Below are 56,023 nucleotides of genomic sequence, written 5' to 3' on the forward strand. Positions count from 1 at the left end.
CCTCGGGGGCCGTGGCCCCCTGTCTTTTTCCCCCCACGCCGGGCGCCCCGGGGCCCCCGGGGGGGTGGGGGTTTTTATTTGCCATGAACCCAAAAAACCCCCCCCTCCTCCCCGTTTTTCGCGGTGACCGGTCAGCCGGCCGCCGCCACCAGTTCCGCCACTGAGTCGTGCCATATCCGGTCCATGGGGAAGCCGGACTCGGTGAGCGCGTCGAGGCTGCTGCGGATCATGCCGGGAGGCCCCGAGAGATAGGCGTCGTACCGGTCCCACGGGCCGCGGGCCCGCACCGCGTCGGGCAGCTTCGTCCGGCCGTCGACCACGGTGTGGAAAGTGAACCAGGGGTGGGCCTGCTGAAGTCCGTGCAAGGTGTCGAGATCGTAGAGGCCTCGATCGCTTCGAGCACCGTAGAAGACCTCGACAGGACGCCTCTCGCCGTGCGCCGCGACGTCCTCGACGAGGGCCTTGATGGGCGCTATGCCCGTGCCGCCGCCCAGGCACAGCATCCCGTTGTCGGATGTGTGGTCGACGGTCATCGAGCCGGTGGGCGGGCCGAGGCGCACGACGTCGCCCGGGCGGGCGCGGTGGACCAGGGCGTTGGAGACCCAGCCGGCGGGAACCGCCTTGACGTGGAAGGAGAGCAGTCCGTCGGGGCGGGGCGCGGAGGCGAACGAGTAGTGCCGCCAGACCCTCGGCCACCAAGAGGTCTCCATGGCCGCGTACTGGCCGGCACGGAAGGGGTAGGGCTGGTGGGGGCGGAGGGTGACGACCGCGATGTCCGGGGCGCGCAGTTCGTGCGAGACGACCTCCGCCAGCCACCACGGCGGTGACGTGAGCTCGTCCTCGGCCGCCGCGTCGATCATGACCTGGGACATCGTCGTGTACGCACGCACCCAGGCGGCCTCCGTCTCGGCGTCCCAGGTGGTGGCCGCGTAACGGCTCAGCGCGCCGATCAGGGCCTCGCCGACGGCCGGGTACTGCTCGGGGGTGGTGCCGTACTTGCGGTGCCCGCGGCCCAGCTCGCGCAGGTACGCGACCAGGGTCTCGGAGTCGTCGATGTGCTCGGCGGCGGTCAGCAGGGCCTTCAGGAGGCGGTCGCGCTGGGCGTCCATGGCGACGGGGAAGAGCCCGCGCAGTTCAGGATGGCGGATGAAGAGGAGTGCGTAGAAGTACGAGGTGGCCTTGTCGGCCACGGGTGCGAGCTCCTCCATCGTCCGCCGGATCAGGGTGGCGTCCAGCGACGCCTTGCGCGGCGTGGGCGGCGTGGGCGGCGTGGCGCCAAGGGTGTCGCGCGCCGTTGCGGGGGCCGGTTCGGGATGGTCATCGGCGCCGTCGGAAGCAGTTCTGGAAGGATCGACTCCGTCGCGGTCCGGTCTCTCGCGCGGCGCGAACCAGTTCGTGTCCGCTTCTTCGTCGCCAGGGCCGCCATCGCCTGCCGTGCTGGTCGGAGCCTTCATTTCGCGCCTCGCCTCAAACGTCTGCGGTCGGTCCTGCACCTCCCCTGGTGGGAAATGCGCGTCTTCTTGCCTCCTCTCATGCCCGTCAAGGACGTTGTCACCGCATGTGATCCCTCACGGCTGCGGTCGACCGGCCGGCCTGGGCCACTCGCGTCCCGCCGGTCGGGGGTTTCGGGTGGAAACCGGATCGACCATACCGGTCGCTATCGAACAGACAAATCATTCCGGCGGTGCGGGTCGGAGTCCGGCGCGGACTGTGGTGCGGGCATGCGGGCCGGTCGGTCACACCGGCCTGGAAGCTCAGCCGGTTGATCTACCGCTGTCGGACCGGGGCCCCCGGCCGGATCGAGCGCATCCGCCCGTACGCGTACACGCATCCGGCCAGGGCGAGGTCCGACAGAAGCATGAAGCCGATGGAGTACGAGTTCTGCGCGCTGTAGATGGCGCCCATCACCAGGGGCGGCACAAATCCGCCCAGTCCCCCGACGGCGCCCACGATCCCGGTGACGGAGCCGACTCGGGGCTGCGGCGTGATCTGCGCGACCATCGCGAACACGGCCCCGCCCGCCGCTCCGAGCCCGGCCGCCATGCCGAGGAAGCAGATGGTGCCGAGCGGGGCGAGCGGCGGATCGAAGGCCTGCACGATGGCGAGCAGCGCCACGAGGGCCAGCGCGCCCGCGGTGACCGTGGCGGGGTGGACACGGTCCGCGAGCCAGCCGCCGATGGGCCGGAAGATGACGGTGGCCACGGCGAAACCGGCGGCCTTGGTGCCGGCGTCGGTGGGCGTCAGCTCGTACCAGGTCTTCAGATACGTCGGCAGGTAGACGCCGAACGCGACCACACCGCCGAACCCGATCGCGTACAGCGCCGAGAGTTCCCAGGTGACGCGGAGCCGGGCCGCCCCGCCCAGACGCGTGCCGAGACTCTCGGCGGGAACGGCGCGGCCGGGCAGGTCCCGAAGCAGCAGCGCACCGAGTACAGCGAAGGCGGCCAGCGCCACGGCGACCACGAGGAACGGCAGGTTCTCGCCGTGCTCGGCCATGCGGGGAGTGAAGTAACCGGAGAGCGCGACCCCGCCCGTGCCCATCCCGAAGACGCCGAGCGCGAAGCCCCGACGGGCCGGTGGGAACCAGGAGTTGACGAGCGGGACACCGATGGCGAACGTCGTCCCGCCGAGCCCCAGCAGGAATCCGGCGCCCAGCATGGCCGCGTACGAGTGCCGGGCGGGAATGAGCGCGAGCACCGGCACGATGGTGAGGGCCGAGACGAGCGGGAACATCAGCCGGGCGCCGTAGCGGTCGGTGAGGGCTCCCACGGGGATGCGGCCGAGCGAGCCGACGATGACGGGCACCGCGACGAGCAGCGACTGCTGAAAGGAGCTCAGCCCGAGATCGTCCTTGTAATCGCTGCCGAGCGGGGCGATGAGGTCCCAGGCCCAGAAGGTCAGAGCGAACCCGACGGTTGCCAGGGCGAGATTCAGACAGGCAGTGACGGAGGGCCTGGTACCCGGAGTGCCATCGGTCGTGTCCATAAGGGACAAATTAAGCGATTAAGTTCGTTATGCATTGTTACCCTGACGCGATCGATGAGCGTGTACGAGCGACGGCGGGTGGCAGACGCAGGTGACGGTGGTCAGCGGAACGAACGACGACGGCGGAACCGAACAGCAACTGCACGCCTTCACGCGGCAGTCGGCGGACCGGGCCCGGCTGATCGCCGGCCTGGCCGGCATCGTGCTCCTCGTGGGTCTTGCGGTCCTGGAGCGGGCCGCGCCCGACATCCTGATCGGCCCCGTGGTGTTCGCCGCAGGAGTCGTCATGGCCGTGGCACCGGCCGTTGCGGCCGTGGAGCGTCTGCTCAAGCGGGGTGGCCGGCTGGTCGCCGACGGCATCCTCGCCGCCCTCGTCGCGTATCTGACCGCGTTCGCCATCGACCTGTACGTCCACGGTCCGGCACCGGAGGCCCTGCGTCTCGCCCTGACCACCTCGGAGTCCGACGGCAGCAGCACCCCCATCCACCTGTACATCGCCACGGTCGTCGCGTTTGTCTCGATCGTCGGATTCGGCGACCGGCTCATCGTCCGCAACGCCACCTGGTTCAGCCTCGCCATCACGGCCGCCGCCGCCCTCGTGGAGCACCGCACCACCCTGGTCGGAGTGCTGGTCAGCTTCGCGCTCGGACGCACCGTCGCCTACGGAATCCGCTGGGCACGCGGCGCGGCCGACACCAGGCCCACCGGTGAAGCGGTGATGACCGCACTCGCCGGGGCGGATCTGGCCGTGGCCGACTGGACCCGCACACCCGACGGCACCGACGGGGCACGCCGTTACGCGGTGGACACCGAAGCCGGAACCCGCCTGGCCGTCACCGTCCTGGACCGCGACAGGCTCGCGGTCGGCCTCGCCTACCGCCTCTACCAGCGACTGCGCCTGCGCCGCCCGGCGCAGAGCCAGGGACTGGCCTCGCTGCAGCACATCGTGGAACAGCGCACCCTCCTCGCTCTCGCCGTCCGCGACAGCGGCATCCGTACGCCCAAGCTCGCGGCCGTCCGCAAACTGGGCTCCGACGCCGTGATGATCGCGTACCAGCAGATCGAAGGCCGCACCCTCGATCAACTGGAGCCCGAAGAACTCACCGACCCGCTCCTGGACCGCATCTGGCGGCTCACCGCCGAACTGCACCGCCACCAGATCAGCCACCGCAGACTCTCCACGGGAGCCTTCCTCGTGGACGATGCGGGCGTGGTGTGGCTGATGCGCCTGGAGGCCGGCGAGGTCGCGGCATCCGAGCTCCAGCAGCGGCTCGACGACGTGGAACTCCTGGCCACACTGGGCGTCCTGGTCGGCCCCGAGCGCGCCGTGAGCTCCGCTCGGGCCGTGCTCGGCGACGTGGCGATGGGCGCACTCCTCCCGCTGCTGCGGCCTGCCGTGGTCAGCGCCGAGACCCGCGCCCAGCTGCGCCGGCACAAGAGCGTGGTCGGCGGAGTCGCGGAGGAGATCCTCGCTTTCCAGCCGGAGGCCCCGCAGTCCCCGACAGTCGTGCTGGAGCGGCTGCGGCCGCGCACGATCCTCTCGGGCCTCGGCGGTGTGATCGCCGCGTACTTCCTGATCAGCCAGTTCTCCGGACAGCCGCTCGGCAGCCTCTTCAAAGGCATGTCCTGGCCCTGGGCCGCGCTGGCCCTGGGCGGCTCCGCGCTCACCTACGTGGCGGCGTCGATGGGTCTGGGCGGATTCGTACCCCAGCGGCTCAACAAACTGCACCTGCTGCTGGCCCAGTTCGCCGCCTCGTTCGTCACGCTGGTGACCCCGGCCGCCGTGGGCGGCGTCGCGCTGAACACCCGCTTCCTGCAGAAGGCCGGGGTGTCCTCCGGGCTCGCTGTGACCAGCATGGCCGCCTCGCAAGTGGCCAACTTCGGGGCGTTCCTGCTCCTGGTGATGCTGCTCGGGTCCATCTCCGGGTCGTCCCAGGGGTCCTACCTGCCGCCCTCGTCGGTCATCGTGACCGTACTGCTCGCGGTGGGTGTGCTCGGTCTGGTCGCCACCGCCGTGCCGCCGGTACGGAAGTTCGTGGTCACCCGGGTCAAGCCGTTCTTCTCGGGAGTCGGCCCGCGCATGCTGGAGCTGGTGAGCGACCCCCGCAAACTCCTCGTCGGCCTCGCCGGGTCGTTCATGCTGCCGCTCGTCGGGAGCCTGGCGCTGTGGGCCTCGGTCCGCGCCTTCGTACCCGACCAGCCGATCTCCTTCGCCACCGTCGCCGTCGTCTTCCTGATCGGCAAGACGGCGGGCTCCGTCGTCCCGACGCCCGGTGGCCTGGGGGCAGTCGAGGCCCTGCTGTCCGGAGGCCTGACGACGGCGACGGGCATCGGTGCCTCCACGGCGTTCTCCGCGGTGATCCTCTTCAGGCTCTTCACGTTCTGGCTGCCGATCGTTCCCGGCTGGCTGGCCACCACCTGGCTGCAGAAACGCGGCGCGCTGTAGCGCGGAGGGCTACGAGGCCCGCCACGCGTCGTCCGGGGCCGCAGCCCCGGTGGGCAGTTCCACCCGTACCGTCAGACCGCCGTCCGGGTTGGCCCGTGCGCTCACCGAGCCGTGATGTGCCCGGACGATGGAGCGGACGATGGCGAGACCGAGCCCATGCCCCGAACTGTCGCTGCTGACCCGTGAGTCGAGCCGGTAGAACGGTTCGAAGAGGCGGTCCACGATCGCCGGGTCGATCAGCGTCCCGGTGTTGTCCACCTCCAGCGTCACCATGGAGTCGAGGTCGTCGCGGAGCACGGTCAGACGTACGGAACCACCGGGTTCGTTGTGGCTCATGGCGTTGTCGAGCAGATTGAACACGAGCTGGCGGAGCAGTGCGCTGTTGCCGGTGACCGGGCAGTCGAGATCGCCGTCCGCCTCCAGAGCGACCGCGCACTTCTCGGCGCGTGGGGTGCGGTCGGCGACGGCGAGGTCGACGAGCGTGGCCAGGTCGACCGGATCGGGGTCGGGCTCCGCGTGCTCGGTGACGGCGAGTTCGAGCAGCGAGGTGACGATGGCGATGTTGCGTTCGTTCGTCTCGGCCAGCATCGGGGCGAGTTCGGCGAGCTCCCGGCCCGTCGGATCGGACTGGGCGAGCTGAAGGATGCTGCGGGTGGTGGCCAGCGGGGTGAGCAGCTCGTGGGAGGCATTGGCCGCGAACCGCTGGTGTGCGGCGAACGACTCCTCGAGCCGGTCCAGCATGGTGTCGAAGGTGTCGGCGAGCTCCTTGAGCTCGTCGGCGGGCCCCTCGGCGTTGATGCGGTACGCGAGATCGCCGGCGCCCGCCTTGGAGGCGGCCTGGCTGATGGTGTGCAGCGGTGCGAGCAGCCGTCGTGTGGCGATCCAGCCGCCGGCCAGACCGAGCGTGGTGACCAGGAGCAGCCCGGCGACGGACGTGGTGAGCACCAGGTGCCAGACGTCTTCTTTGTCGCGTACGGCGACCGTGTGGGAGAACTTGCTCACGTCCGTGCCCTTGGACGGCTGCGGGCTCGGGGCGGTGGACGAGGCGGAGGGCACCGCGGGCGGCGGGCTCACGGAGGTGACCGGCGTGTTCCCGGCGAGTTCGTACGTGGGCAGGTAGCGGATGCCGACGTAGATGATGGCGGTCATCAGTGCGCCCGAGGCGACCAGCGCGATGGCGAATCCCAGGTACAGACGGCGGTGGATGCTGAGCGTGCGCTTCATGCCCGGACGGCCAGGTAGTAACCCGCGCTGATCGCCGTGTGCACGAGTTGGGGGTCGCCCAGCTTCTTGCGGAGAGTGTGGATGACCAGGCGTACCGCGGTGGTGAACGGGTCGGCGTTCTCGTCCCACGCCTTCTCCAGCAGGTGCTCGGCGCTGAGCACCCCGCCGTCGGCGCGCATCAGCAGTTCCAGTACGGCCAGCTCCTTGGGAGCGAGGCGCACCTCGCGCCCCGCGCGGGTGACCTGCCTGCGGTGGGTGTCGAAGGCGACATCAGCGAAGGCCAGAACGGGGGCGTGGGCCCGGGGGCTGCGCCGGTGCAACGCCCGCAGCCGGGCGACCAGTTCAGGGAAGTCGAACGGTTTCGCCAGATAGTCGTCGGCTCCCAGGCCGAGCCCCTCCACCTTGTCGCCCAGTCGCCCCGCGGCGGTCAGCATGAGGATGCGGCAGTCCGGTTTGAGGGTGAGCAGCCGGCGGCAGACCTCGTCGCCGTGGACACCGGGGAGGTCGCGGTCGAGGATCACCGCGTCGTAGTCGTTGACGGTCAGCCGCTCCAGCGCCGTCGCCCCGTCGTGCACGACATCCGTGGCGATCGCTTCCCGGCGAAGCCCCATTTCCAGGACCCGTGCCATGTATTTCTCGTCCTCGACCACTAGTACGCGCACGCCTGATGTCCTCTTCCTTGCTCTTCCTTCCCCACAGGTATCAGACCCCGTGTTGGAACCGTGTATGAGCCACTCCCGATCTTCCGGGGCCTTCAAACGCTCTTCAAAACGTTCGCTTCCTAGGGTCGATTTCTGTCCAGATGATCGTGGAGACGGAGCGAAGAGAAGACTATGAATCTGTTCAAACGGGCGTGGTGGAGGCTGGTCGCCCATCTCGGCAAGACCGCGATGCTGGTGGGGTTGTTCTTCGTCATCTGCACGCTGGTCCTGTCGGGTTTCCTCATCCAGTCGTCGGCCGCGCGGGCCGCGGACGATGCCAAGAAGAGCGTCGGCGCCGTCGCGACCATGCAGCTCGACGTGGACGCCCTGATCGCCTCGGGCGGCGCGAGCAAGCCCAACGGCGCACAGGGCGGAACGATCGGTGCGGGCGGCAACCTGTACAGCGGTCCGGTCGACAAGATCGGCAAGACGTCCAAGGTGGTGTCGCAGTACAACTTCACCGCCGGTGCCGCGGCCGCGCCCTCCGGCGACGCCAAGCTCTACCAGCCGGTCCCGCCCCCGGCCGGTACGGACACCGGAGGCACCGACTTCTTCAAGGCCGAAGGTATCCGGGACACCGCGGCGGTACCCGACTTCCGCAACGGTTCCTCGAAGATCACGTCCGGATCCGGGATCACCCCCCGTACGACCGGCAACGCGGTGATGCTCGAAGAGCGCATGGCCAAGCTGAACCACCTGAAGGTGGGCGACAAGGTCCGCCTCAAGGTGGGCGAGATAGGGGTGTCCAACCACGGCAAGGACATCGAGTTCACCGTGGTCGGCATCTTCAAGAACGAGAATGCCGACACGGGCCTGTACACACCGGCGATCATGGATCCGGGCAATCAGATCTATGTCTCTCCCGAAGGCGCGAGCGTGTTGCGGGGAACGGAGCCGGGCGCCAAGGGAAGCGTCATCGAGAAGGCCACCTTCACCCTGCGCGACCCGGACGATCTCGACCAGCTGAAGAAGGACGCGAAAGCGGCCGGGGTGGATCCCGAGATCTTCCCGCTGTCCGTGAACGACAAGCAGTACAAGACCCTGGTCGGCCCCATCAACAAGACGGCGGGCTTCGCCACCCTCACCGTCTGGCTGGTCTCGGTCGCCGGAGCGGTCATCCTCGGACTGATCATCACCTCCTCGCTCCGCGAGCGCCGCAAGGAACTGGGCATCCTGCTCGCCCTGGGGGAGAAGAAGCCCAAACTCCTCGGGCAGCACCTGGTGGAGGTCGTCGCGTGTGCGCTGATCGCCATCGGGCTGTCGGCCGCGGCCAGCCAGTTCGTATCGGAGAGCGTGGGCAGCCGTCTGCTGGCCGGCGAGGTGTCCGATGCCAAGGACGCTCCGCAGGACGACGCCGTGGACCACAGCAGTACGTCGTCGGGAGCCAATTCCCCCTCGGACGACCAGCCCGACGTCAAGCCGATCGACCACATGGACATCCGGCTGAGCAATGGGGACATCGCCAAGGTCGGCATCACCGGCCTGGGCATCGCGACTCTGGCCACCCTGATCCCCGGGATCGCCGTACTGCGCCTCAAGCCGCGCGAAATCCTCACCAAGGGCGACTGACCATGACTTCAGACCATCCCGTACTCCAGCTGAACGGCATCACCCACAGCTACGCGGGCGGAAACCGCCGGCGGGTCGTCCTCAAGGACGTCAGCCACTCCTTCGAAGCCGGCCGGATGTACTCCGTGATCGGCCCCTCCGGCAGCGGGAAGACGACGCTCCTCTCCCTGGCCAGCGGCCTGGACAGCCCCGTGTCGGGCAGCGTGTCGTTCAAGGGCCGCAACATCGCCGAACTCGGCCTGGGCGCCTACCGGAACAGGCATGTGGCGACCGTCTTCCAGTCGCTGAACCTCCTCACCTATCTCACCGCCGTCCAGAACATCACCTCGGCGATGGAGATCACGGGTGTGAAGGGGCGGCACCGCAAGCGCAGGGCGGTGGAACTGCTCGACCGTCTCGGCATCGAGGAGAGCGAACACCACCGCAGAACACTCCAGTTGTCCGGCGGTCAGCAGCAGCGCGTGGCGATCGCCCGCGCGCTCGCCTGCGAGGTCGACATCCTCTTCGCCGACGAGCCGACCGGCAGCCTCGACCAGGACACGGCGGGGGAGATCATCGGTCTGTTCAAGGAACTCGCGCACGAGAGCGGCAAGTGCGTCGTCCTGGTCACGCACGCGCAGGCGGTCGCCGACGCCTCCGACGAGGTGCTCCACCTCAAGCGCGGCAAGCTCACGCGCATCCGCGGCTGAACCGGTCCGGCGCCCCGTGCCCGCCCGAAGTACAGGCGGACACGGCGCCGGTCCCGGCCGTCAGGAGAAGTCGCCGGACAGTGCGGCGGCCATCCGCAGATGCGGCGCCGCCTCGGCGTGCCGCCCCTGCCGCTCCAGGGTGCGGCCGAGCATCAGCAGCGCGTACTCCTCCACCGGGTCACGACCCAGCACCTCGCGCAGCTCGCTCTCGGCCCGTCCCAGCTGGGCGGAGTGGTAGTAGGAGCGGGCGAGCAGCAGCCGCGGCCCGACCTGCTCGGGGACCTCGTCGACCAGGACGCGCAGGATGAGCGCGGCCTTGTCGTACTCCTTCGCCCCGAAGAAGAGGTGCGCGCGCTCCCAGCGCTCCGCAGCCGTCCCCTCCATGAGGTACGTCTCCGTGATGTTCACTCGCCCTCCTTCTCCCGCGGTTCGCATGGACGAGGGGAGTAACACGCCCACCTGGTTGAACATTCCACTATGGCGTCGGCAGCCCCGGCACTGCTGCTCCCGGCCCGTCCGGCGCTAGGTTGTGCGCCATGAGCAATCTCGATGACCAGGCCACACTTTCCGTCTGTGGCGGCCGGGGATTTGTCGCCGCGGAGCCGGTGCGCGAACTTCTGAGCCCGCGCACCGTGAAGCTCGGAGCATCCACCGAGGTACGGAGGCTGCTGCCCAATCTGGGGCGGCGGATGGTCGGTGCCTGGTGCTTCGTCGATCACTACGGCCCCGACGACATCGCCGACGAGCCCGGCATGCAGGTCCCGCCCCACCCGCACATGGGACTGCAGACCGTCAGCTGGCTACACGAGGGCGAAGTGCTGCACCGTGACAGCGTCGGGTCGCTCCAGACCGTGGGCGCGCGCGAACTCGGACTGATGACCTCGGGCCGGGGCATCAGCCACTCCGAGGAGAGCCCCACATCCCACGCTAAGTTCCTGCACGGCGCGCAGCTCTGGGTCGCCCTGCCCGACGCGCACCGCACGACCGAACCCCACTTCCAGCACCACGCCGACCTGCCGGCCGTCACCGCCCCGGGCGTCGCCGCGACGGTCATCCTCGGCACACTGGACGGCGCCGCGTCACCGGGCACGACGTACTCCCCGCTCGTGGGCGCTGACCTGACGCTGACGGCCGGCGCCGAAGCGGGCCTGCCGCTCGACCCGGACTTCGAGTACGCGGTCCTCGCCATGTCCGGGGAGGCCCGCGTCGACGGGGTCCCGGTCCTCCCCGGCTCGATGCTCTACCTCGGCTGCGGCCGCACCGAACTCCCGCTGCGCGCGGTCTCCGACGCGAGCTTGCTCCTTCTCGGCGGGGAGCCGTTCGAGGAGGAGATCGTCATGTTCTGGAACTGGATCGGACGATCCGGCGAGGAGATCGCACAGGCTCGCTCGGACTGGATGACGGGCACCCGCTTCGGCGAGGTGAAGGGTTACGACGGGGCTCCGATCCCGGCCCCGGAGCTGCCCGCGACTCCCTTGAAGCCCAGGGGCAGGCGCCGCTGATCCGGCGTTCGACAGCGAGGCGTACACCGGGCCCCGCATCGGACGGCGCCACCCGTGCCGCTCCCGCGCGCCCGAAGGGTGCGGCACCGCCTCCGTATCGCGCGATCGGCCCTACAGGCATGGATCCGGACATGCGCTCAGTGATCGAGTCGGCACACAATGCAACGCGGGGGCAGTGCAGGCTCGACCGAAAGGCGACACCGTGGTGGACGGCCAGCCCGAGCGAGGGTCCGGTCCCGAGCGGCACAACAGGCGAGTGCCGGCGGCGATCGCCGACATGCCGGGGCATGTACGCAAGGAGTTCACACGGCGGCTGCGCCGTACCAAACGGGCCTACCGCGAAGACGACGTGCAGGTCGTCGAGGCGCCTCTGCTCAAGCGGGCGGTCAGCGCCTCGGCGCTCGGCAACTGCATGGAATGGTTCGATTTCGGCGTCTACAGCTACCTCGCCGCGACCATCGGCAAGGTCTTCTTCCCCAGCGCCTCGCCCAGCGCCCAGCTGATCTCCTCCTTCGCCACCTTCGCCGCCGCGTTCGTCGTACGCCCCCTCGGCGGCATCGTGTTCGGCCCGCTGGGGGACCGTATCGGCCGGCAGAAAGTCCTGGCCACCACCATGATCATGATGGCGGCGGGAACCTTCTCGATCGGTCTCATCCCCAGTTACGCCACGATCGGGGTGGCAGCGCCGATCCTCCTGCTGCTCGCCCGAATGGTCCAGGGGTTCTCCACCGGCGGCGAATACGGAGGCGCGACGACCTTCGTGGCCGAGTACTCTCCGGACCGCCGTCGCGGCTTCCTCTCCAGCTGGCTCGACTTCGGAACGTTCGTCGGCTACGCCCTCGGATCCGCACTGGTCACGGTGCTGAACCTGGCGCTCTCCGACGCCGAAATGCTGTCCTGGGGATGGCGCGTGCCCTTCCTGGTCGCGGGCCCGCTCGGGATCATCGGTCTCTACATGAGGATGAAGCTGGAGGAGTCCCCCGCCTTCCAGCAGCAGCTCGACGAGCACGAGAAGAGCCTCGCCCAGAAGTCCGCGGGCACGGAGTTCAAGACCATCGTCAAGAAGCACTGGCAGCCGCTGCTGCTGTGCGCGGGACTGGTCCTGCTCTACAACGTCACGAACTACATGGTCACCGGCTATCTGCCCACGTACCTGAACGAGACCCTCGACCGGTCGAGCAGCTTCGCGGACATGATGGTGCTCATCGGCATGCTCTGGATCGTCGTGCTCATCACCTTCATCGGACGCCTCAGCGACCATGTGGGCCGGCGTCCGGTGTACGCGGTCTCCGCGACGGCCATGATCATCCTTGCGGTCCCGGCCTTCCTGCTTCTCCAGGCGGACGGCACCTGGCTGCCCCTGCTCGGCGTCCTGATCCTGTCCACGCTGCTCGCGGGCTTCGCCGCACCGAGTGCGGCCACCCTGCCCGCCCTCTTCCCGACCGCCGTGCGGTACGCCTCCATGGGCATCGGCTTCAATTTCGCGGTGGCCGCCTTCGGGGGCACTACGCCGCTGGTCACCGAGGCGCTGGTCAGCGTCACCGGCAACAACCTCATGCCCGCGTACTACCTGATCCTCGCCGGGGTCATCGGCCTCGTGACCGTCAAGTTCCTGCCGGAGAGCGCCCAGATGCCACTCGACGGCTCCCAGCCGATGGTCGGATCGCGGGAGGAACAGCGCGAGCTGATCACCACGTCCCAGGATCTCTACCGCCTCGCCGCGGAACGCTCCTCCGGCAGCGGTGGTACATCGGATTCCTGACCGTGCGCCGGTATCAGTCGCGGTGTGCTCGTACGTCGCCGTTGACGGTGGTGAGCGCCATCGTGCGGTCGGACGATGCCTCACCGGTCGGGAGGGTGACGTAGGCACGGCCGTTGTCCGTGGTGGCTGTCACCCGGTAGGTGGGGGAGTCGTGCGGCACGGCGGTGTCCACCGAGCCGTTGGTGGTCGCGGCGGTGATGTGCCGGGGGGAGGTGGCGCACTGGGCCAGGACATCGCCGTTCACCGTTGCGGCGTGCAGTTGCGAGGCCCGTACGGCCGAGGTCCGCACGGATCCGTTGCGGGTGACCAGGCGCATGGGCGCGTCGGCCCGACCTGAACCGTCCACCACCACGTCGCCGTTGACGGTTGTCAGGTCAAGGGCGGCATCCACCCCCGCCGCGTCGATGCCCGCATTGCGCGCGCGGACCGTGACAGCGGCGCCGTCGGGCACGTCGACCTCGGGCATGCGCGGGCACGGCCGGTCACCGTCGTCATCCGTGGTGCAGGTCAGGTCCAGCACCCAGGTGTGATCGTGGTGGGACCAGTGGTGGTCGATGTCCTGGTCCACGGTGGCACGGCTGCCGTCCGTGGGGCGCAGGCGCAGCCCGTTGTCCGTGGTGATCATGATGTGTGCGCCGCCGTCGCCACCGCTCAACTCGGCGGCCCCGAAACTCCCTTGCCCGTCCGAGTGCTCATCGGACCCCCCGCCGCAGGCGGCGAGGAGCGGAGCCAGGGCCAGCACGGCCGCGAGGCATCGCACGTGTGCCTTCGTCGCAGCGTTCATAGGTCACGGCTGCCCCGGGCGAAGGCTTCCATGCGGACCACGGTCAGGCGCCGGCCGCCTCGTCCACGCCGGCGGAACGGCCGCGGAGGGCAACCAGCGCCAGGAGTGCGGAGAGCAGCGCTGCGGCGCCGCAGACCACGAACCCGATGGAGTAGCCATGGCCGAGTGCGTCCATGGCGAGGCTGTGGGCGGGTTTGAGTACGGGGGATGCCTCCGAGGCTCCGTTGACGGCGAGCGGGCCGCCCTCCTCGAGAACGGCCGCCGCGGCACCCTTCGTGGCATCAGGGAGGGCGGAGGCGTGTAGCGACGAGCCGAAGTGGGATGCCGCGCGGCTGAGTGCCACGGCGCCGATCACGGCAGGGCCGAGGGTGAACCCGAAGTCGCGCAGCAGGTTGGTGGTGGCGCTGGCCATCCCGGCGAGGTGCTGCGGAACCGTGTTGACGGCGGTGGCGGTGATCGATGACACGGTGATGGCGAAACCTACGCCGATCAGGCCCAGCGGCAGGATGAGCGAGGTGAAAGCCTCATCGGTGATCGGCAGGCTCGCGGCCCAGAAGTCTCCTCCGGCTATCAGCACCAGGCCGCCCGTCAGCACCAGGCCGGGAGCGACGTGCTTCAACAGTCGCTCGGTGACCGGGAGCAGGGCGAGAGCGAGTCCGTTGAGCAGCAGGAAGGCCATGGCGGTGTGCATGGGCTTCTGCTCCTGCACCGGACCGAGCCGGATGCTCACGGCGTACGCGGTGCCGAGGAAGCTGAACATGCCGACCACGGCGACGGCAGAGGCCACCGCGAATGAGCGGTTGCGGAAAAGGTCCAGCCGCAGCAGGGGTGATTTCACGCGCAGTTCGGCGAACACGAAGGCCGCGAGGAAGACCGCGGCCAGCAGGAATCCGGCCAGTACTGGCGTCGATCCCCAGCCGTCGGTGGGGCCCTGGATGATGGCGTACAGCAGCGCGAACAGGCCGAGCCCGATGGTGATCTGTCCGGCCGGGTCCAGTGAACGCCCCTCGGGGGCCCGCGAGTTCTGTGCGAGCAGTGCGCTCACCAGCGCGCTCGCCAGGGCGATGGCCACGACCACGACGAAGGACCAGCGCCAGGAGCCGTAGGTGGCCGTGATTCCGCCCAGGAGCGGGGCGAGGAAACCGCCGGTGGAGAGGCATGCGGCCCAGAGCGCGATGACACGGGCCCGCTGGGTGTGTGTACGGGTGCCTGCGGCGATCACCGCCAGCGAAGTGGGGAACAGTGCTGCCGCGCCCAGGCCGGCGAGCGCCTGCCCCGCCCAGAGTTGGTGCACGCCGTCGCTGGAGGCGCTGACGACCTCGCCCACGGCCATGAGCAGCGCGCCGCCGACGAGCAGTCGCTTGCGGCCGAAGAGGTCGCCGAGCACGCCGAACGTCAGCTCCAGGACGGCGACCGGCAGGAGGAAGGCGTCGGATATCCAGGTCAACTGCGAACCCACCGGGTGCAGTTCGCTCTGGAAGAGGCCGTTGAGCGTGGCAGGGATGGCGAGGCCGATCTGTGCCAGACAGACGGCGAGGCAGCCGGCGATGAGCGTTCCGACGGCCAGCGTCGATGCGTCTGGCCCTGGGGATTTCGTGGTCTTTGCGGCGGTGGCGGGCACGGGGGCTCCTGAGGTGAGGCGGAGAGGGGGCGGTCTGGTGGGAGGCGGCGGTCAGCCGTGTGTGCGGCGGACGCCGACCAGGGCGGCCGGACGCAGGCTCGTGAACGCCGCGCCGTCCAGGCCGAGCGCCGTGGCGCTGTTCTGCAGTTGCCGGGCGTCCGTAGAGCTGCCCCAGGCCCCTGTGCCGATCCGGTGCTCCAGCGCATGCAGCGAGGCGATGGCCTCTGCGGTGGTGAAGTTGCAGTGGCCCTGCCGGGATACGTAGGCCTGGCGCAGCTGCCGGGAGTTCCCGGCCGCCCGCACGCGTGCGGCGAAGACGTTCTCCTGCTCGACCGGCACCAGTTGGTCGGACGACGTGTGCACATCCAGCAGCGGGACGGCGAGGCCCTGGCTGGCGGTTGAGGTGTGCTCCAGCTTCCGTACCGCCGCAGGATCGGCGGTGATGTCCGCGCCGTGGGTGAGCCGGTCGAGGTCCTTGCGCAGGTCCAGCCCGGACGCCCGGTAGAGGGCCTTCACCTGGGTGGCGCGGGAGGAGTCGTCGAGCAGTTCGGCGTAGTCGACTCCCCGGTTCCAGGAGGTGTTGCCGCCCGCGGACTGCTCCACCGCGTACCGGCCGGAGACGATGAAGTGCAACAGGCCCTGGGCGAGCCACGCGTACTGCTGGGTCTCCTGGCCGGCGTAGTCGTGGGCGGCGGGAGGCTCCTGGCCCGGGGCCCAGTCGGCGAGGTTGAGGTACGCGGCGGCGAGGGCGATGCGGGCGCGGCCCTCGGCGGTGGCCTGGGCCCGGGCGACGGCCGCGGTGAGCCTGCCGGCCAGCGCGTCGGCGTCGTCGGGACCGGAGAAGCCCACGAGTGCGCCGGTGTCGTCGGGATCCAGCAGCGCGGCGATGGCGTACTCGGCGTCCAGTTGGTAGTTGTCCAGGTCCACGCCGCCCGCCACCAGTCCGCAGAAGCCCAGGGCGCCGTCGATGCGGCCCGCGCCGTCGCGGGCGATCTGGGCGTTGACCAGGCCGCCCATCGACTGGCCGACCGAGATGATCCGCCGCGGCCCGCCGACCTCCCTGCGGAAGGCGTCGATGGTGGCGAACTGATCGCGTTCCGCCGAGTTCAGTGCCCACAGCGAACCGTTCGGATCGTACGAGGACCCGGCCAGGGCATAACCCCGGGCGAGCAGTTCCCGCTGTACGTCGGCGGTCGGCGCGTCCTGGGCCGCGAGGCTGCCGAAGCCGTGGCTGAAGACCAGCAGGGTGCCGTTCCAGTCGGCGGGGGTGTCCGAGATCCAGCCGGCGCCGTCGGCGAGCGTGCCGGTGTGATGGGTGACTGCGGCGGGCGCTGCTTCGGCGGAGGTGACAGAGGTGGTGAGGGTCAGCACGAAAGCGGCGCAGGAGAGAAAGAGGCCACGTATCGGGCGAGTGGGCATGGGAGGAGCTCCGCTTCTGAGAGGGGGGAGCGTGCCTGGAGTGGAGTGAATGTAGGGCCATACTGAAACGGCCGTCAATATTCTGACGAATATCAAGTCAGGGGTGTGCGCGGGGAAGAACGCCGATCGACCGGGCGGCGCCTGCTCAGGCGTAGTGGCGGTAGATCGCCGTCGCCACGCAGGCCGGCTTCTCGGACCCTTCCGTTTCCACCGTGAAGACCAGCCGCATCTCGACGCCGTTCCCCCGGACCTCGTCCACGGACTCCACCGTCGCGTGCAGGCGGATCTTCGCGCCGACCTTCACCGGGCTGGGGAAGCGGACCCTGTCCAGTCCGTAATTGATGCTCATCGAGATCCCCTCGACCGCCAGAAGATCGTTGAAGAGCGGGATGACCAGGGAGAGCGTGAGGTAGCCGTGGGCGATCGCCGCACCGAAGGGGCCGTCCTTGGCCCGCTCGGGGTCGACATGGATCCACTGGTGGTCCCCGGTCGCGTCGGCGAAGGTGTTGATGCGCTCCTGGGTGATCTCCAGCCAGTCGGTCCGGCCGAGGTCGGCGCCGGCGAGAGACTTGATCTCGGGGAGGCCGGTGACGGTGCGAAGGGCGGTGGTCATGCGTTTCCTCCGGAAGGGTGCGGGCAACTGCCGCCGTAGGCACGGCGGATGGGGAGTTTGAGGAGCTTTCCCGCGCCGCTGCGCGGCAGTTCGTCGGTGAAGACGACGGACTTCGGGATCTTGTAGCGGGCGAGGCGGCCCTCGAGCGAGGCGAGCAGACCGGACTCGCCGGGGCTTGCGCCCTCGCGCAGCACCACGACCGCGCGGCCCACCTCGCCCCACTTCTCGTCGGGGACGCCGATCACGGCGCAGTCCACGACATCGGGGTGCTCGTACAGGACGTTCTCCACCTCGGCCGGGTAGATGTTCTCGCCGCCCGAGATGATCATGTCCTTGGCGCGGTCGACGATTCTCACGTAGCCGTCCGCGTCGGCGACGGCCACGTCGCCGGTACGGAACCAGCCGTCGGTCAGCACCTGCGCCGTCTCCTGTGGCAGACCCCAGTAGCCGGACATGATGTTCGGGCCCTCGACGACCAGTTCGCCGCGCTCGGCGTCCTGGCCGGCGGGGTCGACGATCCGTACGTCGCTGAAGAAGTGCGGCACTCCCGCGGTGCCCGCCTTGGCCAGGGCGTTCTCCGCGTCGAGGAGGCAGACGCCGGGCGATGCCTCCGTCATTCCGTACCCCTGGACGAAGCTCAGGCCGCGCCGCTCGTAGGTGTGGATGAGTGCCTCGGACACGGGTGCGCCGCCGCACATCATCGTGCGTACGGAGGAGAGGTCGGCCGTCTCGAACCGGTCGTCGGCGGCGATCTGCTGGAACATCGCCGGCACGCCGAACATCATGGTCACCCGGTGCTCCTCGACCAGGTCGAGGGTGCGTCCGGGCGAGAACGACTCCTCCAGGACGAGGGTTCCGCCCTTGAGGAAGGTCGGCAGGCAGGTCATGTTGAGGGCCGCCGTATGGAACATCGGGGCGGACAGCAGGGTCACCTCGTCGGATGCGATGTCACCGTCGACCAGGGTGTTGAGACTGTTCCAGGTCAGATTGCCGTGGGTGAGACCGGCGCCCTTCGCACGGCCCGTCGTGCCCGAGGTGTACATGATCATCGCGAGGTCGTCGAGGGTGACGGCCTCGTCGAGCGGGTCTGCCACGGACCGCGCGAGTGCGGTCTCGTACGCGTCGCCGACCTGGAGGCGGGGCAGGCCCGAGCGCTGGGCGAACCCGGCGAAGGGTGCCGCATGGACCAGGAAGGACGTGCCCGAGTCTGTCAGGCAGTGCGTCAGCTCGGGCTCGGCCAGACGGGAGTTGAGAGGAACGAAGACCGCTCCCAGACGCCCCGTGGCGAAGAGGGTCTCCAGGAACGCGGGATGGTTGGGGCCGAGGAAGGCGACCCGGTCGCCGCGCCCCGCGCCCGCCGAACGCAGGTGGTGGGCGAGGCGCGTGGTGCGATCGTGCAGCTGCGCATAGGTGCGACGGGAGTCCTGGTGGACGACGGCGATGCGGTGCGGACTCTTGCGACTGCGCCGTGCGGTCCAGGAGCCGATGCTGTGGTCGCGCATACGGGAACTCCTTTGTATCCCTGATGCTGTGGGCAGAGGCACATGGTGGTCAGTCCTTGCGGAAGCCGAACAGCCGGGCCGCGTTCTCCTTGAGGATCTTGGGCCGGACCTCCTCCTTGATGGGCAGCGCGGCGAAGTCCTTCAGCCAGCGCTCCGGGGTGAGCAGCGGATAGTCGGTGCCGAACAGCACCTTGTCCTTGAGGAGGGTGTTCGCGTACTGGACGAGCTGCGGCGGGAAGTACTTCGGGGACCAGCCCGACAGGTCGATGTAGACCTGCGGCTTGTGGGTGGCCACCGACAGCGCCTCGTCCTGCCACGGGAAGGAAGGGTGCGCCATGATGATCGGCATCCCGGGGAAATCGGCGGCGACGTCGTCGATGTACAGGGGGTTGGAGTACTTCAGACGGATGCCGCCGCCACCGGGTGCCCCGGCGCCGATGCCGGTCTGGCCGGTGTGGAACACCGAGATGGCTCCGGCCTCCTCGATCGCCTCGTAGAGGACGTACGCGGAGCGGTCGTTGGGGTAGAAGGCCTGGACGCTGGGGTGGAACTTGAATCCCCGTACCCCGAAGTCCCTGACCAGGCGTGCGACTTCACGGGCTCCCGCCCGCCCCTTGGCCGGGTCGATCGAGGCGAAGGGGATGATCACGTCCGGGTTCTCGGCGGCCGCCTCGGCGATCTCCTCATTGGGGACGGCGGGTGTGCCGGTGGCCGCCTCTGCGTCCACGGTGAAGACGACGCAGGCCATCCTCCGCTCCCGGTAGTAGGCGGCGATTTCCGGCAGCGTCGGCCTGCGGTTTCCGCCGTCCACCTTGAAATACGTGCTCGACGCCTTCTCCAACTCGCCGGAGAGCGAGCCCTGGCCGCGCGAGGACACCTCGGCATGCGTGTGCACGTCGATGGCGGTGATCGCGTCGAGGTCGATTCCCGTCATGGGGGTCTCCTTACAGCGTCGGGGCGGGGATGCCGTACGTCTCCGGGCGTTGACCCACCGAGACCGGCCAGGCGGCTGCGATCGCATCCGCCGACCAGCCACCGTCCTGGTACGCGGCGGACACCTCCTGCGGGTGCGACCAGAGCGAGAGCTTGTCGCCGCCGATGCCGATGCACTGTCCCGTGACCTCCCGCGCCGCCTCGGAGGCGAGGAAGACGACCAGGCCCGCACAGTCCTCGGCGGTGCCGAAGGCGACGCCCTTGCGCAGCGCATCCGGGAAGGGGGTGCCGTCGTTCTCGTACGCCTCGATGTGGGGCGCGAACAGCGGCATGGTCCTCGTCATCTCGGTGGCGGCGTTGGGAACGACCGCGTTGGCGGTGATGCCCGCCCTGGCCAGCTCCATCGCCCAGGTGCGGACCATCGCCGCGATGCCCGCTTTGGCGGCCGCGTAGTTGGTCTGGCCGAAGTTGCCGCGCTGGCCGGCCGGGGAGCCCGCGACGATGATCCGGCCGCCGCCGCCCTGCTCGCGCATGCGGACGGCGGCGGCACGGGCGCAGGTGAAGGTGCCGCGCAGATGCACCTGCTGGACGGTGTCGAAGTCGTCGTCGGACATCTTCCACAGCACGCGGTCCCGCAGCACCCCGGCGTTGGTGACCATGACATCCAGCCGTCCGAATTCCGCCACGGCACGGTTCACCAGCGCTTCCGCGGCCTCAGCGGTCCCCACGGCGGCCACCTCGGCGACGGCGGTTCCACCCGCTCCGGTGATGTGCTTGACCGCCGCCTCGGCGGCTGCCGCGTCGACATCGTTGACGACGACCGACGCGCCTGCCGCGGCGAGCGCACCGGCGTAGGCGAGCCCGAGCCCGCGCCCGCTGCCGGTCACGACGGCGACCTTGCCGGAAAGGTCCATGATTATGTCTCCTAAGGCAGGTGGGGGCCCTGCGGCGAACCGGTGGCACGGGGCTGCGCGGCAGGGCGACGAGAATGACGCTATGCACTCTGCTTGCGGCAGTCAATGGAGTGCGTAACATTGGCCTGGTCGACGGTACGGACAACGGAGGGGCGACATGACGGGCGACAGCGGGGAGACGACGGGCTCGGTGGCGGGGGAGGACGACGCGCGCGAGGCGGACACCGCGCTGCGGCCGCAGACCGTCATGCTCACCTTCCTCGGCAACTACGTCCTGGGAGGCGACATCTGCGTCTACTCGGGCAGCATCATCGAGGTCTTCCGCAGGGTTGGCGTGGGTGAGCACGCCACCCGCTCGACGCTGACCCGCATGGTCAACCGCGGGCTGCTGCACCGCCGTCGGGAGGGGCGGCGCATGTACTTCGGGCTCACCGACCGCGCCACCGCGATCCTGCGGGACGGCGAGAACCGCGTCTGGAAACGCGGCGCCGTCAACGACGAATGGGACGGCACCTGGACCCTCCTGGCGTTCTCCCTGCCGGAGTCCTCGCAACGCCAGCGGCACGACCTGCGCTCCCGGCTGACCTGGGCGGGCTTCGGGCCGCTGATCGGCGGGCTGTGGATCGCCCCCGGCCCCGCGGACGTCACCGCGATCACCGGGGACCCGGAGTTCGGTGCGTACGTCTCGGTCTTCCGTTCGACCGCGGACCCCGCGACGGACATCGACGCCCTGGTCCACTCGGCCTGGGATCTCGCGACCCCGGCGGCCGGCTACCGCGACTTCCTCGACCGGTGGGCGGACTTCGCCGCCGGAGCCGCAGCACCGGATCTCGACGAACTGGCCACGAAACTGCGCCTGTTGACCGAATGGCTGCAGATCGTCCGCGCCGACCCCTATCTGCCGGTACGCCACCTCCCCGCCGACTGGCCGGCGGCGGCCGCCGAGGACGTCTTCCGCCGGGCCGACGCCCGGGTGGACTCCCTCGCGCGCGCCCAGGCCGAACGGCTGCTGGAGACGGTGCCTCCGAACGGCTGAACTCCGCACAGGTCGAGGCGCGCGATCCTCAGCTGCCCTTCCACTCAACGGAAGTCCCCCTGTTCGGCCGCCCACGGCCCCAGCACCCTGGAGACGTGCAGGTGCACCGGAGCCGAGGGAGAAGACGATGACGTCATTCGCGCGCAACCAGTGGTACGTCGCCGCATACGGAGCCGAGATCGGCCGCGAACTGTTCGGCCGGACCGTCTGCGGCGAGCCGATCCTCCTGTGGCGTACGGAGGCCGGTGAGGTCACCGCGATGGCCGGCCGCTGCGTGCACCGCCGCTTCCCGCTCTCCGAAAAGCCGAGCCGGCTCGACGGCGACCGCGTCGTCTGCGGCTACCACGGCTTCACCTACGGGGCCGACGGTGTCTGTGTGAGCGTCCCCGGCCAGCAGCGGGTTCCGCGCACCGCCCGCCTCGCTTCGTACGCGGTGAAGGAGCAGGACTCCTTCGTGTGGGTGTGGATCGGGGACCGCGAGGCTGCCGACGAGTCGCGCATTCCCCGCGCCCCCTGGCTGAACTCACCGGCGTACACGGTCGTGTGCGGCATGGAGCCGCTGGCCGCCCGCTACGGGCTGCTCGTGGACAACCTCCTCGACCTCTCGCACGAGACGTATCTGCACGGCGGCTACATCGGGACTCCCGAGGTCGCCGAGACTCCCATCGCCACGGAGGTGGACGAAGGTGCGGGCATCGTCCGCGTCAGCCGCCACATGGACGACGCGGCCTGTCCGCCGTTCTACTCCGAGTCCACCGGCATCGACGGCAGGATCTCCCGCCGGCAGGACATCGAATACCACGCCCCCTGCCTGTACTTGCTCCACTCGCGGATCGCGCCGACCGGCACGCCCGGCCCGGACGCCGACGGCACCGACCCGCATGCCTTCCATGTCGAGGTCGTCTACGCCATCACCCCGGAGACGGAGAACACCACGCACGACTTCTGGGCCGTGGCCCGGGACTTCGCCCTCGACGACCAGAAGGTCAGCGACTTCCTCGCGGAGAACAACCGCACCGTCGTGCTGCAGGACGTCGTCGCACTCGACACGCTGGAGCAGGTCATCGCCCGGGAGCCCGAAGGCACCCAGGAGCTCAGCATCAACATCGACACCGGTGGTCTGGCCGCCCGGCGCATCCTGGCGCGGCTGCTCGCCGAGAGCGCAGCCACCCCCGCCGCGCAGCCCACCCGATGAGCCGGCAGCCCACGCCCGTGCCGGACCGGGGCAACGTCTACCGCATCGTCTGGGTCCCTGGAACGGACCGGATGCTCGGCACCTGCTGGTGCGGCACGGGCCACGAGTCGCAGGACCCCGTGGAGCTGTGGGAGTGGCTGCTCGCCCACCCGGACGGGCATGAAGTCGAACTCGATCTCGTCGTGACGGCACGCAGCACCGAGGCGGACGCTGTCGTCGCCCTCGACCTGAGGCGCGCCGACGGCGCCCCGCTGCCCGTCTGGCGACCGGGAGCGCACATCGACCTTCACCTCGGTCCCGCGGGTGGGAGCCGGGTGCGTCAGTACTCCCTGTGTTCCTCGCCCGAAGACCGCTCCCGCTGGCGGGTCGCGGTCCTCAAGGAGCGCGGAGGCCGCGGCGGTTCGCACCACGTGCACGCCGCTCTGCAGCCGGGCGACACGATTCGTGTACAGGGGCCGCGCAATCATTTTCCGCTCGAATCCGCGGACGCGTACCTCTTCATCGCGGGCGGCATCGGCATCACCCCGGTCCTGCCGATGCTGGAGGAGGCAGAGCGCCGCGGGGCCGACTGGCGCCTGGCGTACGGAGGACGCACGCTCACCTCCATGGCCTTCCGCGAGGAGCTGCTCCGGCGGTACGGGGACCGGGTGCAGGTCCACCCCGAGGACACGCACGGCCTGCTCGATCTGGACGGGCTGCTCGCCGCCCCGCACCCCGGAACCCTGGTCTACTGCTGCGGGCCGGAACCGCTGCTCAAAGCCGTCGAAGAGCGCTGCGCCGACTGGCCGGAAGGGGCCCTGCGCATGGAGCGGTTCGCCCCCAAGGAGGCAGGTGCTCCCGTACGCGCAGGGGACTTCGAGGTCGAACTGGTGCGGAGCGGGCTGACGTTGACCGTGCCGGCGGACAAGTCGGTCCTGGAAGCGGTCGAGGAGGCGGGCGTACCGCTCCTCTCCTCCTGTCGGGAAGGCACCTGCGGAACCTGTGAGACCGCTGTTCTGGAAGGCACGGTCGACCATCGCGACTCGCTGCTCACCCCGACCGAGCAGGCTCGCCACGACACGATGATGCTCTGCGTCTCGCGCGCGGCGTGCCCCCGGCTGGTACTCGACGTGTGAGCCCCGCCCCCATAAGTTCGGCGAAGCATTGACCCACGTCGCATATGTGCCTAGCTTTTCCCTTCAGGCCGGACCATCTGCAAGGAGGGCGCCCGTGCAGCGCGGCAAGACCACCTCCCCGGGCTGCTCGGTGACCGCGAGGGCACTCCAGGTCCTGGAGGCCTTCACCCCCGCCCACCCCGTGCTGCGGCTCGCCGAGATCTCCCGGCACTCGGGACTCCCGCTGAGCACCGCGCACCGCCTGGTCAAGCAATTGACCGGCTGGGGCGCACTGGAGCGCGACGCGGAGGGCAACTACCGCATCGGACTGCGCCTTTGGGAGATCGCCTCGCTCGCACCGCGGGGCCTCGGTCTGCGCGAAACGGCCCTTCCGTATCTCTCCGACCTCGGCCAGATCACCCGCGAGAACGTTCAGTTGGCCGTCCGTGAGGACTTGTCGGTCGTGTACGTGGAGAGGCTGGCGGGAAGCGGCGCGGTCCAGGTGCTCACCCGAGTCGGCGGCCGCTTCGCGCTCACCCCGACCGGTGTGGGCCTGGTCCTGCTCGCGTACGCACCCGCAGACGTCCAGGAGCGCGCCCTCGCCCTGCCGCTCGCGCGCCACACCGAGCGGACTCTCCGCAGCCCGGACCGGATACGCCGCGTCCTCGCCGAGGTGCGCCGGACGGGCGTCGCCGTCAGCGACCGCCAGGTGACGATGGATGCCGTGTCGGTCGCGGCCCCTGTCCACGGCCCGGAGAACAACGTCGTCGCGGCGGTGTCCGTGGTCGCGCACGCGGACAGTGCGAATCCGCACGCACTCGCCCCCCTGGTGCAGGTCGCGGCACGCGGAATCTCCCGCTCGCTGGGCGCCCGGCTGCAGAGCCGCGTCGACTGAACCGGCGGCTACGGTTCACGCGCCGATGGAGCGGTCCAGCCACTCGGACAGCAGCCCGCGCTCGGCGTCGGTGAGCCGCGGCAGCTCGGGCACGACGGTCCGGAACGCGACAGCGGCCGCCGTCGTCCCGTCCTCGGCCAGCGCGGGCGCGTCGGTCAGAATCGCATGGGTCACGGCCTCGTACATGGTGTCCGAGAGGCTGAGATCCCGGCCCTCGGGGGGTGCGGCGAGCAGGGTGAGCACGGTTCCGGTGCCGGCGGCGTGGATCAACTCGACGGCACGGCGTTCCGCGACACGGAGCCTGCCGATCGCCGCGAGGCGATGCACCCGCGCCCGAAGAACCTCCAGGCCGGCGGCCGCGGCCGGTGAGCGGCTGTCCCGGCCCGGATCGGTGAGGAGACCGAACAGCGCTGCGTTGGCGAGTCCGAAGTCGATGTGTGCGTCCCATCCCCTGCGGAGGTCCGCTACCGGGTCGTCGATGTCCACGACGAGTGCCTTGTCCGCGACGTAGGTGGCGAAGACGTGTTCCGCCACGGCATCGAGCAGACCCTCCTTGTCCCCGAACAGCCGGTAGATGCTCGGCGCCTGGACGCCTGCCTCCTGGGCGACGGCGCGCGTGGTGACCGCGGTGGGGCCCTGTTCCCGCAGGAGCTGCGCCGCGACCTCGATGAGATGCGCGCGCATCTCGAGTCTGCCGGCCTCGCCGGTCCTGCTCTCCGTCATGTTCCAACGATAACGGTTCACTGCTATCAATGCGTTATCGTTGATATCAAGCAAGTGATTCCAACGATATCAAAGAGGTGTGGATCATGATCGTCATCACCGGAGCCACGGGCCGCCTCGGCTCCCAAATCGTCCATCGGCTGCTGGAGCGTGTTCCGGCGGATCGCATCGGTGTGAGCGTCCGCGACCCCGCGGGTGCCGCCGGCCTCGCTGCCCGCGGGGTCCGCGTACGGCGAGGTGACTTCAGCGATCCGGACTCCCTCGCCGACGCGTTCGAGGGCGCCGGGCAGATACTCGTCGTCTCGGCGAACGACACCGGCGAGACGGCGGTCGCCCAGCACACCGCGGCCGTCGATGCCGCACGCGCCGCCGGGGCCAAGCGCATCCTGTACACCAGCCACCAGGCCGCCGCCGCGGATTCGCTCTTCGCGCCGATGCCCGACCATGCCGCCACCGAGCGGTACCTGGCCCGTGCGGGCACGCCGTACACAGCGCTGCGCAACGGGTTCTACGCGAGCACCGTCCCGCTCCTGCTGGGCCAGGCACTGGAGACCGGTGAGCTCATCGCCCCTGCGGACGGCCCCGTCTCGTGGACCGCACACGAAGACCTTGCGGAGGCGGCAGCGGCCATCGTCGCCGACGAAGGCCGGTTCGACGGTGCGACCCCGCCACTGACATCAGGCGACGCCCTCGACCTGGAGGACATCGCCACAATCCTCACCGAACTCACCGGGCGCACCATCCGCCGCGTCGTCGCCGACGACGACGAATGGACGGCAGGCCTCATCGGGCACGGCGTACCGGAAGGCCAGGCCAACCTGCTGCTCGGCATGTTCCACGCCTCGCGGCGCGGCGAATTCGCCACCACCGGGCCGGCGCTCGCGGACCTGCTCGGGCGTGCCACGACGCCCCTCCGCTCCGTGCTCGAGGCCGCCGTGGCCCGCTAGGCGGGCGCGAGCGGTGGTACGCGAACGGGCGTGCCTCACGAGGTCCGGGGAAAGGATCCGTGAGGCACGCCCGCGGGGTGTCACCTGCCGCGCTAGAGGTCTTCTCCCGACAGCAGCGGCTCGAAGGACCGGTACGCGTCGTAGTTCCTGAAGTGTCTGCTGTACACCTCGGACCCGTCACCCGGCTCGGCGTCGGGGACCTCGCTGACATCCACCACGTGGAGCAGCTTCCAGGAGACCGTCTCGCCGAGATGGTTCTCGTAGCTCGTCTCCAGGCGCCTGCCGTGTTCGCGGGCCCTGCTGCGCGCCTCGGTCTCGTCCTCGGCCTCTACCAGGACGAAAGTCTCCTGGTAGAGCGGGACTTGGTCCTCGGCCGCGGTCGAGGCCTCGCACAGCAGGATGGCGACGTAGAGGCTCATGTCCCGGGCCTACTTCGTGAACCGGTTGTCGTTCAACAGCTTCCAGGCCGTGTTGCAGGACCTCTCGCCGCAGCCCTTGATGTACCCCAGGCTGTCCCCGTAGTGCTGTCCGGGGAAGACCTGCCTGATGGAGGCCTTGCGGCAGCGGGAGATGAAGTTGTTCGCGATCTCTCCGAGGTTGTCGTTGGCGGCGCACGGGTCGTACGCAGCGGCCGTGACGGGGTGGGCGGAGACGGTGCGGGCGTCCGTGGCGGTCGCCGTCGCCGGGGCGCCGGTCAGTGCGGCGACCACGACGGTGGCCGCGGCCACCGCACGGGCGAAACGCCGGGCCGGGGTCAACAGCCCGTCATCTTCCCGTAGGCGATCCACACTTCACCCTTGTTGTTCAGGCTGACATCGCCGCTCTTGTGGAGACCGGTGTACTTGCCCCGGTACTTCCTGAGCTCGCCGAACTGCGACTCGAGCGTCATGTACGGGGAATCGGGCTTCCAGTCACCGGAGAACTCCGCGTACACGCCGTCGGTCCCGTCCGTGCCGCTCGCCCAGCAGACGCGGGAGTCCGAGTACAGGACGAGGTTGCCGTCGTACTGCATCTCCAGCCGGTAGCCGCCGTTGCGCAGGCACTGCCCGGGGATCATCTTGTCGGTGAACGATGTGCCGATGCTCCGGCATTCCGACCGCGACACCTCGCTGCCGGTGGTGGCCGAAGCCGGCTGCGCCGAGGTGGTGACGGCCGCCAGGAGACCCACAAGGGCAAAGGCGAAATTGCGGGGAAGGTTCCTCACGTGGTGCTGCCTTTCTGTGCTCGCTCTCTGCGTCATCTCACTGATGGGCACGGAGAGTAGCCACAACGCTACGTGAAGTCACCGATCGATACCAGCCCGCCCGTTGGCGCGACGCTCGCTTGCATTGACGGGTGCACGGACGATACTGGTCGGATCCCGATCACCCACAGACAGACTCCATGGCCAAGAACAGCACCTCACCGACCACCGTCCCCGACACCGCGTGGCTGGGGCGCGGGCGCCACCTCGGGCCCGAGCCCGAACAGGACATCCGGCGCAACCTGATCGCCCTCAGGGCGGCCGGGGTGCTCGACGACTTCCTGGACCTCGACCCCGTCGAGGCGGCCCGCTCCACCGTCCTGCACCCGCGGGACGAGTCCGCAGATCCCGGTCCGGGCGCCCGCCGCTTCTTCGAGGCCCGCTGGCGCGTGGCCGACGAGGTCACGGTGCGCGCGCAGCTGATCACGTACGACTCCGGTGCGCGCCGCAAAGAAGGCGAGGGCGTCAACTGGGTTCTGGCCGCCGAGGCGGAGCGGGTGTGGGACGCGCGCTGGCCCTCGCCCGCCACCATGTTCTGGCCCGACAGCGACCAGGTCGCCTGGGACCAGGACACGGTGCCCGGGGTGCGTCTGCGGACGCCGAACCACCTGCCCAAGGACGACGACGAGCTGCGTCACCGGCTGCGCGACTGTGCCAGGCAGAGCTGGTACATCCATGTCGTGGTGCACGAGGCGATGACGCCGGACGCGAAGGGGCAGCGGCCGCTCGCGGCGTTCCTGCCGCCGAGTCTGCGCCACCAGGTGGTCGAGCACCGTGGCACGCCGGAGCAGGCGCAGATCGCCGACTTCGCGCTGAAGCGCGAGCTGAGCGTACGGATGCCGCGCGGTGGCGCCGTCGTGCTCCCCAAGGTGCCGCAGGGGCCTGGTTACGACGCGGAGCGTTTCACCGTACGCAGCGTCTTCCTGGACGGCTCGGAGCCGACCGAACTCCTCGACAGGATCCAGGAGTTCGCCTCCCTGCCCCGGCCCATGTCGGCCGAGGCGGAGCAGGCGCTGACGCGGCTGCGCCGCGCCTGGCATCTGCTCACCCCCGACGAGGAGCTGGTCCACGCCCAGGGGATGGTGGCCACGTACGCCGAGGCGCTCGAGGTCATGACCAACTCCCGTGACCTGTACCGGGAAGCGGCCGAGGCGGCGCAGGAAGCGCTGGCCGACACGACCGGCGGGGACGGTGTGCTCCGGCTGCCCGCGCAGAGTCAGGACAAGGCCGACGGGTCGCCGCTGAGCGCCCTCACGAAGGCGTTCGGCCGCTTCAGGGAGCCGAAGAAGTAGGGCGGTCGATGAATGCCCGTGCCGAGCGTGCTTGCCGTATTCGCGCACCCGGACGACGAATCGCTGGTGGCGGGGGGTGTGCTCGCCCGACATGCGGCCGCAGGCGGGCGGACCGCGGTGGTCACGGCGACCTGGGCCCAAGACAGCCACCGCGCCGGTGAGTTGGCCGATGCCCTGCGCGTGCTCGGTGCGGGCAGGCCGCGTCTGCTCGGGTACGCCGACGCCCGGGTACCGGAGTCGGCCCCGGGGGAGGTGCGGTTCTGTGACGCCCCGCTCGACGAGTCGATACGCCGGCTGGTCGTGCACATCCGGGACTTCCGCCCGGACATCGTCATCACGCACGATGCCTACGGCGGGTTGACCGGTCATCCCGATCATGTGCACACCCATCGGGTGGCCGTGCTCGCGGTGCAGGCCGCCGGTTGGGATCTCGTCCATCCGGAGGCCGGCGCCGCCTGGCGGCCGAGCGCGCTCCATCTGGCCACGCATCCGCACTCTGCCGCGCGGAGGCTGGGCCCGCGCCTGCTCCGGGAGGGCCGGACGATGTTCAGCGTCCCGGACGAATGGGTCACCGCGACCGTTGATGTGCGGCCCTGGATCGAGCAGAAAATCGGTGCCGTGCTGGCTCACCGGAGCGAGGTGGAGCGGGGAGCGCTGCCGGGCAGACTGGCCGCCCTCCCGCGAGCCGCCCAGGAGGAGCTGCTGGCCACCGAGTGGTACATCCGCCACGACCTCGTATCCGCCTGATGGTGCGGTGGACGGCTGTCCCGGTGAGGCCCGATGCGGAAGCCGGGGACGTACCGCGATGCCCGGTGTCAGAATTGCGCTGTGTACGGGGAGATCCTCGAACGCGACCATGAGCTGGCCCAACTGGGCGCCGCCGCAAGGGAAGCGGCCGACGGCGCCGGGTCGGTCGTGCTTGTCTCCGGAGAGGCCGGAATCGGAAAGTCCAGCCTGGTCAGAGCGGCAGCGGGGGTGCTGCCCGGACAGGCGCGGCTGCTCGTCGGCGAGTGCGACGACCTGGTGATGCGGCGCCCGCTGGGCCCCTTCCGCGATCTCGTCGGCGGCGCGGGCGGCGTCGGGGGCGAGCTGGGGCAGGCGCTGAAGGAGGGCGGGGACCGGCAACGGGTCTACGACGCCCTGCGGGCGGAGCTGACGGCGGCTCCGCATCCTGTGGTACTCGTCGTCGAGGACGTGCACTGGGCAGACGAGGCGTCGCTGGACGCACTGCGCTTCCTGGTGCGCCGGGTGGACCGGCTTCCGGCGGTGCTCGTGCTGACGTACCGGGACGACGAGCTGGGGCGCGAACACCCGCTCCGTCATCTCCTGGGCCAGGTGTCCCGGCTGGACCGGGTGCACCGGCTGCCGCTCTCCCGGCTCTCCCGTGAAGCCGTACGCACCTTGAGCGCGGCAGGACCCGCGGACGCGGCCCAGGTGTACGAGGCGACCTCGGGCAACCCCTTCTTCGTCGCCGCGGTCCTCGCCGCAGGCGGTACGGGGTCGGTGCCACCGACCGTCGTCGACGCCGTGCTCGCCCGCCTCCGTGGTCTCGACACCCGCGCCCGGGACGCACTCGAACAGCTCGCCGTGGTGCCCTCCGCTGTCGAACGCAGCCTGGTGGACGCGCTGCTCACGGACGGAGTGGCCGTACTGGCCCCGGCCGAGCAGCGCGGCCTGCTCACCGTGACCCCCGAACGGGCCGGCTTCCGGCACGAGCTGATCCGCCGCGCCGTCGCCGACTCGCTGCCCGCCGCACGGCGCATCGCCCTCAACCGCGACGTGCTCGACGCACTGATCGCCCAGCCCGGCGCCGACCCCTCGCGGATCGTCCACCATGCGGCGCAGGCGGGCGACCAGGAGGCGATCGCGAGTTACGGACCCGACGCCGCCCGCGAGGCCTCCCGGGCCGGCGCCCACCGCGAAGCCGCCGCCCACCTCAGGCTCGTACTGCGCAGCCGCCAGCGGTACGAGCCGGCCGCTCTGGCCTCGCTCCTGGAGCAATACGCGGTGGAGAGCTACACCATCGCCGACTCCGCGGCCGCCGTCAGCGCCCAGCGCGAGGCCGTGGCCCTGCGCCGGTCCCTCGGCGACACCCGCGCCCTGGGCGCGGACCTGCGCTGGCTCTCCAGGATCCACTGGTGGGCCGGAGACGCCGACGCGGCGCAGGAGGCCGCGCGGGAGGCCATCGCCGTACTGGAACAAGCCGACGACGGACGGCTGCTGGCGCTCGCGCTCAGCAACACCTCCCAGCTGCACATGCTCGCCGAACGCACGGCGGAGGCCGTCGAGTTCGGCGAACGCGCCATCGTCCTGGCCCGCGAGGAAGGCGACGCGGCGATCCTCTCCCACGCGCTGAACAATGTCGGCGCAGCTCTCTGGCGCAGCGGGGATCCGCGCGGGCGGCCCCAGCTGGAGGAGAGTCTGCGCGTGGCACTCGCCGCGGGCGAGGTCGAGCATGCCTGCCGTGCGTACGCCAACATCATCTGGACGCTCCTGGAGAACCTCCAGTACGCCGACGCCGACCGCTTCCTGGCCCCGGCCCTGGAACTGGCGGACCGGGCCGAACACCTCGGATTCCTCAGCTATCTGCAGGTGGAGACGGCACTGCGCCGGTTCGCCGCCGCGGACTGGGACGAGGCGGAGCGGTACGCGGAGCTCGGTGTGCACGATCCGGTGCCCGGCCGCTGCCCCGCCCTGACCGTACTGGGGCGGGTACGGATACGGCGCGGCACTCCGGGCGGTGACGAACTCCTCGCGCAGGCCTGGGAGATGGCCGAGGGAACCCGCGAACTCCAGCGCACCGGACCGGTGGCAGCGGCCCGCGCCGAGGCGGCCTGGCTGCGCGGCGACCCTGCGGGCGTGGTGAGCGCCGTCGGGACCGTCCACGCCCAGGCGTGCCAACTGGACTACACGGCGTACCGGGCGGAACTCGGCTACTGGCTCGGCAAAGCCGGGCACCGGGTGGAGCCGGACGGCGGCGACCATCCGTACGCACTCCAGGCCGCCGGGCAGTGGCGCGCGGCCGCCGACGCATGGCAGGAGGCGGGCTGCCCGTACGAGCACGCCGCGGCCCTCGCCGAGAGCGAGGACGCCGAGGACAAACTCGCCGCCCTCGCGGCCCTCGACCTGCTGGGCGCCGATCCGCTGGCCCGCCGGCTCCGCGCCGACCTGCGGGCGCTCGGCGTGCGCCGGATACCGCGCGGCCCGGTGGCGGCGACCCGCGAGAATCCCGCCGGGCTCACCGAGCGCCAGCTGCAGGTGATGCGGCTGCTCGCCGAGGGGCTGACCAACCTGGAGATCGCCCACCGTCTGGTCGTCTCGGTCCGTACCGTCGACAACCACGTCTCGGCCGTACTGGACAAGCTCGGCGCCCGCACCCGGCGCCACGCCACGCTCCGTGCGGCCGAACTGGGGCTGCTGCCAGGACGCGAGAAGTAGGTACCGGCCGGGCGCGAGCTAGGTGTCCGGCACGGATTACCGGCACCCGCGGTCCGCAATAGAACAGACGGATCCGACCCGACAACCGGACCCACGGGGGATCCACATGGCCATGACGCCTGCACAAGCGGCCCGCCAGGAACTCGCAGGATTCAAAGGAGAACTGACCGGACCGGAAGACTCCGGCTACGACAAGGCACGCGCCGTCTACAACGCGATGATCGACAGGAGGCCCGGGCTGATAGCGGCCTGCACCGACGCCGAGGAGGTGTCCCGGGTGGTGGGCTTCGCGCGCGACCGCGGCCTGCTGCTCGCGGTACGGGGCGGCGGCCACCATGGAGCGGGTCTGGGGACCTGCGACGGGGGAGTGGTGGCCGACCTGTCCCCGCTGAAGGAGATCACGGTCGACCCTGCGGCCCGTACCGTACGCGTCGGAGGCGGCTGCGTATGGGGTGAGGTCGACCGGGCGACCAACGCGCACGGGCTCGCCACACCGAGCGGCATCGTCTCCACGACGGGAGTCGGCGGCATCACCCTGGGCGGCGGCATAGGCCACCTGACCCGCAAATTCGGGCTGACCATCGACAACCTGCTGGAGGCCGACCTCGTCCTGGCCGGCGGGGAGCGCGTGCGCGCGAGCGCGAGCGAACACCCCGACCTCTACTGGGCGATCCGCGGCGGCGGGGGCAACTTCGGCGTCGTCACCTCCTTCCTGTTCCGGCTGCACGAGCTGAGCACGGTCGTCGCCGGACCCACCTTCTGGCCCGTCGAGCTGGGAGCCGAAGTCCTCGCGGCCTACCGCGACTTCCTCCCCGGGGCACCCCGCGAACTGAACGGCTTCTTCCTGTACGGCTCCGTCCCGCCGGCCCCTCCGTACCCCGAGGAACTCCAGGGACGCAAGGCCTGCGGCGTCGTGTGGTGCTACGCGGGCGACGACACCGACGCGGCGGCACGGGCCATGGCACCGCTGCTCGCCGTACTGCCGGAGCCGATGCTGCACGGCCCGGGCCCGATGCCGCACCCGGTGCTGCAGTCGGCCTTCGACGGGCTCTACCCGCCCGGCGACCAGTGGTACTGGCGCGCGGACTTCGTCAACGAGATCCCCGACGAGGCCCTCGCCCTGCACGCCAAGTTCGGTGCCGAGCTGCCGACCCCGCAGTCGACGATGCACCTGTATCCGATCGACGGCGCCGTCCACGAGCACACACCCGCGGACACCCCGTGGAGCTACCGCGACTCGGGATGGGCCTCCGTCTATGCGGGAGTGGACGGAGATCCGGCCAACGCCGAGCTCATCAAGCGGTGGACGGTCGACTACTTCGACGCACTGCACCCGTTCTCGGCAGGCGGCGCCTACGTGAACATGATGATGGACGAGGGCCAGGAGCGCGTACGGGCCAGCTACCGCGACAACTACGCACGCCTGGCCCGGGTGAAGGCGGAGTACGACCCGGGCAACCTCTTCCGGCTCAACCAGAACATCCAGCCGGCCCCGAAGCCTCCCTACGAGGCGCGGCCCTGACCGGCGGGCGCCGATGGGCCGGTCGGGCGTTGATCTGTGGGCCGCCCGGGGGAACCCGGGCGTGTTCGCGGTACGGGATCGGCGTGGCGGCGCACCTCTCCTGGTAGAGGCGCGGTTCCGGTACTGCATTCACTCGGGGCACCAGAGCAACGAGGCCGCGTGCTCGATGGAGGCTGGTCTCATGCGCTCGATACGTGCCCTCACAGGTCTCGCCCTGGCCGGTGCCGTCCTGGCGATGGCGGCACCGAACGCCCACGCGGTGTCGGCGAGCTGTCAGCAGGCGCTGGACGACGCGGAGATCACGCAGCGGAACTTCGACACGGTCAACAGTGACCCGAACACCTCGGCCGAGGACAAGAAGAACGCCGAGGACGAGGCGAACATGGCCGCATCGACGGCCCAGCGGTTCTGCGACTCCACGGACCCGGCGGTGACGGGATCGGTCAAGGCCGGTGCGGGCGGAACGCAGGGCGGCGCCGGCCCCGCCGAGCTGGCGGGCGGCGCGGCACTGCTTGCCGCGGGTGCGGCAGGCGGCGTCATGCTGATCCGCCGCCGCGCGGCCGACCGGCACTGACCCTCCCGCCGACATGCCGAACTCCGGGACCGCAGCCGATGCCCGCCTCTGGCCGAGGGCCGCACTCGTCGTTGTGGTGCTGATCGCGGGCGGGCGCATGGTCGCGGACGGCGGCGAACAGGCGGTGGAGGTGCCCCGGCCCTCCGCCGCGGACGCGTTCGGCACGGCCGGCGGGCACGGCGCGAAGCCGTCCGTACCGTCGTTGCCGCCATCCGCACCGACGCGCGTCAGGATCAGGGCGATCGACGTGGACGCCCCGCTGACCGGACTCGGCAGGGACCAGAACAACACGCTGCAGGCTCCGCCCGCCGACGATGCGAATCTGGCCGGCTGGGACGAGAACGGGGTGACCCCCGGCAGTACCGGCACCGCCGTCATCGCCGGACACGTGGACACCCACAAGGGGCCTGCCGCCTTTTACGGGCTCGGGTCGCTGCACAAGGACAACACGGTGGACGTTGCGCGCAGCGACGGCCGCACCGCGGTCTTCACGATCGACGCGGTCGAGGAGTACGAGAAGGACACCTTCCCCAGCGAGAAGGTCTACGGGCACGCCGCGCGCGCGGAACTGCGGCTGATCACCTGCGGCGGCAACTACACCAAGAGCGACGGCTACTCGGGCAACGTCGTGGTCTACGCACACCTCACCGGCGTGAGCTGACGATGTGCGGGGCCCCGCACCGTGTTCGAGGCTGGGGAGATGAGCGAAGAACTGGACGCCACGGCCGGCCCGGGGGAATCGCGTGGTGCGGCCTTCGGCGCGTGGTGGCGAAAGGTGCCGCCCGCCGAAGGCGCCGTCGTGATGGCCACCGGCATCATCTCCGTAGGCCTGCACCTGACCGGCCACGAGACGCTGTCGCGTGTGGCGCTCGCGCTGGCCGGGGTGGTGTGGCTGTTGCTCGCGGTGGACTTCGCGGTTCGGCTCCTGGGTGACCGCACCCGGTGGACGGCGGAAGCGGGTACCCCGCCGGCCCTGACCGCGGTCGCCGCCACCACGGTCCTGGGCACCAGGCTGTCACTGCTGGGGTGGCAGGTGCCTGCGGTGGTGCTGCTGGTGCTCTCGGCCGCGGTGTGGCCGGCTCTGATGCTCGCCGTGACACGCCACTGGGGGCGCAGGATGCCCGGGGCCGTGTTCCTCGTGTGCGTCGCCACGCAGGGGCTGGTCGTACTCGCCGCGACGCTCGCGGCTGCCGACTCCGTGCAGTGGCTCGCCCGGGTCGGTGCGATCTTCTTCTGTCTCGGGCTGGTCCTCTATGTGGACGCTTTCGTGCGCTTCGATCCGCGGTATGTGCGTACGGGCGCGGGTGACCAGTGGGTCGCGGGAGGCGCGCTGGCGATCTCGGCCCTGGCGGGCGCCAAGCTCCTCGCGGTCCTGCAGACGGGCAGCGCCGTCCACGAAGTGCTGCGCGGCGCGACGCTCGTCGTGCTCGCCCTCGACCTGACCGCGTACGGCGTCCTGCTGTGGTCCGAACTCCGCTGGCCACGGCCCCATTACGACATCCGCCGCTGGGCGACGGTCTTCCCGATGGGGATGACATCGGTGGCCACCCTGTCCGTAGCGAGTGCGGCGCACATCTCCTGGCTCGAGGGCCCCGGGCGCGTCCTGCTGTGGGTCGCCGTCGCGGCATGGGTGGCGGCCTGCGCGGGGGCGGCCGAGCCGCTGTATCGCCAGAGGCGTTGACGCGCACACGCCAGAGCCCTACTGTCGCTTGCTGTTCACATCCGAACACCTTGTTCAAGGTGATGAACGCCATCGAGTCGACGGGAAGGCACCCCCATGCGCCTGCGTACGCTGCTCACCGCCCTGACCACCACCGCCGCCGTGATCGGGGGCCTGGCCCTCGCGGCGCCCGCCACCTCCGCCCGCGTTCTCGCGGATCCGTCAGTCGCACCCGGCGGAAACTTCGATCTCTCCGTATGGCAACTCCAGGAACCGGTGGGCTCTCCCGGCTCGCCGACCACCATCTCCTCGTCCCGGCTGCAGGGCGCGAACGGCTTCCAGGACTCGTACTTCTACACGGACACCCGCGACGGAGCGATGACGTTCTGGGCCCCGGAAAAGGGCGTCACCACCCCCAACTCCAACTACGCCCGCTCCGAACTGCGCGAGATGAACCGCGACGGCAGCTCCGCGAACTGGTCGCTCAGCGGCAGCCACCAGCTCAGGGCAACGCTGCGCGTGGTGTCGGTGACCTCGAACGTCTGCGTAGGACAGATCCATCTCGGCACCGGCGGCTCGTCCACCAAACCCCTGGTGGAGCTGTACTACCGCTCCAGCGGCGACATAGTCGTCGGCACGGAGAACTCGCCCTCGGGCGGCCAGACGACCCACACCGTGGGCCATGTGTCCGTCGGCAAGACATGGAGCTACGCCATCGCCGTCTCGGGCGGCCACACCATCGACCTCACGGTCAACGGATCCACCACGCACTACGCGATCCCGTCGTCCTTCAACAGCTACAAGCAGTACTTCAAGGCCGGCTCCTACAACCAGTCGTCCTCCAGCAGCACCACCAAGGGCGCCCGCGTCGGCTTCTACGGACTCACCGTCTCCCACAGCTGACCCCCGTACGGTCCACCAGGACGCGCGGTCACCCGCCCCTTCGGGCTGGAATGGACGGGTGACCGCGCCCCCGGACGACTGCCTCGCGCGCAATGAGTGGATCTGCGGCGAATACCTCACCACGCGCCGCCAGATCCTCTGGGACGCCGTCCTCCAGCACCTTCACCTCACGCTGGTCTCGGTGCTCATCGGACTGCTGCTCGCCGTGCCCCTCGCGGTCGCGGCCCGGCGCTGGCGCTGGGCGTCGGGTCCCGTCCTCGGGCTCACCACCGTGCTGTACACGATCCCCTCGCTGGCGATGTTCTCGCTGCTGCTGCCCGTGTACGGCCTCTCCGCCTCACTGGTCATCGCCGGCCTGGTCCTCTACTCGCTGACCCTGCTCGTACGCAACATCCTGGCCGGATTGCGAGCCGTACCCGAGGAGACCCGGCAGGCGGCACGCGGCATGGGATACGGGCCGATCAGAATGCTGTTCGCCGTAGAACTGCCCCTCTCGCTGCCCGCCGCCATGGCCGGGCTGCGCATCGCCACCGTCTCCGCCGTATCCCTCGTCACCGTCGGCGCGATCGTCGGCTACGGGGGCCTCGGCAATCTCATCTACGCCGGGATGAACACCTACTTCAAAGCCCAGGTGCTCACCGCCTCCGTCCTCTGCGTCGTCATCGCGATCGCCGCCGACCTCCTGCTCCTGGGCATCCAGCGGCTGCTCACCCCATGGACCCGGGCGGTGCAGTCGTGAACACGCTCTCCTCAGCCTGGTCCTGGCTGACCAGCTCCGCCCACTGGCAGGGCGACGACGGAATCTGGCACCGTCTCGGCGAGCATCTGTTCCTCACCGTCGTCTGTCTGCTGCTCAGCTGCCTGATCGCCCTGCCGATCGCCCTGGTCCTCGGACACCTGGGCAAGGGCGGCGCACTCGCCGTCAACATCTCCAACGCAGGCCGCGCTGTGCCCACCTTCGCCGTACTGGTACTGCTCCTGCTCACCCCGCTGGGCACCCACGGCCAGTGGCCCACGATCATCGCGCTCGTGGTCTTCGCGGTACCCCCACTGCTCACCAACGCCTACGTGGGGATGCGCGAGGTCGACCGGGATGTGGTGCGCGCCGCGCGCGGTATGGGCATGACCGGGCGACAACTGCTGTTTCACGTGGAACTGCCCCTTGCGTTCCCTCTGGTGCTCACCGGCGTACGCATCGCCGCGGTACAGCTGGTCGCCACGGCGACCCTCGCCGCGCTCGCCGGCGGCGGCGGACTCGGCCGGATCATCACCGCGGGCTTCAACCTGGCCTCCACCCCGCAGGTCGTCGCGGGCGCCGTTCTGGTCGCCGCCTTCGCGCTGCTGGTGGAGGGGCTCTTCGAGATCGCTGAGCGGCTGGCCCCCGAATGGGCGAGAGGCAGGATGGGATGAGACTGCGCCGCACCCTCCCCGTGCTGCTTCTCCTCACCACCGCCTGCACCGGCGGACCCACCCTGGAGAACCAGGGCGACGTCACCGCACCCCCGGGCGACAGCTCGCACCTGACCGTCGGCTCGGCGGGATTCACCGAGAGCGACCTCCTCGCCCAGATGTACGTACTCCTTCTCGACCAGGCCGGATACAGCACCCAGATCCTGTCCGTCACCAACCGGGAACTGTACGAACCGGCCCTGGAGAGCGGGCAGATCGATGTGGTGCCGGAGTACGCGGCGACCTTCGCGGACTGGCTCAACGCCAAGGTCAACGGCCCCGACGCTGCCCCCGTGGGCTCGCCCGACCTCGGGAAGACCATGACCGCACTGCGCTCTCTCGCCACGCCGCGCGGACTCACCGTCCTCGACCCGGGCGCGGCAGTCGACCAGAACGCCTTCGCGGTCGCCTCGTCGTACGCCACCGAGCATCACCTCAAGACGCTCAGCGACCTGGGCGCGTCCAAGCTGCCCGTACGACTGGCCGCAGGCGACGAATGCGTCCAACGCCCGTACTGCGCACCGGGGTTGAAGAAGACGTACGGGATCGACATCACCGCGGTGGACCCCAAGGGAGTCGGCACCACGCCCTCCAAGCAGGCCGTGCAGAACGGCCAGGACCAGATGGTGCTCACCACCTCGACCGACGCGACACTCGACAACTTCGGCCTGGTGCTCCTCGACGACGACAAGCATCTGCAGAACGCCGACTACATCGTGCCCGTCGTCAACCGGTCCCAGGCGGGCAGCAGCAAGGTGACGGCGGCGCTGGACAAGCTCAACACCGTACTGACCACCGCGGACCTGGCCTCCATGAACGAGCAGGTGGACAGCTGGCGGCGGCTTCCCGGCGACGTCGCCCGCACCTATCTGCAGTCCAAGAAACTGATCCCGCGGTAGCGTTCACGCTCCGTCCGGCGCCGACGGCACCAGGTGCAGCTCCACGATCTGGTTCGACGGCTTGCCGCCGGGACCCGGGGTCGCGGAAATCCTCGAAGCGATCTCGACCGCACGCTCATGGGACTTCACCTCGATCACCCAGTAGGCGATCAGGCTCTTCTCGCCCGGTGCGCTCGGACCTTCGAAGACCACCGGGTCGCCCGCCGGCTGGGACTGGACGGTGGTGACGGTGCCGGGACCGCCGAGCCCCCGCGTCTCCACCAGTTCGTCCGCCTCGACCAGCTCGTCATTGAGCACATGGCAGTACTCGATCATCATCTCGATGTCGCCCCGGGAGAAACCCGCCAGCTCCATTTCCCAGCTCTCGCCGGTCACGAACGTCTGCACCATGTACCGCATCTGCCTGCTCCTCGTCGCGCGTCACGGACTGCTGCACGAGTGCAGACCGCGACGGGATCCGGAACTCATCGGTGGGCGCGAAGAATTTATGCGTCGGCGACCGAATCGAACTCCACCTCGTCGCGCGCGACACCCTGCGCGTCCGCGTCTACCGACCGCCGCAGCGCCTCATGGAGCTTGGCCGGGGTCAGCACACCGAGGAAGCGCGGACCGTCGAGCACCGCCACCCACCCGGCGTCGTGCTGCAGCATCTCGCTGAACGCCTGCTTCAGCGGCGCACCGACCGGCACCCAGGCCTCCATCCGCCGGGCCAGCGCGCCGACCGTGCCGGACGCGCCCCGCAGCGCCTCGCCCGAGACCCAGCCGTGCAGTTCGCCCTGACGGGAGAGGACCACAGCCCAGCGCGCGTCCAGCGCACTCAGTTCCCGGGCCGCCGTCTGCGCGGGATCGTCGAGATAGGCGACCGGCGGCTGCTCCAGGTCGTGTTCCTCGATCTCGGTGACCGACAGCCGCTTCAGCCCCCGGTCGGCTCCGACGAACTGCGCGACATACGGGGTCGCGGGCGTCCCGAGGACCGCGGCAGGAGTGTCGAACTGCTCGATGCGCCCCTGCCCGTACACCGCGATCCTGTCGCCCATCCGCACCGCTTCCTCGATGTCGTGGGTGACGAGCAGCACGGTCTTGCGCACGGTCGCCTGGAGCTTCAGGAACTCGTTCTGCAGCCGCTCGCGCACCACCGGATCGACCGCGCCGAACGGTTCGTCCATCAGGAGTACGGGGGGATCCGCGGCCAGCGCCCTGGCCACGCCGACTCGCTGGCGCTGGCCGCCGGAGAGCTGTGCCGGATAGCGCGATCCGTACGTCTTCGGATCGAGCCCCACCAGGTCCAGGAGCTCCGCCGCACGCTCCTTGGCCTTCGCCTTCTTCCACCCGACCAGAGCCGGCACGGTCGCCGTGTTGTCGAGGATGGTGCGGTGGGGGAAGAGGCCCACCTGCTGGATGACGTAGCCGATACGGCGGCGCAGCTTGACCGGGTCGACGCTTGAGATGTCCTCGCCGTCCACCAGGATGCGTCCTGCGGTCGGTTCGATCAGCCGGTTCACCATCATCATCGTGGTGGTCTTCCCGCAGCCGGAGGGGCCGACAAGGGTGACCAGTTCGCCCTCGGCGACCTCGAAGGAGAGATCGTCCACGGCCGTCGTGCCGTCCGGATAGACCTTGCCCACCTGCTCGAACCTGATCATGGATCCACGCTAGCCGGACGGGGCGGAGCACGCTCTCCGGTGATGACGGATCATGAGGTGTTGACCGAACGACCAGGAGCACCTTGTGACCAGCTACCGCCAGCCGGGCGTCGTCCTCACCGACCACCGATTCCAGGTCCCCCTGGACCACGCGGACCCGGGCGGCGAGCAGATCGAGCTGTACGCCCGCGAGGCCGTCGCCTCGGAAAAGGCCGGGGCGCAGCTGCCCTGGCTGCTCTATCTCCAGGGTGGTCCCGGCTTCGGTGCCAACCGCTTCACGAGTAAGCAGCAGGCGTGGCTGGGGCGGGCCCTGAAGGAGTTCCGCGTACTGCTTCTCGATCAGCGCGGAACCGGTGCCTCCACCCCGGCCAACCGGCAGACCCTGCCCCTGCGCGGAGGCCCCGCGGAACAGGCCGGCTACCTCGGCCACTTCCGTTCGGACTCCATCGTCCGCGACTGCGAACTCATCCGGCCGCAGCTCACCGGCGGCGAACCCTGGACCGTACTGGGCCAGAGCTTCGGCGGTTTCTGCGCCGTCCGCTATCTCTCCGCCGCCCCCGAAGGGCTCACCGCGGCCCTCATCACCGGCGGTCTGCCGACCCTGGACGGGCACGCCGACGACGTCTACCGGGCCGCGTACCCGCGCATCGCCCGCAAGGTCGCCGCGCACTACAAGCGCTACCCGCAGGACATCGCCCGCGCCCGCGAGATCGCCGCTCACCTGCAGGAGCGCCCGATCACCCTGCCGAGCGGCTACGTCCTGACCGTCGAGGCCTTCCAGTCGCTGGGCATTCTGCTCGGCGGCAGCGACGGCAGCCACCAACTGCACCACCTCCTCGAGGACGCCTTCGTCCCCACCCCGGAAGGACCGCATCTCTCCGACGCCTTCCAGGAGCAGGTGCACGGAGCACTGTCCTTCGCGGGACACCCGCTCTACGCCCTGGTCCACGAGTCCATCTACGGCCAGGACGCCCGCCCCACCGCCTGGTCCGCCGAGCGGGTGCGCACCGAATTCCCCGGCTTCGACGCACGGACCACCGAAGGCCCGCTGCCCTTCACCGGCGAGTCCGTCCACCCCTGGCACTTCGAGGTGGACCCTGCCCTGCGACCGCTGCGCGAGACCGCCGAACTGCTCGCGGCCCGCACCGACTGGACGCCGCTGTACGACACGGCACGCCTGGCCGCCAACGAGGTTCCCGTGGCGGCAGCCGTCTACCACGACGACATGTACGTCGACGCGGACCACTCCCTGCGCACCGCCCGTTCCATCCGCGGCCTGCGCACCTGGGTCACCGACGAGTTCGAGCACGACGGTCTGCGGGCAGGAGGTCCGCGCGTACTGGACCGGCTGCTCGCCCTCGTACGGGACGAAATCTGACCCCGAGGCCTATCCTGCGGCCATGACAGACCAGTTGGAACCGATGCCCGCGGACTGGCAGCGCGCTCTCGCCGTTGTCGCCCACCCCGACGACCTCGAGTACGGCTGCGCGGCGGCGATCGCCGCCTGGACCGACGAGGGCCGCGAGGTCACCTATGTCCTCGCGACCCGGGGCGAGGCCGGGATCGACACCATCGAGCCCGACAAGTGCGGTCCGCTGCGCGAGCAGGAGCAGCGGGCCAGCGCGGGCGTCGTCGGGGTGTCGGCCGTCGAATTCCTCGACCACAAGGACGGGGTGATCGAGTACGGCACCGGGCTGCGCCGGGACATCGCCGCAGCGATCCGCAAGCACCGGCCCGAACTCGTCATCACCCTCAACCACCGCGACACCTGGGGCGGCGTCGCCTGGAACTCACCCGATCACCGGGCCGTCGGACGCGCCGTGCTCGACGCTGCCGGTGACGCGGGAAACCGGTGGATCTTCCCCGAGCTGGCGGAGCAGGGACTGCAGCCCTGGGACGGGGTGCGCTGGGTCGCCGTCGCCGGATCCGTCTCGCCCACGCATGCGGTCGACGCGACCGCGGGCCTGGAGCGCTCCGTGCTCTCCCTCCTCGAACACCGCACCTACATCGAGGTGTTGACGGACGAGGACCCGGAGACGTACTGCCGTACATTCCTCACCGGCAACGCGCAAAGGGCCGCCGAGCGCTTCGCCGGCAAGCCCGCCGTTACCTTCGAACTCTTCGGGCGCTGAGGCACCCGTGATCGACACGCTGAGCAGGGAGATACCCGAGGGCGGAGAGCGACTGACCCTCCAGGTCGAGGACGGCATCGGCACCCTGACACTCTGCCGTCCGGAGAAACTCAACGGCTGGAGCTGGGAGTCCAGCCGCCAGCTGGGACTGATGGCCGACCGGATCCGCTTCGACGACTCGATCCGCGTGGTCCTGCTGCGCGCAGAGGGCCGCGCCTTCTGCGCGGGCATCGACGTCACCGCCCCCGGCGGTGCGATCACGGGACGCTCCCCGGCGGAGCGGACGCAGAACTACTACGAGGGCATCCGCTGGGTCCACGAGCGCTTCGCCGCCTTCGCGCGGCTGCCGCAACCGGTCGTCGCCGCTGTGCAGGGCTACTGCCTGGGCTTCGGCTTCGAGCTCGCGCTGATGGCGGACATCCGGATCGCGGCGGACGACGCCGTCTTCGCCCTCCCGGAGGCGCAGATCGGGGTGGCGGTCGACGCGGGCGGCGACATGCGGATCGCCCGGGAGGTGGGCGCCGGCTGGGCGAAGCTCCTCGCGCTCACCGGGCGCCGTATCGACGCCGCGACCGCCGAGCGCCTCGGGTTGGTTCAACTGCTCACCCCGCTCGCGGAGTTGGAGGAGCGGGCGCTGGAGATCGCCGCCGAGATCGCGTCGAACGCCCCCCTCGCGGTCCGGGCCGTCAAGCGCAGCATCGACGCGTACGCGGACTCCGGGATGGCGGAGGCGCTGGACCGTACGGCACTGTCCGCCGCGCTCACCCTCACCTCGGAGGACGCACAGGAGGGCTACTCGGCGAAGGCGTCCCGCCGCGACCCGAAGTTCGAGGGCCGCTAGATCCGGTGCCGGTGAGCGCGCGACTCGAACGCCGGATCCATGAGGATTTCCCCGAACGCGGATCTGCTCCGGAGATCATGCGGATACTCGACGGGCTGACGGAGACTGCGGGGCATGACGCGGAGTGCTGTGCAGGTGAGCGCTTGCAGGCTGCGATCATCGTGCTCGCGCAGGGCAGCGTCCGGCAGTTCCGTGATGCGGTCCAACTCGCCCTGACGGACTGGCGTGACCTGCTGGTCGCGGCCGATCTGGCTGACGAGAACTGGCGCGATCGCCTGCAGGCCGAACTGGGCTCCTGAGACGCCGATCCGGTTCGGACTGCGGGTTCACTGCCCGTACGGGCCCCGCCCCAGCTGCTCCCGCACCGGCACCACCGGCGGGTTCACCACGTTTCGCCGCTGCCAGTTCGCGCCGTCCACGACCATCGTGTGGCCCGATACGAATCGGGCGTACGGCGAGGCCAGGAAGGTCGCCGCCCATCCCAGCTCGTGCGGCTGCCCGACCCTCAGTGCGGGCTGACGGGCCGCCTTGTCGTCGTCCGTCCGGTCCAGATTGCCGCGTATGGCCTCCGGCATGTCCGCATGAGGGATGAGGCCGGGCACCAGACCGTTGACCTGGATGCCGTACGGGGCCCATTCGACGGCCAGCGTCTCCACCAGGTTCTTCACCCCTGCCTTGGCCGCGGCCGAGTGGGCGAACCCCGGGCCGCCCGTCCACGCGTACGACGCCCCGACGTTGATCACGGAGCCGGGTGTCCCGTCGCCGAGGTGCCGCCGGCCGAACTCCCGTGTCATGAACCACGTCCCCGTCAGCGTGATGTCCACGACCGCCCGCCATGCGTTCGGCGACATGTCCTCCGCCGCGACGGGGAAATTGGCGGCCGCGTTGTTAACCAGCACATCGGGCAGCGCCGGAGCGGAGTCGAAGACCTCGGCGATCTGTTCCGGCTCCCGGATGTCGCACACCGATGCGCTCACCCGCCCGCCCAGCGCGCCCAGTTCCTCCTGCGCCGCCTTGAGCCGGTCCGCCGTGCGTCCCACGATCAGCAGGTCCGCACCGAGCCGGGCGAACTCCGCGGCGATCGCCTTGCCGAGCCCGGAGCCGCCGCCGGTGACCAGGACGAGGCGCCCTTCGTACGTCCCGGGCGGCAGGGCGCTGCCGCCCGGCGGGGGAGGGGAGGGCAGTCCGGGATACGTGTTCTGCGTCATGGCCGAATCGATACCTCGCATCGGCAGAAACCTCCAGCCCTCCGCCGCAATCCGTGCACGATGCATTGACAGTCCGTCAGGACACTGGTGCATTGCGGATGTTGTGTTGCGCGACTGCCTTGTGAGACCCCCGTGGCCCATGGAGGACATGTGACGCTTCGCCTGCCCCGCCTCGCCGCACTTGCCGCGGCCCTGAGCCTTCTCCTCGCCGTTCCCGCCCTGCCGGCCGTTGCCCAGGAAGCGCGGCACCAGAAACCCTGGACCGCCCCGGCCGTCACCCCGACACCCCAGTCCGTGCAGCCGCGCGGCGACCATGCGACCGTCTCGTCCAGCGTGACCCTGGTGACAGGGGAGACCGCGGACGAGCAAGCCGTACGGATCACGGAGCAGGCGCTGCGCGCGGCCGGTGCGCAGCGGATCGTACGTTCCACCGCGGCGGGCCATGGCGGCCTCACCGTGTACGTCGGCTCCGCGGCGCCCCTGTCGGCGCTCGGAATCAAGGGGCCCGCTCAACTCCCCGCCGATGGGTACGTGTTGGGTATCGGCGCTGGCCGGATCGTCCTCGCCGGGCAGGACACCACGGGCACGTACTACGCGGCCCAATCCCTGCGGCAGGTCCTCCCGCACGACACCCGCCCGGGCGCGACCGTCCCCGGCCTTCAGATGCGGGACTGGCCCGCCACCCCGCTGCGCGGAGTCATCGAGGGCTTCTACGGAACTCCGTGGTCGCACGCCGCCCGCCTCGACCAGCTCGATTTCTACGGCGAGCACAAGATGAACATCTACGTCTACTCGCCCAAGGACGACCCCTATCTGCGCGCCAGGTGGCGCGAGGCCTACCCGGCCGACCAGCTGGGGCAGTTGAAGGAGCTCGTCGACCGGGCGACCGCCGACCACGTCGACTTCACGTACGCCCTCTCGCCCGGTCTCTCCGTCTGCTACAGCTCGGATGCCGACATCGAAGCGCTCGTCGACAAGTTCCGGACACTCTGGGACATCGGGGTGCGCACCTTCGCCGTCCCGCTCGACGACATCAGCTACACGAACTGGAACTGCCAGGCCGACCAGGACCGTTGGGGCACGGGCGGCGGTGCGGCGGGCGCCGCGCAGTCGTATCTGCTGAACCGGGTGAACCGTGAGTTCATCGCCACCCACCCGGACGCCCAGCCGCTCCAGATGGTCCCGACCGAGTACTACAACGTGACGCCGTCCCCGTACAAGAAGGTCCTCGCGGACCAGCTCGACCCGGACGTGCTCGTCGAGTGGACGGGGGTGGGCGTCATCGCCCCGACCATGACGGTCGACCAGGCGAAAGCCGCCCGTACGGTCTTCGGGCACCCGATCCTGACCTGGGACAACTATCCGGTCAACGACTACATCACCAACCGTCTGCTGCTCGGCCCGTTCAACGGCAGGGAGAAGGGCCTGCCGGGCGAGCTCGCCGGGATCACCGCCAACCCCATGATCCAGCCGTACGCCTCGAAGATCGCCCTGTTCACGCTCGCCGACTACGCCTGGAACGACGGCGCCTACGACGCGCGCGCGTCCTGGGGTGCGGCAGTGAAGGAGTACGCGGGCGGCGACCCGCGCGCCACCGCTGCGCTGCGCATCTTCGCCGACCTCAGTTACAGCTCGGACCTCAATAGGCAGCAAGCCCCTGAGCTGGCAGGCGAGTTGGCGTCGTTCTGGGCGTCGGGCGACGGCCGTCGTCTCGACCGCACGCTGGCCGCACTGGAGTCCGCGCCCGCGGTGCTGCGCGAGCGGTTGCGCGACCGCGCCTTCGCCGACGACGCCGGGCCCTGGCTCGATGCCACCGAGGCCTGGGGTGCGGCGGCCCGTACCGCGCTGCGGATGATCGGTGCCGCACGCGACGGGCACGGGGCGCAGGCCTGGCAGCTTCGCCAGGAGCTGCCCGCGCTGGTGGCCAGGGCGCAGTCCTTCACGTACACCGGGCTCGACGGGCGCAAGATCCCGGTGCTCGTCGGCGACGGAGTGCTCGACACGTTCATCGACGCCGCGACCGCCGAGCACGACCGGTTGCTCGGAGTCACCGGCCCGCCGAAGGCGCTGACCAGCCTGGGTACGTACCAGACCAACACGCCCGCTCGGATGGTCGACGGCGACGACTCCACCTACTTCTGGAGCAGTGGATCGCCGGCGCCCGGCGACACGGTGACCGTGGACCTGCGCAAGCAGCAGACGATCGGCGGCATCACGCTCGCCATGGGCAAGCCGGGCAGCGTGGACGACTACCTGCATGACGGCGTACTGGAGTACTCGGCGGACGGGACCACCTGGCAGCAGCTGGCCGCCTTCTCCGGGCAGGCGACCGTCACCGCTTCGCCGCCGGCCGGGACCACGGCCAGGTTCGTCCGGGCGCGCGCGACCGCGGCGCAGGGGAACTGGCTGGTGGTCCGGGAGTTCGCCGTCGCCACCGCGCGGGCCGCGGTGACCGGCGGACCGCCCGCGGCGGACGGCTCCTCGCTCCAGGCGGCTGCGGACGGGGACGTGTCCACGGTCTATCGCGCGGCCCGCGCACCGGCACCGGGGGAGAGCCTCGACCTGGCGCTCGGCCGGCAGCAGGCGGTGCGGGCCGTGACCGTACTGCGGCCCGCAGGAGAGCTGGCGAAGGCCTCGGTCCAGCTGCGTACGGCCAACGGGAGCTGGCTGACCGTGGGCTCGCAGGCAGGGCCGTACACCCGGATCGAGACGGGCGGTGTGAGTGCCGACGCGGTGCGTCTGGTCTGGTCCTCGGGCGCATCCCCGCAGATCGCCGAGGTGGTCGTCGGCTGAGCCTGCACAGGGCCGCCGGGTCTCCGCCCGGCGGCCTCCAGCCCTTCACAGCTCGGCAAGCGACCGCTTAGTATGCACTCAGCGTGAACAGCCGACGGTTTGTGGAGGCCCCGAATGCAGGCATGGCGAGTGCACCGGAACGGCGAGCCGAGCGAGGTGATGCAGCTCGAGGAGACCGACCGCCCCATACCCGGTGAAGGGCAGCTCCTGCTGAAGGTCCGCGCCGCGAACATCAACTTCCCCGACGCGCTGCTCTGCCGTGGCCAGTACCAGGTCAGGCCCCCGCTGCCCTTCACCCCGGGCGTCGAGATCTGCGGCGAGACCGAGGACGGCCGGCGTGTCATCGCCAACCCCGTCCTGCCGCACGGCGGATTCGCCGAGTACGTCACCGTCGACGCGCACACCGTGCTGCCCGCCCCTGCCTCGCTGGACGACGCCGAGGCGGCCGCACTGCACATCGGCTACCAGACGGGCTGGTTCGGCCTGCACCGCCGCGCCCACCTCCAGGCGGGGGAGACGCTGCTCGTCCACGCGGCCGCGGGCGGAGTCGGCAGCGCGGCCGTACAGCTCGGCAAGGCGGCCGGCGCCACCGTCATCGGAGTGGTCGGCGGGGCCGAGAAGGCGCGCGTGGCCCGCGAGCTGGGCTGCGACCTGGTCATCGACCGGCACAGCGAGGACATCGTCGCCGCGGTGAAGGAAGCCACCGGCGGACGCGGTGCGGATGTCGTCTACGACCCGGTCGGCGGAGACGCGTACGCGAAGTCCGTGAAGTGCATCGCCTTCGAGGGGCGGGTGATCGTGGTCGGCTTCGCGAGCGGGACCATCCCCACGCCTGCCCTCAACCACGCCCTCGTCAAGAACTACTCGATCGTCGGACTCCACTGGGGGCTCTACAACCAGAAGGACCCGGCGGCGATCCTCGCCTGCCACGAGGAACTCACCCGGCTCGCCGCCGAGGGGGCGATCAAGCCGCTCATCAGCGAGCGCGTGCCGATGAAGGACGCGGCCGACGCCGTCCAGCGTGTCGCCGACGGCACGACCACCGGACGCGTGGTCGTCATCCCGGAAGGACTGGCCCGATGAAGATGACGGACGCCGCTGAACTGCGCCGCCGTACACAGGAGTTGCTGACCGCGCACCCGGTCGCCACCACCGCGCCGACAGACTTCCTCAAGGCCCGCTTCGACGCGGGTCTCGCCTGGGTCCACTACCCGGTGGGCCTCGGCGGCCTCGACGCCCCGCGCTCGATGCAGCCCGTCGTCGACGCCGAGCTGGCAGCCGCCGGAGCGCCCGACAACGACCCGCGCAAGATCGGCATCGGTCTGGGCATGGCCGCCCCGACCGTCCTCGGCTTCGGCACCGACGAGCAGAAGCAGCGCTTCCTGCGCCCGCTCTGGGTCGGCGAGGAGGTCTGGTGCCAGCTCTTCAGCGAGCCGGGCGCCGGCTCCGACCTCGCGGCGCTCGCCACCCGGGCCGTACAGGACGAGACGACCGGCGACTGGATCATCAACGGGCAGAAGGTGTGGACCTCCAGTGCGCACCTGGCGCGCTGGGCGATCCTCATCGCGCGCACCGACCCCGACGTGCCCAAGCACCGCGGCATCACGTACTTCATCTGCGACATGACCGACCCGGGTGTCGAGGTGCGGCCGCTGCGCCAGATCACCGGCGAGGCGGAGTTCAACGAGGTCTTCCTCACCGACGTACGCATCCCGGACGCCCACCGCCTCGGCCCGGTCGGCGACGGCTGGAAGGTCGCGCAGACCACGCTCATGAACGAGCGCGTCTCGATCGGGGGCGCCCGCATCCCGCGCGAAGGCGGCATGATCGGGCCGATCGCGCAGACCTGGCGCGAGCGACCCGAACTGCGCACCCACGACGTCCACCAGCGGCTGCTCACCCTCTGGGTCGAGGCCGAGGTCGCACGCCTCACCGGTGAGCGGCTCCGCCAGCAGCTCGTCGCGGGACAGCCCGGACACGAGGGCTCCGGAATGAAACTCAACTTCGCCCGCCTCAACCAGGAGATCAGCGGCCTGGAAGTCGAACTCCTCGGCGAGGAAGGGCTGCTGTACAGCGAATGGACCATGCGAAGGCCCGAGATGGTCGACTTCACCGGCCGTGACGCCGGATACCGCTATCTGCGCTCCAAGGGAAATTCGATCGAAGGCGGCACCAGCGAGGTGCTGCTGAACATCGTCGCCGAGCGCGTACTCGGACTGCCCACCGAGCCGCGCACCGACAAGGACGTCGCCTGGAAGGACCTGGCTCGATGACCGATCTGCTCTACTCCGAGACCGAGGAAGACCTCCGCTCGGCGGTACGGTCCCTGCTCTCCGACCGCAGCGACACGCCGTCCCTGCTCGCGCGCGTCGAGTCCGACACGCCGTACGACCCGCAGCTCTGGAAGTCCCTCGCCTCCGAGATGGGGCTGGCGGGGCTCCTCGTGCCCGAAGAGCTCGGCGGCCAGGGCGCCGGCCACCGGGAGGTCGCCGTAGTGCTGGAGGAGCTCGGGCGCGCTGTCGCCCCGGCTCCGTATCTCACCAGTGCGGTCGTCGCCACCGAGACGCTGCTGGCCCTGGCCGGCGAGAGCGCCGATGCGGCCGCACTCGTCGGTGACCTGGCGGCAGGCCGTACGGTCGCCGTCCTCGCGGTGCCCCTGTCGGCGGCACCGGGCGCGCCCGTACCGCTGACCGCCCTCACCGGGCGCGTCACCGGGGTCGCCGACGCCGCGGCCGCCCAGGTGCTCCTCGTCCCCACCCCCGAGGGCCTGTACGCGGTCGAGACCTCCGCCCCCGGAGTCACCGTCGAGGCGCTCACCCCGCTCGACCTGACCCGCCCCCTCGCGGCCGTCACCTTCGACGGCGCCTCGGGCACGCTCCTCGCGGACGGTGCCAAGGCGGAGGCCGCGGTACGCCGCGGGCTTCTCGCCGGTGCCGGGCTGCTCGCCTCCGAGCAGCTCGGGCTTGCCGAATGGTGCCTGGAGGAGACCGTGCGGCACACGCGCGAGCGGCACCAGTTCAACCGCCCGGTCGGCGGATTCCAGGCGCTGAAGCACCGGATGGCGCAGCTCTGGCTGGAGGTCGTCTCGGCCAGGGCCGCCGCCCGCAACGCCGCCGACGCCCTGGCGACCGGCAGCCCCGAGACCGCGCTCGCCGTGGCCGTGGCGCAGGCGTACTGCGGGAGGGTCGCCGTCCATGCGGCCGAGGAGTGCGTACAGCTGCACGGCGGGATCGGCATGACCTGGGAGCATCCCGCGCACCTGTACCTCAAGCGCGCCAAGTCCGATGCGATCGCGCTGGGTTCGGCGGGCCTGCACCGCGACACGGTGGCCGAGCTCGTCGATCTCCAGGCTCCGTGAAGTCCATGGGCCCGCGCGGATAGTCCATGTCGCGGGTGACAGGACCACCCCACTCTGTTTGACGGGTTCATGCCCATGGGCCCGTCGAACAGAGGAGATCGGCATGCGCAGAGCGAGAGCACTCGCCCTCGTGGTGATCGTGGCCCTGGCGGCCTGCCTGGGTCTGGCCGGACCGGCCGCGGCCACCGGCCAGACCCCCGGCACCTACACCAACTACTCCTTCCCGTCCGGCACGTCGACGCTGGACGACGTCACCTTCGGGGTGACCGTCCAGTCCGACCCGGGGCGGGCCAACGTCTTCTGGTCCCACCAGTTCGGCTTCTCCAACGGAGTCGGCGGCTACATCGGCATGCAGCGGTGGCGCGACGGCGGCGGGATGTTCCTGTTCTCGCTCTGGGACTCCACCGGTGGCGCCGCGGGCAGCAGCGGTACGTACTGCCAGACCTTCGACGAGACAGGCAGCGGATACACCTGCCGGCTCAACCAGCGCTTCACCGCAGGGCATCACTACCGCTACCGCATCGCGCCCGACACCACGGCAGGCTGGTACAAGGCCACCATCACCGACGTCACGGCGGGAACATCGTTCGTCCTCGGCTCGCTGAACGTCGGGTCCGGGGCGAAGGTCGACACAGGCGGAATGGTCAACTGGGTCGAATACTTCGACTGGAACAACAACGCCGCGACCTGCGCCGACGAACCGTACTCCAAAGCGGTGTTCGACCTTCCGGCCGGCACCGCCACCGGCGGCTCCACGGCGACCGCCGCCATCAGCTCCACCTCCGTGAGCAGCAGCTGCCCCAATGGCGCCAAGGTCACGGCGCAGAGCGGCGGCAGCATCCAGGAGGACGGCATCGGCAACTCCTCATCGGGCTCCGTGACCGGCATCGCGGCCAAGTGCGCCGACGCCCCGGCAACCGCCGACGGCACCCAGCTCGTCCTGTGGACCTGCAACGGCGGCAACAACCAGAACTGGGTGCGCGCCGGGGACGGAACCCTGCGCGCCGCATTCAAGTGCGCCACCGTCAGCGGATCGGCCGTGCAGCTCTCCTCCTGTACGGGCGCCGCGGCCCAGAAATGGCAGATCAGCGGAGAGTCCCTGCTCAATCCGGCCACCGGGAAGTGCCTGGACGTGACCGGCGGCGGCAGCTCGGAGGGCACCGCACTGGGCGTCTACACCTGCACCGGTAACGCCAACCAGCGCTGGACCACCCCTTCCTGACCGAGAACGGCGTACGGCGGGTGGGCGTCGACCCGGCCAACTCTTGGCAGGCACCTGCCCATGGGGGTACTCCGCCCGGATACTCGATGGCGTCCGCCCGTCCGTCACGCCCGTCCCAGGAGACACCATGGTGCACCTGACCCGCCGCAGAGCCGTCGCCACCCTTGTCGCCGCAGCAGCGGCAGGTGCGGCCGTGCCCCTGCAGACCGCGTCGGCCCAGGAGCGCGGGCGTGGCCCGCGACCGCTGCGCCGCGCGCACGCCCACAACGACTACGAACACGAGCACCCGCTCTTCGACGCCCTCTCCCACGGCTTCACCAGCGTCGAGGCCGACATCTACCTCGTCGACGGCCAACTCCTGGTCTCCCACGACCGCATCGACCTCGACCCCACCCGCACCCTCGAATCCCTCTACCTCGACCCGCTGCTGGCCCTGGTCAAGGCCAACCACGGTGCGGTGTACCGGGATTACCACCGCCCTGTGCAGCTGCTCGTCGACATCAAGGAGGACGGGGACGCCGCGTACCGCGAGCTGGACCGGCGGCTGCGCCCGTACCGGCGCATGCTCAGTACGTACGCGAACGGCCGGGTGATCCCCGGTGCGATCACCCCGGTCATCTCGGGCGACCGTGCGGCGCGGGTGCCGATGGAGGCCCAGACGGTGCGTCACGCGTTCTACGACGGGCGCCTTGAGGACCTGGCCACCAGCGTCCCCGCCTCCTTCATCCCGCTCATCAGCAGCAACTGGACATCGAGCTTCAGCTGGCTCGGCATCGGCGAATTCCCTTCAGCGGAACGGGAGAAGCTGCACTCGCTCGTCTCGACCGCCTACGCGCATGGTCAGCGCGTCCGCTTCTGGGCGACCCCCGACCTGGCGGGAGCCGACCGTGACGCGGTCTGGACCGAACTCCTGGCCGCGGGCGTCGACCACCTCAACACGGACGACCTGGCGGGCCTCGAACGCTTCCTGCGCCGTCACGACTCCTGAGCAACAACACCCGTACGGCGGACAGCTCTTCCGCCTGAACGGCCCCTCTCCTCCGCCACACTGGCGGCCGAATGCCGCAAATCCGGCGCGGCGGAGGAGGGTGACCATGGCTGTCTCGATCTCACTGGTACTGCTGCTGCTGGTCCTGGCAGTGATCTTCCTGCGCAGCGGAGGGCTTAAGGTCTCGCACGCACTGGTCTGTGTGCTGCTCGGCTTCTACCTCGCCAGTACCAGCGTGGCGCCGACCATCCAGAGCGGTCTGAGCGCGACCGCGCAGATGGTCGGCAACATCAAGCCCTGATCAGATCACCTTCGACCTGATCAGGAAGCGCACGCCCTCGGGTGCCTCCAGCGAGAACCCGCTGCCGCGACCCTCCACGACATCGACGATCAGCCGGGTGTGCGCCCACGCCGCGTTCTGACTCGCGGAGATCCAGAAGGAGACGGGCTCCGCGACCCCTTCGACGGCGAGCGACTCGATCAGCACGTCGGACTCCCCGGTGCGGAACTCGCCCTCGGGGAAGCACATGGGCGAACTGCCGTCGCAGCAGCCGCCCGACTGGTGGAACATCAGCGGCCCGTGGGCCTCGCGGAGCCGCCGCAGGACGGCGGCCGCCGCAGGAGTGATGTCCACCCGCGGAGCCTCGGCGCCGGCCGGGGGGTTCGTGTTCTCGTACGGTTGCATGTGCTGCCCCTCACTCGAGCGGGGAAACAGGTATCGGTTCAACTCTGCCAAGAGTGCGGGGTAGTTGGACTCCTCCGGCGATAACTGGTTCGACGATTCCTCTTCGAGGAGCGAGGATGCGAGGGCCGTTACGAAGCCTGCCGGGAGGGGCCGTGGGATCCAGAGACGCCGACATCGACTTCACCTTCTGGCGTCCGACCACGGTGGGGGCCGTCCTGGAAGCGCTGACCGATGCGGGCTGGTCCGCCGTTGAATTGGGAGGCCGCATCACCTACATGGTCAATGACGCGGACGACATGCACGAGTGGTACGACAGCGCGCCCGAGGGCGTTGACGAGGTGCTCGCCGTCCTGGACGCGACCGAGAACCTGCCGTATGCCGTGGCTCTCAACGTCTATCACCATGGGGCGGGGACGGGCGGCATGCTCCTCTTCCTCACCGGGCGCACGGACGTCTCCTTCGTCCCCGACATCGACCGCCGGTTGCTGCCTGAGGCACCGGAATTCACCGACCTGGCGTGGTATCTGCACACGCTTGTCCCCGCCCTCGTCGCGGCGGGGCTCAAGGCGTACGAAGCGCATGAGATCCGCTATTGACGGGTGGTTACTCGAAGCGCGAGATGTCGCCCGCTCCCCGGCGCACGATCTCGACGTCGCCGTCGGAGAAGTCGATGACCGTGGTCGGCTCGGTGCCGCAGTCGCCGGAGTCGATCACCGCGTCCACCACGTGGTCGAGCCGCTCCTTGATCTCCCAGCCCTGCGTCAGCGGCTCCTCCTCGTCGGGGAGGAGGAGGGTGCTGGAGAGCAGCGGCTCACCGAGCTCGGCGAGGAGTGCCTGCGTCACGGCGTGGTCGGGGATCCGGACCCCGACCGTCTTCTTCTTGGGGTGCAGCAGTTGCTTCGGGACTTCCTTCGTCGCCGGCAGGATGAAGGTGTAGCTGCCCGGCGTGGCCGCTTTGACCGCGCGGAAGACGTCGTTGTCGATGTGCACGAACTGGCCCAGCTGCGCGAAGTTCTGGCACATGAGCGTGAAGTGGTGCCGGTCGTCGAGGTTGCGGATCGACCGGATCCGGCTGATGCCGTCGCGGCTGCCCAGCTGGCATCCCAGCGCGTAGCAGGAGTCCGTCGGGTAAGCGATGAGCGCACCCGACCTGATGCTGTCCGCCACGCTGGTGATGGTGCGGCGCTGGGGGTTCTCGGGGTGCACGTCGAAGTACTTGGCCATTTGTCGAGTCTAAGTGATCTGCGGGTCCCCGCTCGGGCGCACAAGGGCGGCCGCGAGCCCGGTCAGCTGGGTGCGCTGGGCGGCGGTGAGGCGTTCGGTGAGTCCGGTGATGCGGCGGGTGATCTCGGCGGTGCACCGGTCGGTGAGTTCTTGGCCGAGAGGAGTGAGGGCGACCAGTACGGCGCGTCCGTCGTGCGGGGACGGGGAGCGACGGACCAGGCCGCGCTTCTCGGCGCGGCCGACCAGCCCCGTCATGGAGGACTTGTCCAGGCCGAGGTGGGTGCCGATCTCCAGCATGCCGGCCTGCCGGTCGCGCAGGATGCCCAGCAGCCTGATCTGGATGATCGACAGGTCGTGCTCGGTGCCGGTGGCGGCCAGGACGCGCTGCGTCAGGA

Annotated in this window: 55 protein-coding genes (1 of these 55 running past the window's edge); 33 read left to right on the forward strand and 22 right to left on the reverse strand. The window is 70.1% G+C overall.

Going from position 1 to position 56,023, the window contains the following annotated elements:
* Window positions 1-131: 131 nt before the first annotated feature.
* Both AB0H78_RS20895 and AB0H78_RS20900 read right to left on the reverse strand, forming a co-directional pair.
* The gene (locus AB0H78_RS20895; protein WP_363235977.1) at window positions 132-1,454 is read right to left on the reverse strand and encodes a globin domain-containing protein; all 1,323 of its coding nucleotides are present in this window, start codon (window positions 1,452-1,454) and stop codon (window positions 132-134) included.
* 313 nt (window positions 1,455-1,767) lie between these two features.
* A complete protein-coding gene (locus tag AB0H78_RS20900; RefSeq protein ID WP_363235978.1) occupies window positions 1,768-2,985 on the reverse strand; it encodes an MFS transporter in 1,218 nt (405 codons plus the stop codon).
* 97 nt (window positions 2,986-3,082) lie between these two features.
* Between AB0H78_RS20900 and AB0H78_RS20905 the strand changes: the two genes are divergently transcribed.
* On the forward strand, window positions 3,083-5,431 hold the full coding sequence (locus AB0H78_RS20905; RefSeq protein WP_363235979.1) for a flippase-like domain-containing protein: 2,349 nt from the start codon (window positions 3,083-3,085) through the stop codon (window positions 5,429-5,431).
* A 9-nt stretch (window positions 5,432-5,440) separates the two neighbouring features.
* Here AB0H78_RS20905 and AB0H78_RS20910 read toward each other — a convergent pair whose 3' ends face one another.
* Together AB0H78_RS20910 and AB0H78_RS20915 are read right to left on the reverse strand one after the other, a co-directional pair.
* The gene (locus tag AB0H78_RS20910; protein WP_363235980.1) at window positions 5,441-6,655 is read right to left on the reverse strand and encodes a HAMP domain-containing sensor histidine kinase; all 1,215 of its coding nucleotides are present in this window, start codon (window positions 6,653-6,655) and stop codon (window positions 5,441-5,443) included.
* On the reverse strand, window positions 6,652-7,317 hold the full coding sequence (locus tag AB0H78_RS20915) for a response regulator transcription factor (RefSeq protein ID WP_363235981.1): 666 nt from the start codon (window positions 7,315-7,317) through the stop codon (window positions 6,652-6,654). The genes AB0H78_RS20910 and AB0H78_RS20915 overlap by 4 nt, the downstream gene beginning before the upstream one ends.
* 171 nt (window positions 7,318-7,488) lie before the next feature.
* Here AB0H78_RS20915 and AB0H78_RS20920 point away from each other — a divergent pair, with 171 nt between their 5' ends.
* Both AB0H78_RS20920 and AB0H78_RS20925 read left to right on the forward strand, forming a co-directional pair.
* Entirely contained in the window at window positions 7,489-8,925 is a 1,437-nt protein-coding gene (locus AB0H78_RS20920; protein WP_363235982.1) for an ABC transporter permease, read from the forward strand.
* A gap of 2 nt (window positions 8,926-8,927) precedes the next feature.
* Window positions 8,928-9,614 (forward strand): ABC transporter ATP-binding protein, encoded by a 687-nt coding sequence (locus tag AB0H78_RS20925; protein WP_363235983.1) that lies wholly within the window; start codon window positions 8,928-8,930, stop codon window positions 9,612-9,614.
* Between the two features lie 60 nt (window positions 9,615-9,674).
* Here AB0H78_RS20925 and AB0H78_RS20930 read toward each other — a convergent pair whose 3' ends face one another.
* Entirely contained in the window at window positions 9,675-10,022 is a 348-nt protein-coding gene (locus AB0H78_RS20930; RefSeq protein ID WP_363235984.1) for a tetratricopeptide repeat protein, read from the reverse strand.
* 128 nt (window positions 10,023-10,150) lie between these two features.
* On the opposite strand from AB0H78_RS20930, the gene AB0H78_RS20935 reads away from it, so the two are divergent.
* Both AB0H78_RS20935 and AB0H78_RS20940 read left to right on the forward strand, forming a co-directional pair.
* Window positions 10,151-11,116 (forward strand): pirin family protein, encoded by a 966-nt coding sequence (locus AB0H78_RS20935; protein WP_363235985.1) that lies wholly within the window; start codon window positions 10,151-10,153, stop codon window positions 11,114-11,116.
* A gap of 277 nt (window positions 11,117-11,393) precedes the next feature.
* The gene (locus AB0H78_RS20940; RefSeq protein ID WP_363236070.1) at window positions 11,394-12,878 is read left to right on the forward strand and encodes an MFS transporter; all 1,485 of its coding nucleotides are present in this window, start codon (window positions 11,394-11,396) and stop codon (window positions 12,876-12,878) included.
* A gap of 13 nt (window positions 12,879-12,891) precedes the next feature.
* Here the strand turns inward: AB0H78_RS20940 and AB0H78_RS20945 are convergent, their stop codons facing one another.
* From AB0H78_RS20945 to AB0H78_RS20975, 7 genes are all read right to left on the reverse strand, one after another.
* Window positions 12,892-13,662 (reverse strand): DUF4097 family beta strand repeat-containing protein, encoded by a 771-nt coding sequence (locus AB0H78_RS20945; protein WP_363235986.1) that lies wholly within the window; start codon window positions 13,660-13,662, stop codon window positions 12,892-12,894.
* 43 nt (window positions 13,663-13,705) lie between these two features.
* Window positions 13,706-15,283 carry an MFS transporter gene (locus AB0H78_RS20950; protein ID WP_363235988.1) on the reverse strand — a complete coding sequence of 526 codons (1,578 nt, stop codon included), beginning with the start codon at window positions 15,281-15,283 and terminating at the stop codon, window positions 13,706-13,708.
* Between the two features lie 51 nt (window positions 15,284-15,334).
* Window positions 15,335-16,702, reverse strand: coding sequence for an alpha/beta hydrolase (locus tag AB0H78_RS20955; RefSeq protein WP_363235989.1), 1,368 nt, complete (start codon window positions 16,700-16,702; stop codon window positions 15,335-15,337).
* 145 nt (window positions 16,703-16,847) lie between these two features.
* Window positions 16,848-17,315, reverse strand: a complete 468-nt coding sequence (locus AB0H78_RS20960; protein WP_363235990.1) for a MaoC family dehydratase — start codon at window positions 17,313-17,315, stop codon at window positions 16,848-16,850.
* Window positions 17,312-18,817: a long-chain fatty acid--CoA ligase gene (locus AB0H78_RS20965; protein ID WP_363235991.1), complete on the reverse strand. Its 1,506-nt coding sequence runs from the start codon at window positions 18,815-18,817 to the stop codon at window positions 17,312-17,314. The genes AB0H78_RS20960 and AB0H78_RS20965 overlap by 4 nt, the downstream gene beginning before the upstream one ends.
* Window positions 18,818-18,866: 49 nt before the next feature.
* Window positions 18,867-19,751 (reverse strand): amidohydrolase family protein, encoded by an 885-nt coding sequence (locus tag AB0H78_RS20970; RefSeq protein WP_363235992.1) that lies wholly within the window; start codon window positions 19,749-19,751, stop codon window positions 18,867-18,869.
* Window positions 19,752-19,761: 10 nt separating this feature from the next.
* Entirely contained in the window at window positions 19,762-20,664 is a 903-nt protein-coding gene (locus tag AB0H78_RS20975) for an SDR family oxidoreductase (RefSeq protein WP_363235993.1), read from the reverse strand.
* A 157-nt stretch (window positions 20,665-20,821) separates the two neighbouring features.
* Between AB0H78_RS20975 and AB0H78_RS20980 the strand changes: the two genes are divergently transcribed.
* The 4 genes from AB0H78_RS20980 to AB0H78_RS20995 all read left to right on the forward strand — a co-directional run bounded on the left by AB0H78_RS20980 (window position 20,822) and on the right by AB0H78_RS20995 (window position 24,884).
* Window positions 20,822-21,700 (forward strand): PaaX family transcriptional regulator C-terminal domain-containing protein, encoded by an 879-nt coding sequence (locus AB0H78_RS20980; RefSeq protein WP_363235994.1) that lies wholly within the window; start codon window positions 20,822-20,824, stop codon window positions 21,698-21,700.
* A gap of 127 nt (window positions 21,701-21,827) precedes the next feature.
* Complete coding sequence (locus AB0H78_RS20985; RefSeq protein WP_363235995.1) at window positions 21,828-22,895, forward strand: aromatic ring-hydroxylating dioxygenase subunit alpha; 1,068 nt, start codon at window positions 21,828-21,830, stop codon at window positions 22,893-22,895.
* A complete protein-coding gene (locus tag AB0H78_RS20990; RefSeq protein WP_363235996.1) occupies window positions 22,892-24,010 on the forward strand; it encodes a PDR/VanB family oxidoreductase in 1,119 nt (372 codons plus the stop codon). Before AB0H78_RS20985 ends, AB0H78_RS20990 begins: the two co-directional genes overlap by 4 nt.
* 94 nt (window positions 24,011-24,104) lie before the next feature.
* Window positions 24,105-24,884, forward strand: coding sequence for an IclR family transcriptional regulator (locus AB0H78_RS20995; protein ID WP_363235997.1), 780 nt, complete (start codon window positions 24,105-24,107; stop codon window positions 24,882-24,884).
* Between the two features lie 15 nt (window positions 24,885-24,899).
* On the opposite strand, the gene AB0H78_RS21000 is transcribed toward AB0H78_RS20995, so the two are convergent.
* Window positions 24,900-25,607 (reverse strand): helix-turn-helix domain-containing protein, encoded by a 708-nt coding sequence (locus tag AB0H78_RS21000; protein ID WP_363235998.1) that lies wholly within the window; start codon window positions 25,605-25,607, stop codon window positions 24,900-24,902.
* 86 nt (window positions 25,608-25,693) lie between these two features.
* On the opposite strand from AB0H78_RS21000, the gene AB0H78_RS21005 reads away from it, so the two are divergent.
* Window positions 25,694-26,554 (forward strand): NmrA family NAD(P)-binding protein, encoded by an 861-nt coding sequence (locus tag AB0H78_RS21005; RefSeq protein WP_363235999.1) that lies wholly within the window; start codon window positions 25,694-25,696, stop codon window positions 26,552-26,554.
* Between the two features lie 92 nt (window positions 26,555-26,646).
* On the opposite strand, the gene AB0H78_RS21010 is transcribed toward AB0H78_RS21005, so the two are convergent.
* From AB0H78_RS21010 to AB0H78_RS21020, 3 genes are read right to left on the reverse strand one after another with little or no spacing between them, the layout of a single operon-like run.
* Window positions 26,647-26,973, reverse strand: a complete 327-nt coding sequence (locus AB0H78_RS21010; RefSeq protein WP_363236000.1) for a DUF4288 domain-containing protein — start codon at window positions 26,971-26,973, stop codon at window positions 26,647-26,649.
* Window positions 26,974-26,982: 9 nt separating this feature from the next.
* The gene (locus AB0H78_RS21015) at window positions 26,983-27,312 is read right to left on the reverse strand and encodes a hypothetical protein (RefSeq protein WP_363236001.1); all 330 of its coding nucleotides are present in this window, start codon (window positions 27,310-27,312) and stop codon (window positions 26,983-26,985) included.
* The gene (locus AB0H78_RS21020; protein WP_363236002.1) at window positions 27,309-27,758 is read right to left on the reverse strand and encodes a hypothetical protein; all 450 of its coding nucleotides are present in this window, start codon (window positions 27,756-27,758) and stop codon (window positions 27,309-27,311) included. Before AB0H78_RS21020 ends, AB0H78_RS21015 begins: the two co-directional genes overlap by 4 nt.
* 179 nt (window positions 27,759-27,937) lie before the next feature.
* Here AB0H78_RS21020 and AB0H78_RS21025 point away from each other — a divergent pair, with 179 nt between their 5' ends.
* The 11 genes from AB0H78_RS21025 (at window position 27,938) to AB0H78_RS21075 (ending at window position 39,534) form a co-directional block, all read left to right on the forward strand.
* Window positions 27,938-29,089, forward strand: a complete 1,152-nt coding sequence (locus tag AB0H78_RS21025; protein WP_363236003.1) for a hypothetical protein — start codon at window positions 27,938-27,940, stop codon at window positions 29,087-29,089.
* A 12-nt stretch (window positions 29,090-29,101) separates the two neighbouring features.
* Window positions 29,102-29,836, forward strand: coding sequence for a PIG-L deacetylase family protein (locus tag AB0H78_RS21030; RefSeq protein WP_363236004.1), 735 nt, complete (start codon window positions 29,102-29,104; stop codon window positions 29,834-29,836).
* Window positions 29,837-29,917: 81 nt separating this feature from the next.
* A complete protein-coding gene (locus tag AB0H78_RS21035) occupies window positions 29,918-32,527 on the forward strand; it encodes an AAA family ATPase (protein ID WP_363236005.1) in 2,610 nt (869 codons plus the stop codon).
* A 106-nt stretch (window positions 32,528-32,633) separates the two neighbouring features.
* Window positions 32,634-34,049, forward strand: coding sequence for an FAD-binding oxidoreductase (locus AB0H78_RS21040; protein WP_363236006.1), 1,416 nt, complete (start codon window positions 32,634-32,636; stop codon window positions 34,047-34,049).
* Window positions 34,050-34,230: 181 nt separating this feature from the next.
* Window positions 34,231-34,623: a hypothetical protein gene (locus AB0H78_RS21045; RefSeq protein ID WP_363236007.1), complete on the forward strand. Its 393-nt coding sequence runs from the start codon at window positions 34,231-34,233 to the stop codon at window positions 34,621-34,623.
* A 13-nt stretch (window positions 34,624-34,636) separates the two neighbouring features.
* A complete protein-coding gene (locus AB0H78_RS21050) occupies window positions 34,637-35,284 on the forward strand; it encodes a class F sortase (RefSeq protein WP_363236008.1) in 648 nt (215 codons plus the stop codon).
* Window positions 35,285-35,323: 39 nt separating this feature from the next.
* Complete coding sequence (locus tag AB0H78_RS21055; protein ID WP_363236009.1) at window positions 35,324-36,304, forward strand: tellurite resistance/C4-dicarboxylate transporter family protein; 981 nt, start codon at window positions 35,324-35,326, stop codon at window positions 36,302-36,304.
* A gap of 96 nt (window positions 36,305-36,400) precedes the next feature.
* The gene (locus AB0H78_RS21060) at window positions 36,401-37,186 is read left to right on the forward strand and encodes a polysaccharide lyase family 7 protein (protein WP_363236010.1); all 786 of its coding nucleotides are present in this window, start codon (window positions 36,401-36,403) and stop codon (window positions 37,184-37,186) included.
* A 58-nt stretch (window positions 37,187-37,244) separates the two neighbouring features.
* Window positions 37,245-37,925 carry an ABC transporter permease gene (locus AB0H78_RS21065; RefSeq protein WP_363236011.1) on the forward strand — a complete coding sequence of 227 codons (681 nt, stop codon included), beginning with the start codon at window positions 37,245-37,247 and terminating at the stop codon, window positions 37,923-37,925.
* Window positions 37,922-38,596, forward strand: a complete 675-nt coding sequence (locus AB0H78_RS21070) for an ABC transporter permease subunit (RefSeq protein ID WP_363236012.1) — start codon at window positions 37,922-37,924, stop codon at window positions 38,594-38,596. Before AB0H78_RS21065 ends, AB0H78_RS21070 begins: the two co-directional genes overlap by 4 nt.
* Window positions 38,593-39,534, forward strand: coding sequence for an ABC transporter substrate-binding protein (locus AB0H78_RS21075; protein WP_363236013.1), 942 nt, complete (start codon window positions 38,593-38,595; stop codon window positions 39,532-39,534). The genes AB0H78_RS21070 and AB0H78_RS21075 overlap by 4 nt, the downstream gene beginning before the upstream one ends.
* Window positions 39,535-39,537: 3 nt before the next feature.
* Here AB0H78_RS21075 and AB0H78_RS21080 read toward each other — a convergent pair whose 3' ends face one another.
* The gene (locus AB0H78_RS21080; protein ID WP_363236014.1) at window positions 39,538-39,933 is read right to left on the reverse strand and encodes a hypothetical protein; all 396 of its coding nucleotides are present in this window, start codon (window positions 39,931-39,933) and stop codon (window positions 39,538-39,540) included.
* Window positions 39,934-40,019: 86 nt separating this feature from the next.
* Entirely contained in the window at window positions 40,020-41,177 is a 1,158-nt protein-coding gene (locus tag AB0H78_RS21085; protein WP_363236015.1) for a betaine/proline/choline family ABC transporter ATP-binding protein, read from the reverse strand.
* An 85-nt stretch (window positions 41,178-41,262) separates the two neighbouring features.
* On the opposite strand from AB0H78_RS21085, the gene AB0H78_RS21090 reads away from it, so the two are divergent.
* Genes AB0H78_RS21090 through AB0H78_RS21105 form a run of 4 tightly spaced genes read left to right on the forward strand, consistent with a single transcriptional unit; the run spans window position 41,263 to window position 44,449 of the window.
* Window positions 41,263-42,555 carry an alpha/beta fold hydrolase gene (locus AB0H78_RS21090; protein ID WP_363236016.1) on the forward strand — a complete coding sequence of 431 codons (1,293 nt, stop codon included), beginning with the start codon at window positions 41,263-41,265 and terminating at the stop codon, window positions 42,553-42,555.
* Window positions 42,556-42,577: 22 nt separating this feature from the next.
* Complete coding sequence (locus AB0H78_RS21095; protein ID WP_363236017.1) at window positions 42,578-43,309, forward strand: PIG-L deacetylase family protein; 732 nt, start codon at window positions 42,578-42,580, stop codon at window positions 43,307-43,309.
* Window positions 43,310-43,316: 7 nt separating this feature from the next.
* Entirely contained in the window at window positions 43,317-44,150 is an 834-nt protein-coding gene (locus tag AB0H78_RS21100) for an enoyl-CoA hydratase/isomerase family protein (RefSeq protein WP_363236018.1), read from the forward strand.
* A gap of 11 nt (window positions 44,151-44,161) precedes the next feature.
* Complete coding sequence (locus AB0H78_RS21105) at window positions 44,162-44,449, forward strand: hypothetical protein (protein WP_363236019.1); 288 nt, start codon at window positions 44,162-44,164, stop codon at window positions 44,447-44,449.
* Window positions 44,450-44,476: 27 nt separating this feature from the next.
* On the opposite strand, the gene AB0H78_RS21110 is transcribed toward AB0H78_RS21105, so the two are convergent.
* Window positions 44,477-45,358 carry an SDR family oxidoreductase gene (locus AB0H78_RS21110; RefSeq protein ID WP_363236020.1) on the reverse strand — a complete coding sequence of 294 codons (882 nt, stop codon included), beginning with the start codon at window positions 45,356-45,358 and terminating at the stop codon, window positions 44,477-44,479.
* A 150-nt stretch (window positions 45,359-45,508) separates the two neighbouring features.
* On the opposite strand from AB0H78_RS21110, the gene AB0H78_RS21115 reads away from it, so the two are divergent.
* From AB0H78_RS21115 to AB0H78_RS21145, 7 genes are all read left to right on the forward strand, one after another.
* Entirely contained in the window at window positions 45,509-48,151 is a 2,643-nt protein-coding gene (locus AB0H78_RS21115; RefSeq protein WP_363236021.1) for a beta-N-acetylglucosaminidase domain-containing protein, read from the forward strand.
* A 114-nt stretch (window positions 48,152-48,265) separates the two neighbouring features.
* On the forward strand, window positions 48,266-49,234 hold the full coding sequence (locus AB0H78_RS21120; RefSeq protein WP_363236022.1) for an NADPH:quinone oxidoreductase family protein: 969 nt from the start codon (window positions 48,266-48,268) through the stop codon (window positions 49,232-49,234).
* A complete protein-coding gene (locus AB0H78_RS21125; protein WP_363236023.1) occupies window positions 49,231-50,424 on the forward strand; it encodes an acyl-CoA dehydrogenase family protein in 1,194 nt (397 codons plus the stop codon). Before AB0H78_RS21120 ends, AB0H78_RS21125 begins: the two co-directional genes overlap by 4 nt.
* Window positions 50,421-51,509: an acyl-CoA dehydrogenase family protein gene (locus AB0H78_RS21130; protein WP_363236024.1), complete on the forward strand. Its 1,089-nt coding sequence runs from the start codon at window positions 50,421-50,423 to the stop codon at window positions 51,507-51,509. Before AB0H78_RS21125 ends, AB0H78_RS21130 begins: the two co-directional genes overlap by 4 nt.
* A gap of 103 nt (window positions 51,510-51,612) precedes the next feature.
* Window positions 51,613-52,731 (forward strand): ricin-type beta-trefoil lectin domain protein, encoded by a 1,119-nt coding sequence (locus tag AB0H78_RS21135; protein ID WP_363236025.1) that lies wholly within the window; start codon window positions 51,613-51,615, stop codon window positions 52,729-52,731.
* A 127-nt stretch (window positions 52,732-52,858) separates the two neighbouring features.
* Window positions 52,859-53,719 (forward strand): phosphatidylinositol-specific phospholipase C/glycerophosphodiester phosphodiesterase family protein, encoded by an 861-nt coding sequence (locus tag AB0H78_RS21140; protein ID WP_363236027.1) that lies wholly within the window; start codon window positions 52,859-52,861, stop codon window positions 53,717-53,719.
* 106 nt (window positions 53,720-53,825) lie between these two features.
* Window positions 53,826-54,020 carry a hypothetical protein gene (locus AB0H78_RS21145; RefSeq protein WP_363236028.1) on the forward strand — a complete coding sequence of 65 codons (195 nt, stop codon included), beginning with the start codon at window positions 53,826-53,828 and terminating at the stop codon, window positions 54,018-54,020.
* Here the strand turns inward: AB0H78_RS21145 and AB0H78_RS21150 are convergent, their stop codons facing one another.
* Complete coding sequence (locus AB0H78_RS21150) at window positions 54,021-54,404, reverse strand: DUF779 domain-containing protein (protein ID WP_363236029.1); 384 nt, start codon at window positions 54,402-54,404, stop codon at window positions 54,021-54,023.
* Window positions 54,405-54,556: 152 nt separating this feature from the next.
* Here AB0H78_RS21150 and AB0H78_RS21155 point away from each other — a divergent pair, with 152 nt between their 5' ends.
* The gene (locus AB0H78_RS21155) at window positions 54,557-55,000 is read left to right on the forward strand and encodes a hypothetical protein (RefSeq protein WP_363236030.1); all 444 of its coding nucleotides are present in this window, start codon (window positions 54,557-54,559) and stop codon (window positions 54,998-55,000) included.
* Between the two features lie 7 nt (window positions 55,001-55,007).
* On the opposite strand, the gene AB0H78_RS21160 is transcribed toward AB0H78_RS21155, so the two are convergent.
* Entirely contained in the window at window positions 55,008-55,628 is a 621-nt protein-coding gene (locus AB0H78_RS21160; protein WP_363236031.1) for an L-threonylcarbamoyladenylate synthase, read from the reverse strand.
* Between the two features lie 9 nt (window positions 55,629-55,637).
* A protein-coding gene (locus AB0H78_RS21165; protein WP_363236032.1) for a MarR family transcriptional regulator crosses the window boundary here: on the reverse strand, window positions 55,638-56,023 show its 3' portion. The gene runs 79 nt beyond the window's last position; 386 of the gene's 465 nt are visible here — the last part of the coding sequence; its start codon lies off the right edge, out of view — the gene reads right to left on this strand; the stop codon is at window positions 55,638-55,640.

The sequence above is a fragment of the Streptomyces sp. NPDC050738 genome (assembly GCF_040654175.1).
Taxonomy (GTDB): Bacteria; Actinomycetota; Actinomycetes; order Streptomycetales; family Streptomycetaceae; genus Streptomyces.

Bases quoted from the DNA above. Each gene is read 5' to 3' on its own strand.
- AB0H78_RS20895 (WP_363235977.1), bottom strand. From the start codon at position 1,454: ATGAAGGCTCCGACCAGCACGGCAGGCGATGGCGGCCCTGGCGACGAA.
- AB0H78_RS20900 (WP_363235978.1), bottom strand. From the start codon at position 2,985: ATGGACACGACCGATGGCACTCCGGGTACCAGGCCCTCCGTCACTGCC.
- AB0H78_RS20910 (WP_363235980.1), bottom strand. From the start codon at position 6,655: ATGAAGCGCACGCTCAGCATCCACCGCCGTCTGTACCTGGGATTCGCC.
- AB0H78_RS20920 (WP_363235982.1), top strand. From the start codon at position 7,489: ATGAATCTGTTCAAACGGGCGTGGTGGAGGCTGGTCGCCCATCTCGGC.
- AB0H78_RS20925 (WP_363235983.1), top strand. From the start codon at position 8,928: ATGACTTCAGACCATCCCGTACTCCAGCTGAACGGCATCACCCACAGC.
- AB0H78_RS20935 (WP_363235985.1), top strand. From the start codon at position 10,151: ATGAGCAATCTCGATGACCAGGCCACACTTTCCGTCTGTGGCGGCCGG.
- AB0H78_RS20940 (WP_363236070.1), top strand. From the start codon at position 11,394: ATGCCGGGGCATGTACGCAAGGAGTTCACACGGCGGCTGCGCCGTACC.
- AB0H78_RS20945 (WP_363235986.1), bottom strand. From the start codon at position 13,662: ATGAACGCTGCGACGAAGGCACACGTGCGATGCCTCGCGGCCGTGCTG.
- AB0H78_RS20955 (WP_363235989.1), bottom strand. From the start codon at position 16,702: ATGCCCACTCGCCCGATACGTGGCCTCTTTCTCTCCTGCGCCGCTTTC.
- AB0H78_RS20960 (WP_363235990.1), bottom strand. From the start codon at position 17,315: ATGACCACCGCCCTTCGCACCGTCACCGGCCTCCCCGAGATCAAGTCT.
- AB0H78_RS20965 (WP_363235991.1), bottom strand. From the start codon at position 18,817: ATGCGCGACCACAGCATCGGCTCCTGGACCGCACGGCGCAGTCGCAAG.
- AB0H78_RS20970 (WP_363235992.1), bottom strand. From the start codon at position 19,751: ATGACGGGAATCGACCTCGACGCGATCACCGCCATCGACGTGCACACG.
- AB0H78_RS20975 (WP_363235993.1), bottom strand. From the start codon at position 20,664: ATGGACCTTTCCGGCAAGGTCGCCGTCGTGACCGGCAGCGGGCGCGGG.
- AB0H78_RS20980 (WP_363235994.1), top strand. From the start codon at position 20,822: ATGACGGGCGACAGCGGGGAGACGACGGGCTCGGTGGCGGGGGAGGAC.
- AB0H78_RS20985 (WP_363235995.1), top strand. From the start codon at position 21,828: ATGACGTCATTCGCGCGCAACCAGTGGTACGTCGCCGCATACGGAGCC.
- AB0H78_RS20990 (WP_363235996.1), top strand. From the start codon at position 22,892: ATGAGCCGGCAGCCCACGCCCGTGCCGGACCGGGGCAACGTCTACCGC.
- AB0H78_RS21000 (WP_363235998.1), bottom strand. From the start codon at position 25,607: ATGACGGAGAGCAGGACCGGCGAGGCCGGCAGACTCGAGATGCGCGCG.
- AB0H78_RS21005 (WP_363235999.1), top strand. From the start codon at position 25,694: ATGATCGTCATCACCGGAGCCACGGGCCGCCTCGGCTCCCAAATCGTC.
- AB0H78_RS21010 (WP_363236000.1), bottom strand. From the start codon at position 26,973: ATGAGCCTCTACGTCGCCATCCTGCTGTGCGAGGCCTCGACCGCGGCC.
- AB0H78_RS21025 (WP_363236003.1), top strand. From the start codon at position 27,938: ATGGCCAAGAACAGCACCTCACCGACCACCGTCCCCGACACCGCGTGG.
- AB0H78_RS21030 (WP_363236004.1), top strand. From the start codon at position 29,102: ATGCCCGTGCCGAGCGTGCTTGCCGTATTCGCGCACCCGGACGACGAA.
- AB0H78_RS21040 (WP_363236006.1), top strand. From the start codon at position 32,634: ATGGCCATGACGCCTGCACAAGCGGCCCGCCAGGAACTCGCAGGATTC.
- AB0H78_RS21045 (WP_363236007.1), top strand. From the start codon at position 34,231: ATGCGCTCGATACGTGCCCTCACAGGTCTCGCCCTGGCCGGTGCCGTC.
- AB0H78_RS21050 (WP_363236008.1), top strand. From the start codon at position 34,637: ATGCCGAACTCCGGGACCGCAGCCGATGCCCGCCTCTGGCCGAGGGCC.
- AB0H78_RS21055 (WP_363236009.1), top strand. From the start codon at position 35,324: ATGAGCGAAGAACTGGACGCCACGGCCGGCCCGGGGGAATCGCGTGGT.
- AB0H78_RS21060 (WP_363236010.1), top strand. From the start codon at position 36,401: ATGCGCCTGCGTACGCTGCTCACCGCCCTGACCACCACCGCCGCCGTG.
- AB0H78_RS21075 (WP_363236013.1), top strand. From the start codon at position 38,593: ATGAGACTGCGCCGCACCCTCCCCGTGCTGCTTCTCCTCACCACCGCC.
- AB0H78_RS21080 (WP_363236014.1), bottom strand. From the start codon at position 39,933: ATGCGGTACATGGTGCAGACGTTCGTGACCGGCGAGAGCTGGGAAATG.
- AB0H78_RS21085 (WP_363236015.1), bottom strand. From the start codon at position 41,177: ATGATCAGGTTCGAGCAGGTGGGCAAGGTCTATCCGGACGGCACGACG.
- AB0H78_RS21095 (WP_363236017.1), top strand. From the start codon at position 42,578: ATGACAGACCAGTTGGAACCGATGCCCGCGGACTGGCAGCGCGCTCTC.
- AB0H78_RS21110 (WP_363236020.1), bottom strand. From the start codon at position 45,358: ATGACGCAGAACACGTATCCCGGACTGCCCTCCCCTCCCCCGCCGGGC.
- AB0H78_RS21120 (WP_363236022.1), top strand. From the start codon at position 48,266: ATGCAGGCATGGCGAGTGCACCGGAACGGCGAGCCGAGCGAGGTGATG.
- AB0H78_RS21125 (WP_363236023.1), top strand. From the start codon at position 49,231: ATGAAGATGACGGACGCCGCTGAACTGCGCCGCCGTACACAGGAGTTG.
- AB0H78_RS21130 (WP_363236024.1), top strand. From the start codon at position 50,421: ATGACCGATCTGCTCTACTCCGAGACCGAGGAAGACCTCCGCTCGGCG.
- AB0H78_RS21135 (WP_363236025.1), top strand. From the start codon at position 51,613: ATGCGCAGAGCGAGAGCACTCGCCCTCGTGGTGATCGTGGCCCTGGCG.
- AB0H78_RS21140 (WP_363236027.1), top strand. From the start codon at position 52,859: ATGGTGCACCTGACCCGCCGCAGAGCCGTCGCCACCCTTGTCGCCGCA.
- AB0H78_RS21145 (WP_363236028.1), top strand. From the start codon at position 53,826: ATGGCTGTCTCGATCTCACTGGTACTGCTGCTGCTGGTCCTGGCAGTG.
- AB0H78_RS21150 (WP_363236029.1), bottom strand. From the start codon at position 54,404: ATGCAACCGTACGAGAACACGAACCCCCCGGCCGGCGCCGAGGCTCCG.
- AB0H78_RS21160 (WP_363236031.1), bottom strand. From the start codon at position 55,628: ATGGCCAAGTACTTCGACGTGCACCCCGAGAACCCCCAGCGCCGCACC.